We start from the raw sequence: 57,671 nt of genomic DNA on the forward strand, positions 1-57,671 counted from the left end.
GTGAATCTGAGGCCATTTTGACCCTACCGGAGGTTTGTCAGCAGCCTGAGCTCCGCCGAAGCGGAGCTTTTTACATTTAAGATCACGAAGCCGGTCAGGCGCTTTCGCGCATCTCCGCATCCGGCTCACGCAGCACATAACCGCGACCCCAGACCGTTTCGATATAGCTCTGGCTGCCGGAAACGGCGTCGAGCTTCTTGCGCAGCTTGCAGATGAAGACGTCGATGATCTTCAGCTCTGGCTCGTCCATGCCACCATAAAGATGGTTGAGGAACATTTCCTTGGTGAGCGTCGTGCCCTTGCGGAGCGAAAGAAGCTCCAACATCTGGTATTCCTTGCCGGTCAGGTGAACGCGCTGGCCAGCGACTTCCACCGTCTTCGCGTCCAGGTTGACCACGAGATCGCCCGTCGTGATGACCGATTGTGCATGTCCCTTAGAACGGCGCACGATCGCATGGATACGTGCGATCAGCTCGTCCTTGTGGAAAGGCTTGGTCATGTAGTCGTCAGCGCCGAAGCCGAGACCGCGAACCTTGTCCTCAATGCCGGCCATGCCGGAAAGGATAAGGATCGGCGTCTTCACCTTGGACAAACGCAAGGTGCGAAGAACTTCATAGCCCGACATATCCGGCAAGTTCAGATCCAGCAGGATGATGTCGTAATCATATAGCTTGCCGAGATCGATGCCTTCTTCGCCCAGATCGGTCGTGTAGACATTGAAACTCTCGGACTTGAGCATCAGCTCGATGCTCTGTGCGATAGCACTGTCGTCTTCAATCAAAAGGACGCGCATCTCTTATCCCCTTTCCGCAGCCGACCCGATGTCCCTCACGGCAGCACACGGAACTATCGTTGCCTTTGCATGAAGGTGCCAGCAAATGGTTAACAAAATATGATTCTGCTTGGCAAGCATATTTGTGTCCTGTTTAGAAAATTCTCTTACGAGCCTGAATCATAAAGACATTCTCTTCCTCACGACTCTAAAGCATCGCATTAAGAATCCCCGCTAACCGATTCATCCGACTCTAGCTTTTGCCTGTTGCCGAAAAACCACACGAGGTTTACCGAGCCTTAAGTCCTAACGCGTATGATTAACTTCGCCGGTAAAGGAATGGTTACCAAACGAGCGAATTCTTAACTTTTTGTTTCGCTTATGGAGCCATTTCGGAAGAACGGCTGCGATGAGTTCCCCTTCAGGGGCCTGAATTCGCAAGGAGATTCGGGGGTGAACCGGGTGCGTTTTGCTCGTTCACACCTGTTAATAAAGTCGGGGGGAACGCCCCAACACATGAAAGCTGGTTGGTGTTCAAGGAGTATTGCGTATGAAGCCACGTGAAAGCCTCGTCAGGCTGAAACTGTTCCAGGTGAAGGAAAAACGCCGTCAACTGGGCCAGCTCGACCTGATGATCGGCGAGTTCGAACGGATGGCCGGAGAACTCGACGCCCAGATTCTATCGGAAGAGAAAAAAGCTGGCATCACTGACATTAATCATTTCGCTTATCCCACCTTTGCCAAGGCGGCACGCCAGCGCCGCGACAACCTCTTCGTATCGATTCGCGACCTGATGTCCCAGAAGGAAGCCGCCGAAGCAGAATTGTCGGCGGCGGAAACCGAACTGACGAAAGCCGAAGCGCTTGAAGAACGCGACGGCGGCAAGGCTCCGAGGGACGCGATCGAGCGTCCGGTCAACCAGCGCCGCGCGATGATCGGCTGATCGACGTGATCATTGCGAAATCCAAGACGCTGCTTCTTTTAAGAGCAGCGTCTTGACGTTTGCTGCAAGATGGCTCGTTTTCCGCAGTATATTGATATTTAAAAATCAATGTTTCTTGAATAAAATCGGATTTGCATAGCTCTCTCGCCGGATGTAGTGAGAAAGGGCAATGCAGAAAACTCCCCCATCCGGGCCGAGTTCGGCCCTCAGTAAATTCAGCGTCAGGACCTTGCCAAGACCGGCCCAGTGGGGCCTGCTGGTTGTATTTTCCGTTATCCTGATCTTTGCGGGCGAAAAGCTGCAATTGCCGGCCGCCATGCTTTTGGGCGCGATGCTTGGCGCAATCCTGATGGCTGCGGGCGAAAGCACGTTGCGGGTGCACCGTTGGCTGTCTTTGGCGGCACAGGGCGTCGTCGGCTGCCTCATCGCCCGTTCGATCACGGCGGAATTCTTCACCAGCATGGGACAGCACCTGCCCGTTATCCTGCTATCCGTCGGCTATGTGCTTTTTGCCAGCACCTTCATCGGATATCTGCTCGCGCGATTTCGCATTCTACCCGGAACAACCGCCATATGGGGGGCGTCGCCGGGCGCCGCTACCGCAATGACGCTGATGGCGGAATCCCATGGAGCGGATGCGCGCCTCGTCGCCTTCATGCAATATCTGCGCGTGGTGCTGGTTGCGACAGCCGCTTCGCTGGTCCTGCGTCTCAGTACAGGCGTGGAAACCGTTGTGCCTGCCGAAATCATATGGTTTCCACCCGCCGATTGGTCCACCCTTGGCCCGACACTGCTTCTGATCGTCATCGGCTCGTTCCTTGGCGAAGTGCTCCGCATCCCGACCGGCGCCATGCTCGTGCCGCTCGTATTGGGCGCCTTGCTCCAGGACACCGGGCTCATCACCATCGACCTGCCACCGTGGCTGCTCGCGCTCAGCTATCTGCTTATCGGCTGGCGCATCGGCCTCGGCTTCTCGCGCGCCATCATCGCCCACGCGGCGCGGGCGTTTCCGGCAGTACTGACATCCACGCTGCTGCTCATTGCCGTCTGCGGACTATTCGGCATGGCGCTCGGCCATGTGCTGGGTCTCGACCCGTTGACAGCCTATCTCGCTACCAGTCCCGGCGGTGCCGATACGGTCGCGATCATCGCAGCATCGAGCAATGTCGACCTGCCCTTCATCATCGCAATGCAGACAAGCCGCTTCTTCATCGTGCTGCTTGCAGGCCCAGCCATCGCCCGCTTCGTCGCCGCGCGCGTCGACAAGCGGATCATGAAGAAGAACCTTTAGCAGCCTGATTGCCGGAACCGGCGGGGCCGTGTTACGCTTCCGGCATGACACAGGTTTGCACCCATCTCATGTTTCAGGGCAGTGCAGGCGCGGCTCTGGAAACGTATCGCTCGATCTTTCCCGACTTTCTGATCGAGTCGATAAAAATCTATGATGAAGCGAGCGGCAGTCCCGGCAAGGTGCAAATTGCGCGCGTGACCTTCGCCGAACACCGGCTGATCGTGATCGACAGCCCCATCCCGCATCAGTTCGATTTCAATCCGTCCGTATCGCTGTTCGTCGATTTCCATGACGAAGAAAATTTGACCGGTGTTTTTGAGAAGCTTTCAGACGGCGGCGAAACGCTGATGCCGCTCGACAATTATGGCTTCAGCAAACTTTTCGCCTGGGTGAAGGACAAATACGGTGTTTCCTGGCAATTGAATTTACAGGCCTGACACAAAAAAAACCCGGCTTTCGCCGGGCTTTTCGTTAGACAGACAAGAAAGATCAATCCTTTTTGCCGTGGAAGCCACGGATGGCCCCGATGATCTTGTCCTGATCGGCTTCCGACAGATAGGGGTGCATCGGCAGGCTCAGAATGCGGTTCGGCAGGCTTTCCGAAACTGGAAGACCGCCCGGAGCAACCGCATAGTGCTTGTAGGCGGTCTGCAGGTGCAACGGCTTCACATAATAGATCACCGAAGGAATGCCTTCCGCCTGAAGATGCGCCTTCAGGCCGTCGCGATTTTCACTTTCGATGGAATATTGCGCCCATGCCGACCGATTGCCAGCCGGCAGAGCCGGAACCTTCACGACATCCTTGAGCGCCTCGTTGTAGCGCTTGGCGATGCGGTCTCGTGCTTCCATTTCGTCTTCAAGGATAGCCAGCTTTTCCAGAAGAACGGCGGCCTGAATCGTATCGAGGCGCGAATTGAGCCCGATACGAACGTTATCGTACTGGGTTTCACCTTTGCCGTGGAACAGGACCGAACGTAGCGTATCGGCTAGTTCGGCATCGTTGGTGAACATTGCGCCGCCGTCGCCATAGCAGCCGAGCGGCTTGGCGGGATAGAAGCTCGTCGCACCGACATGGCCGAAGGCGCCGCACATGACGTTATCGCGCTTGCCGCCGATCGACTGCGCAGCGTCTTCGATGACGAACAGGCCTTCACGGTCTGCGATGGCGCTGATGCGGTTATAGTCGGCTGCCAGGCCGAACAGGTCGACCGGAATAATCGCCTTTGGCTGCAAACGGCCTTCCTTGCGGATGGCGGCGATGGCGGCTTCGAGCTGCTCGACATTCAGATTGTAGCTTTGCGCATCCACATCAACGAATACAGGCTCAGCGCCGACAAGCGCGACAACTTCCGCCGTGGCCGCAAAGGTGAAGGACGGAACGAACACGGCGTCGCCCGGACCGATGCCGCGTGCCATTAGCGGCATCTGCAAGGCGTCGGTGCCATTGGCGCAGGCGATGACGTGTTCCACGCCCAGATATTCGCCCAGCTTCTTTTCAAACTCGGCCACTTCCGGTCCAAGAATATAACGGCCTTCCGCAACAACCTTGGAAATGGCGGCATTAAGACGGTCTTCGATACGCGCGCGCTGCGCTCCAAGATCAATAAATTGCATGTTGGCTCCATATATCTGACCCGCACAAGTGGATATGCGAATCCTCGGCAACCTGTTTATTCGCTTGCGCCCCGCCCCGCTACGGCCAGAGCGTTCAAAGTTTTGCGATTCCTGTAACACCGCTTGACGCAGATTACCGGCCCCGCACGCCTCACATTTTACTGCGGGTGCCTGACAGTACCTTCGGTGAGAATGCGCAGCACGCTGATTGCTTCCTTGCCGTCGGTGCGCGGATTTTCGCGCGTCTCGATGCAATGCATGAAATGCTGCAATTCGCGTGTCAGCGGCATGCCTTCCTCAACCGGGATATAGACTGGCTCCACGGATTTGAAAGACCACTGGTCGTTTTCCCGCCAGACTTCATGGCTGTAGAGCGCAAGCTTGCGATCCCACGGCTCGCCATCATCGAACACCGCCATGCCTTTCGTGCCCGTGACCGTCAGGCGACGTTCGCGATAGGCATTGAGACGCGAGGCAAACAGGTGTCCACGGATACCGCTTGGAAAATCGAGATGGAGATGGGCAATATCGGTGAGATGATCAAGCGTTGCGACACCCTCCCCGCGCACCGCGCTGGGTTCTTCCCCGGTGATGGCGAGGATCATCGACAGGTCGTGCGGCGCAAGATCCCACAAGGCGTCGAACGTGTTGTGGAACTTGCCGAATCCGACGCGATGCGAATGCACATAGCGGATATCGCCGAGCTCGCCGCTTTTCACCATGTCGAGAAGTTTCTCGAAAGCAGGATGGAAACGCAGCACATGGCCGACCATGAACACGCGGCCATTTTCGCGGGCGGCTTCCACTTCGGCTTCAGCAGCCGGAATGTCGAGTGCAATCGGCTTTTCGACCAGAACGTCCTTGCCGTTCTTCACTGCCTGGATGGCGTATTGTGAATGAAACTGCGCCGGCAGCGCCAGAACGATGCCGTCAATATCCGGACGTGCGAACAATTCATTGACGGGAACACTGGGAACACCGAACTCGGTCGCGAAGCGCTCCGCCTGTTCTGCTCTTGAATCCGAGACCGCCTGAAGGGCACCGAGGCTCTTCAAGGTACGAATGTGATTGCCGCCCCAATAGCCGCAACCCAAAACCGCAATACGAGGTGCCATAAAATTATGCCTTTGCTGATGCCACGTTCCTTATCGGTGCAAATGATAGAAAACAAGACGAAACCTGTGCGAAGAGTGCTTGACAGCTTTTCATTCCGCACATATACCGCCGCCATTCCTTGCAGGAACAATGATTTGTCCCACCGGAAACGGCGATCATGAAGTTGTCTCTGTAAAGCGACGCGTGGCGGAGTAGCTCAGTAGGTTAGAGCAGAGGAATCATAATCCTTGTGTCGGGGGTTCGAATCCCTCCTCCGCTACCATCATATTCCCCCTCCTGAAATTTAGGTCGTATCCATAAGCAGGCATTTGAGGATCGTTCACGCTTGTCCGTTGACGATCAAACCCGTGCCCAACCCCGCGCGACGGCTTTGCCGACGGGAAGTTGGTGATCATGCGGCAACACTTCACTGGATTGTGGCCAGCGCAGCGACTATATCCGCGCCAGAACCCGTTTCCGGCCAAGACATTAAAACACGCGATCATGACCGTTCTCATCAATCAGCCGCACCCGTCCATCGACCCTGCGTCAATCGAAAGGCTCGTGGCTACTTTCTACGGACGCGCGCGGGAAGATACCGTCATTGGGCCGATTTTTGCCAAAGCGGTCGACGATTGGGATCACCACATCGCACAGATCGCCGCGTTCTGGTCGTCGGTTATCCTCAAGACCGGCAATTATGAAGGCCGCCCCATGGCCCCGCATTTGAAACTTGGGCTGAAGAACCAACATTTCGACCGCTGGCTCGATCTTTTTGAACAGACCGCACGCGAAATCTTTCCGCCGGAAGCTGCCATCATTTTCGTCGACAGGGCACGGCGCATTGCCGACAGCTTTGAAATGGCAATCGCCACCAATACAGGACAGATCTCCGCTCCGCGGCATTCGCGACGCCCTCTTTAACCAAGAGAACACGCAACTCTTGCGGGCAATACCATATATCTTGTCATCGAATATTTAACTATATAAGCACGTCTGTAGAAAAGGCGGACTGCAATGTCGCCGCGTCAACAGAAAATAAAGGCTTGCGGGAGCAGAAAAAGCCAGACGTACATTGGTGTGTTTGCGATGTTTCTAACGTCCGCAACATATCACTTGCATAGAGAGACGGAATTTCGAACAGTTGCCGCAGCTTTTTTGGAAGCTTGAGAGATCGTGCCGCCGCATCAACCAGCACGCGAATCTTTGGCTCGGGCGCATAAGCAGGGAGTTAAATTATGAATGAATCCATTCGCGAACTTTTGGCCAAGGTCGGCGGTCTGCCGGTACCGGTGACAGACATTGCCGACGATGCCGATCTTTACAGCGCAGGCCTATCCTCTTTTGCATCGGTTCAGCTCATGCTCGGACTGGAAGACAAGTTCGATATCGAATTTCCGGACCAGTATCTCAACCGCAAGTCTTTCGCGAGCATCAAGGCCATTGAACAGACCGTCGCCCAGATACTCAAGGATAAAGAGGCCGCATAATGAATGCCGGAGCGGGGAACAGTCTTTTGGAGCGCGCAGGCCGCGTAGCGGCCATAGCGGGTAAATTTTCCGATAGCGTCGATAAGGAAGGCCGCTTCCCGCGCGAAGCAATCGATGCGATGAAAGCTGAAAATTTGCTTGGCATTCAGGTGCCGAGCCAACTCGGCGGAGAAAGCGCGGAGATTGACCAGATTGCGGAACTGTGCTGCATTCTCGGCCAGTCCTGCGCGTCGAGCGCCATGATCTTCGCCATGCATCACATCAAGCTTTCAAGCTTGGTGGAACACGGCCAGGCGATCGAATGGCACCGGGATTTCATGCGCAAGGTCGCGAAGGATCAGCTGCTGCTGGCCTCCGCCACCACCGAAGGCGGCATTGGCGGCGATCTGCGCAATTCGATCTGCGCTATCGAAGTAGAAGGCGACAAGTGTCGCTTGGAAAAAAACGCCACGGTCATCTCCTATGGCACCCATGCGGATGCAATTCTGATCACATCGCGCTCCCATAAGGACGCCGCATCATCCGATCAGGTGATGACGGTGTTTACGAAAGACCAGTACACGCTTGAAAAGACGCATGATTGGGACACGCTCGGCATGCGCGGAACCTGCTCGGAAGGGTTTGTGTTCCGTGGCGAGGCCGATAAGGTGCAGATCCTGCCGCATCCTTTCGCGGAAATCGCAGCGCAGTCCATGCTGGCCCAGTCGCATACGCTATGGAGCTCGCTGTGGTATGGCATCGCCGTCGATGCGGTCAACCGGGCGCAGGCCTTTGTACGCGCCGCCGCAAAGCGCAATCCCGGCGCACCGCAGCCGGGCGCTCTGCGCGTTGCCGAAGCATCCAACATGCTGCAGATGCTCAAATCCGAAATCGTCGCCTGCCTCAAAACCTATCGTGAAGCGAAACACGATCCCGACAAGCTCGCCTCGATGGGCTTTGCGATTGCAATGAACAATCTCAAGATTGCCGCTTCACAGACGATCCTCCAGATCATCAATCACGCCATGCTGGTTTGCGGCATCATGGGCTACAAGAACGGTACGCCTTTCAGTCTCGGACGCCATCTGCGCGACGCGCATTCGGCGCAGCTGATGATTTCAAACGAGCGCATCCTCGGCAATACGGCCACCATGCTGCTCATCCACAAACAGAACACCAGCCTTTTGGGATAACCGACATGGATGCTCAGAGATCATTCCTCGACCGGCTTTTCGATTCCGGTCTGCTGATCGACACCGGCGTGGAAGGTCTTTACGGACGCTCCGGCCAGTTCGAAGATGTCATCCAGGCATTTGAACGCCTAATTGACCGTACCGGAGGCAATGACGGCGCCGAAGCGATCCGCTTCCCGCCCGGCATGAACCGCGCTTTCTTTGAAAAAAGCGGCTACATGAAAAGCTTCCCGCAGTTGGCCGGCACCGTGCACAGCTTCTGCGGCTGCGAGCTTGACCATATCAACCTGATCAAATGCATGGATGAAGGCAAGGACTGGACGCTGGAGCAGAAGGCAACGGACATCGTTCTGACGCCAGCCGCCTGTTATCCGCTCTATCCGACCGTCGCCAAGCGCGGACCGCTGCCGCAGGGCGGCGGGCTTTACGATCTGCAATCCTATTGCTTCCGCCACGAACCATCGGTCGACCCTGCCCGCCAGCAGTTGTTCCGCATGCGCGAATATGTCCGCATGGGCACGGAAGCCGATGTAATGGCGTTCCGCCAGCTCTGGATCGACCGTGGCACGGAAATGATGAAGAGGGTCGGATTGCCGGTCGAAATCGACGTCGCCAACGACCCGTTCTTTGGACGCGCGGGCAAGATGCTGGTCAACAATCAGCGCGACCAGAACCTGAAATTCGAACTGCTGATCCCGATCACCAGCGTCGAAAAGCCGACCGCCTGCATGAGCTTCAACTATCATCAGGATCAGTTTGGCGTGAAGTGGGGCCTCTCGCTTGATGACGGTTCTGTGGCGCACACCGCCTGCGTCGGGTTCGGGCTGGAACGCATCGCGCTGGCGCTCTTCCATCATCACGGTCTGGATGTTGATATCTGGCCGGAAAACGTACGCAAGGAATTGTGGGGCTGATCGCGCTCATGCAGGCTGTCTTTCCGAACATCGCGCCCGACCGTTACACGCCGCACGCTTTGCATGCCCAGACGCGTATCTGGCCGGAAACCAACTGCTATGTCGATCTGTGGATCGAAGTGTTGGCGACCTTGGGCGTCGCCCCGGAAGCCATGCTCTGTTTCACGCTGACGCAGGATTTCGAGGGCGACCAGTTCACCTTCTTCAAGGTGCCGCTGGAAGACCTCGAAGCCCTTTATGGCGTGCGGGCAACAGAGCTTGCAATTTTCGACCGCGTGGAAAGCCATGTCGCCGAGCAGATCGCACGCGGACGGCTGTGCATGGTCGAAATGGATAGCTACTTCATGCCGGATACGCATGGCGTCAGCTATCGCACCGAACATGGCAAGACCACCATCGCCATCAACCGCATGGATGTTGAAAATCGCCAGCTCGATTATTTCCACAATGGCGGTTTCTATCATCTGGCGGGCGAGGATTTCGACGGCGTTTTCCAGCGTCATCTGACGGAAACCGACCTGCCCTTCCTGCCCTATACGGAATTCGCCAAGTTTCCGAAGCATGTGCCGGATGAAGCGCATCAACGACGCGTCGCTGAAATTCTTCTGCCGCGCCATTTTGCGCGCAGACCGAAGGAAAACCCGATCCGCGCCTTTGCGAGTGTGTTCCCTGCTCAGGTGGAAGCAATCGCGGAACGCCCATTCGGCTTCTTCCATAAATATGCATTCAACACGCTGCGCCAGCTCGGCGCCAATTTTGAGCTGGCCGCCAGCCATCTTGAGTGGCTCGGACAAGGCAAGCGCTTTGCAACGGCCTCCGCAGATGCCTTGCAAATCGCGGAAATGGCAAAGGCGGTTCAGTTCCAGCTTGCCCGTGCCGTCATGCGCAAGAAGTTCGACGCGTTGGCCGGAACGCTTCAAGCGGCAGCAGATGCCTGGGATCGGCTGATGGCAGCGCTTGCAACGGAACTCGGTCGCGATGCCGCTTGAAATCAATCCGACGAGCCGCCCGCTCTCGACCGGGTGGCGGCTTGTTCTCACCGGCCCGGATGCGGCGCAAACGCCGCATCATGTCAAGTCCGATGACAGCATCAATGATGCTCCCGTGCCCGGAACGGTCGCGGAAGCTCTGGAGGGTGCCGGACGTTTCAACCGAAAAAACCCCGCGCCCCTCGACAACCAGGACGCCTGGTATTTCCTCGATCTTGAGGAAACGCCCGGTCCCGCCACGCTCCATTTTGGCGGGCTTGCCACGATATGCGACATCTTTTTCAACGGCGAATTGCTGCTGCAAACGGACAGCATGTTTCTCAGCCAAGATCTACCCGTTACGCTGACCGGCAAGGACGAACTTGCGCTCTGTTTTCGGGCACTCGCGCCCCGTCTCAATCAGAAAGGCCCGCGTGCTCGCTGGCGCACGCAGCTGATGAATACGCAAGGTTTGCGTCTCGTACGCACGACCGCGCTTGGCTATATGCCGGGCTGGTGTCCGGAAGTTCATGCCGTAGGGCCATGGCGTCCAGTTACTATCAGCCGTACCGATGCTGAAACCATATCCGGTATCGCAATTCGGGCAAGACTGAGCGAAACAGGCGATGGCGAACTCGAAGCCAGTTTCAGCTATAGCGGCAAGGCCGAAATACTCACCCTCCATTGCGCAGGGCAACAGGCCACTTGCGAACAGCAGAACGGCGATCAGTGGACAGCGAGACTGACGCTTTCCAATATCGAACCATGGTGGCCACACACCCACGGCAATCCGACGCTTCATGATGTTGAACTTTCTCTCGACGAGGTAACCCGATCGTTGGGACGCACCGGCTTTCGCCGGATCGAAGTCGATCGGGGGCCGGACGGCAAGGGTTTTGCACTCAGGATCAATGGCGAGAAAATCTTCTGTCGCGGTGCAGTATGGAGTTCAGCCGATATCGTTCGCCTTCCCGGTACCCGCCGCGACTACGAACCATGGCTGAAGCTCGCGCAGGAAGCGAGCATGAACATGCTGCGATTGAGCGGCATTACCGCCTATGAAACACCCGATTTCTACGCACTTTGCGACGAACTGGGCGTCATGGTCTGGCAGGACTTCATGTTCGCCAACTTTGATTACCCGGTGAAGGACGAGGCATTTGTCAGGAATGTGCAGGCCGAAGCGCGTCAGCTTCTCGCCGCCGTGCGCCATGCGCCATCGCTGACCGTCCTTTGCGGTGGCAGCGAAATCTATCAGCAAGGCGCGATGGTGGGCTTGCCGGAAGCGACCTGGAAAGGACCGCTGACCGAGGAAATCCTGCCCGCTATCGCAAACGAACTTTGCCCGTATATCCCCTATGTGCCGAACTCGCCCTGCGGCGGCGCCCTTCCCTTCATCAGCAATGAAGGTGTCAGCCATTACTACGGCGTGAGTGCCTATTGCCGCCCGCTGGAAGATGCGCGACGGGCAGACGTGCGATTTGCGACCGAATGCCTCGCCTTCTCCAACGTGCCCGAAGCACGCACGCTGAAAACCCATCTCGATGTGCCGCCTGTTCATGATCCGCGCTGGAAAGCACGCGTGCCACGTGATCGCGGCGTGTCCTGGGATTTCGAGGATGTGCGCGACGCCTATCTGGAGATGTTATACGGTTACGATCCGGCGCGGCTGCGACGCGAGGATGCGGAACAATATCTCCACCTTTCCCGCGCCGTCACGGCGGAAGTAATGGAAGCGACCTTTGCCGAATGGAGGCGTCCGGGAAGCACCTGCTTCGGCGGGCTTGTCTGGATGTTCCAAGACCTTCTGCCCGGAGCCGGGTGGGGCATGATCGATGCGACCGGCGAGCCCAAAGCCTCGTGGCACGGCCTCAAGCGCGCCTTCCGTCCGCAACAGCTCGCCTTGACCGACGAAGGCGTCAACGGCCTTGCGATTCATGTTCTGAACGAACAGGCGGAATCCGCTGACTTTTCGCTTAAACTAGCGTGTCTGCGTGCTGGTTCGCAGCCAGTGGTTTCGGCCCGTCGTGAAATTTCGATTGGCGGTCGTTCAGCGATCACCATCCCCGCAACTGACCTGTTCGGCGCATTCTTCGATATCACCTACGCCTATCGCTTCGGCCCTCCGGCGCATGACGTGACGGTGGCGCGATTGAAACGTAATGATATTACTATCGCCGAAGCCTTTCACTTTCCGCTCGGACGGACAAAGGCCTTTCATGACGCCGCTGTCGAAGCCGTCATTGTGGAAGAGAACGGCAACTGGTTCCTTGATCTCACAGCGCCGGTTCTGGCTCAATCCGTCAGCATCGATGCGGGCGATTGGCGCGCAGCGGAGAACTGGTTTCACCTTGCGCCCAACGCGACGAAACGCGTGGCCCTCATCCCGCGTCATGAAACGCCACAGAAGCCAACAGGCGAAATCCGCATCGCCGGGTCGTCACGGATCGTCTGGTTCTAATTCCGCAAGGCGAGCGAGCGGATGGCATCGATATAGATTTCGCGTGAATGCTCCGGCGTCAGATTGTGGTCGGCATCGGGAACAATGGCTACCGACACATTGTCGAAGCCTTGCACGCCGGTGCCAGCCTGATCGAAATAGAAATTGAAATGTTCGCGCCCGGTGTCCTTTTCAGCATAGACCAGCGCCAGCGGTACCTCGCGCTGTTTCAATTCGCCGAAGGCTGAATAAACCGCCCTCCCTTCTGGCGAGCGGCTGCGCAGAAGCTTGCGTGCCAGCCCGCGAACACGCCCGACAACCCCGCGCGCAAGGTTGCGCAGGATGGCGCGGATATCCAGTTCACCGCGAAACAGACGCAGGAATGTTTCGATTCGGAGTGCGCGACTGCCATAATCCTCCAGCGTGCGATTGCCTTCACGAACGGCATCGTCAACCGAACGTCCCGGTGCCCAGTAAAACGTAACCGGATTGACCAGAACCGCGCCGGAAATCCGCTCATCCTTGACGGCACAGTGGAACCCCAGAAACGCGCCGCTGCATCGTCCGGCCACGATAGGGCGGCCCCAGCCAAGAGCGTCGAGATAATCAAGGGCTTCGGCAACATCGGCCTCCGGACCATGGGTGTAAAGCACCTGTTCCGGCATGCCCGGATTGGGTGGGCTATCGCCAGCATTGGCAATATCGAAGCGCAGGGATGCTATCCCTTCCCGCGCAAGCTTGCGTGCCATATCGACGGTGGTACGGCCCCACCCGATCCGCCGGTCATAGGATGATGACAGGAACATGACCGTCCTGCCCTGACGCTGGCCCAAAGGCGCGCAGAGAACGCCGGAAAGACGATTGCCCGAGCCGAAAGAAACGGGCGTCTCGACAAAGTCATCGCCCGTCAGCGTACCGCCCAAAGCGCTTTCGTCCGGCCTGTTTTGTGCTGGCCTGGAGCCAGCAAGACCGGCCACCCAATCGACGAGCCGGTCCGCGACCTCCAGCGGCAGGCGCGAGATGACCGGATTGGAAATCAGCTTATCGTAATCGGGGAATGCCTCAACCGTCACGTCGCTGCCAAGCTTTTCCAACTGGGACGCCAGTTCGGTATCGTTCGAGCGATCTGTTCGCGCGAGCAGAAGACATTGCGGTGCAGGCGCCACTTCCAATGACAGAAGATTGATCTTCTTCACATCGGCAGCCACCTCCGGCTGCATTGTCAACGACGCGATGGAAACGCTGTTCTTGATCCTTTGCTCGTCCGTCAGTCCCAGATCGGCATCGACCATGCTCGACCAGACGGCGAGTTCCCGCGTGTAGAACCGTCCGGAAATAACCGGAGCCAGGAGCGCCAACGCCGCAACGCCCTCTATCTGTGAAGCGGTTTCGGCGGCAACGGCTGCTCCGAGGCTTTGCCCGATGATAACGATACGGCTCGCCCCCGACACGGCGCGTGCTTTCCGCGCGGCCTCGACCAGCGTAACGCGCCAGAGGTCCATGCCCTTTGAAAAATCGATGTCGTCGCGGCTGTCGCCGGTCCCCGGCCAGTCAAAACGGAAGGAGCCTATGCCCCGCGCCGAAAGCCTGTCAGCGATGATGCGCCAGAACTTTCGCGTCGTGCAGAGTTCCTCAAGCCCCCAGGGACTCGCAAACAGGACGACCGTATCGAGAGCTTGCCCCGCGGGCCGCTCATAAAGCCCGAGCGTATCGCAGAAAACGACAGGGCTGGCGGCAGGCCGCATGATATTTGCCGATTGCCCGAAGGATGTCGTGTTTTCCACCCTGTCATCCATGCCCGATGCATCCCTAATCACAGAAGTACCATCCTGCAATAATGGAAATCGTGCACAGCACCAAGGATTTATCGCAACGTTTGCGAAAGCGTAGCCCTGCCGCACATCAGGCGTGGCAGGGCAACAGTCGGAAGATTAGGCCGCTGGCTTGGTCTTTTCGCCTTCCAGCAGCTTCTCGTGGCGCAGCAGCATCCCGTAGAGATCACGCGGCTCGTCGGGGTCGGCCAGCAGATCCAACTGCTCGTAGAGGCCGGTATCCTTCAGCTTGTCGCGCACATAACGCAGAGCCGAAAAATCTTCCGTGGCGAAACCAACGGAATCGAACAGCGTGATCTGGCGAGCGTCCTTGCGGCCGGTGATCTTGCCGGTGATGACTTCCCAAAGCTCATTGACCGGATAATCTTCCGGCAATTGCTGGATTTCACCTTCGATGCGGGTCTGCGGCGGATATTCGACAAAAATGTCGGAACGGCGCAGAATATCGCCGTGCAGTTCCGTCTTGCCGGGGCAATCGCCGCCGACCGCGTTGATGTGCACACCGGCGCCGACCATATTGTCGGTGAGGATCGTCGCATTGGCCTTATCGGCGGTGACGGTGGTGATGATATCAGCGCCTTCCACTGCTTCTTCAACCGTCTTGCAGGCAACGATGTCGAAACCGGCACCTCGCAGGTTGCGAATGCACTTGGCGGTCGCTTCCGGGTCGAGATCGTAAAGACGCAGCTTATCTACACCCAGGATCGCCTTGAACGCCAGCGCTTGAAATTCGCTCTGCGCGCCATTGCCGATAATCGCCATCGTGCGGGCATTCTTCGGGGCCAGATGTTTTGCGGCAACCGCCGAAGTTGCTGCGGTGCGCAGCGCGGTCAGGATCGTCATTTCGGTCAAAAGCATCGGATAGCCGCTGCCCACATCGGCCAGAACGCCGAAAGCCGTAACCGTCTGAAGCCCCTCACGCGTGTTTTTCGGGTGGCCGTTTACATATTTGAAGCCGTAGAGCGTACCATCGCTCGTCGGCATCAACTCAATCACGCCTTCCTTCGAGTGCGATGCCACACGTGGCGTCTTGTCGAAATTTTCCCAGCGGCGGAAGTCTTCTTCAACATAATCGGCGAGCTCCTTGAGGAAGGTCTCGACGCCGACGGAAAGCACCAGCTTCATCATGTGATCGACACTGACGAAGGGGACGATATTGAGGTTCGGTTGGGTCATCATTGCTCCTTGAGCATTTGGCAGCCAGACGCGCTGCATCAGTAACTGATGGTCGGACGATCCATGACGCTGCGGCCAAGCAGGCTCGCCATCAGGTCCACCATGACGGTGGCGGTTCGTCCGCGCTCATCGAGAAAAGGGTTGAGTTCCACCAGATCGAGGCTCGTCACCAGCCCGCTGTCGTGCAGCATTTCCATGATGAGATGGGCTTCACGGAAGGTTGCGCCGCCCGGTACCGTGGTGCCGACGGCAGGCGCGATGGACGGGTCGAGGAAATCGACATCGAGGCTGACATGAAGAAGTCCGTCTTCGGCTTTCACGCGCTCAAGGAAGCGGCGCAACAGGGCGGCAACGCCGTGCTCGTCAATCAGGCGCATATCATAGACGGCAACCTCGGTCTTCTTGATTGCTTCCCGTTCCGCGGGATCGACGCTGCGAATGCCGAGCATGCAGACATTTTTTGGATCGACCGGCGCGGCGAGCTTGGGGAAATAGCCTTCAAAGCCCTTCTGGCCGGTATAGTAAGCGACAGGCGTGCCATGCAGATTGCCGCTGGTCGTCGTTTCCAGCGTGTGGAAATCCGTGTGGGCATCGAGCCACAGCACGAATTGCTTGCGTCCCTTTTCTGCGGCACGACGCGCAATGCCCGGAACGGTGCCGGCAGCCAGAAGATGGTCGCCACCGAGGAAGATCGGGAAACCGTCCGCGCTTTCGCGATAGGCGGCTTCGCTGATTGCCTCGATCCAGGCAACGGCATGAGGCAGAGCCTTGATTGCAGGGTTGGGATGCTCCAGCGGACGTTGCGCAGCCGGTGCGAGATTGCCGAGATCGGTAAACTCGTGGCCGAGTTCTTCGATAGCCGAGGCGACGCCTGCGGCACGGTAGGAATCCGGGCCCATATTGCAGCCCACGCGGCCAGTACCTTCCTGAACGGGCAGTCCCAGAATCTTGCAATGCATAAATTGGAATCCTTCTCAATATCCAGACCAAGATTCACCATTTACGCTTGGCGATGTGAAGCAACCGGATTGGCAATTTTATCGGTTTGGTTTATCAGAATGTCGGTTTGGCTTTTCAAAATGGAGAAAGCATGGACGATCTGGATGAAAAGCTCATTACGCTTTTGCGCCACAATGGGCGACGCAGCATTTCGGATATTGCTATCGATCTCGGCGTTTCCCGCGCGACAGTGCGCTCACGCATGGAGCGTCTCGAACAGTCCGGAGACATTATCGGCTATACGGTGATCCTGCGCTCGGACGCCGTGGATCTGCCGGTGCGCGGCATCATGATGATCGAAATCGAAGGCCATGTGGCCGATCGTGTCGTCAAGGCGCTTGGCGGTTTTTCAGAAATATCGGCAATCCACACCACCAATGGCCGCTTCGATCTTGTGGTGGAGCTGGGCGCTGCCACGCTCACCGATTTCGACGCCGTCCTGCGCCGCATCAGGCTGGTGCCGGGCATCAAGGCCAGCGAAACCAATCTGCTGCTGGCAACGCCACGCTCGACACGGGCAAGGCTTTGATTACAAAACCCGGCATTGGTGCCGGGTTTTGTATTTCATGATCAGGCAAGCGCGGAGTAGTCTGTATACCCCTTGGCGCCACCGCCATACATGTGCTGCTGGTCGAGTTCGTTCAGCGGTGCGTTGTCCTTCAGGCGACGCACAAGGTCCGGATTGGCAATGAAGGGCTTGCCGAAAGCCACGACGTCCGCGCGGCCGCTTTCGACCTCCTTTTCAGCAAGCGCACGGTCATAGCCATTATTGACCATCCATGCAGCCTTGCCGCCCGCATCGCGATAGATCTGTTTGAGACGCGCATAGTCAAACGGCTGCGGCCCCTGCTGGAAATCACGTGGACCGCCGGTCGCACCTTCGATGATGTGGATATAAGCCAGCCCGTAACCCGCCAGTTTCTCGACCACATAATCGAACAGCGGCTGCGGATCAGGATCAGAAGCGTCATTGGCTGGCGTGACCGGCGAAAGGCGAATACCAACCTTTCCGGCACCGACCGCCTTCGTCACCGCATCGACGACTTCCAGCAGGAAGCGGGCGCGGTTTTCAATCGAGCCGCCATATTCATCGGTGCGGTGGTTGCTGCCCGAACGCAGGAATTGATCGATCAGGTAGCCGTTTGCGGCATGGATTTCCACACCATCGAAACCTGCCACTTCAACCGCGTCCTTGGCCGCCTTGCCGTAGGTGGCGACGATTTCCGGCAGTTCGCTCTTGTTGAGGGCGCGCGGTTCCGAGGTCGGCGCGAAGCTGCCCGTGCCATCAGGCTGAACCAGATAGGTCTTCGACTTTGCCGTGATCGCGGAAGGCGCGACCGGCTGGCCTCCATTCGGCTGCAGCGAAGTGTGCGAAATGCGGCCCACATGCCACATCTGCACCACGATCTTGCCGCCCGCCGCATGAACGGCATCCGTCACACGCTTCCAGCCAGCGAGCTGTTCAGCGGAATAAAGACCCGGCACATCGGCATAGCCCTGTCCCTGATGACTGATTGGCGTTGCCTCAGTGATGATGAGGCCGGCACTTGCGCGCTGTTCGTAATAGGTGACGTTCAGATCATTGGGCACGGCGCGCGGGGAACGATTGCGCGTCAGCGGTGCCATGACGATGCGGTTTGCGAGCTTGAGATCGCCTACGGTAACAGGATCGAACAATGAGGCCATGGATACATTTCCTTCAAGTGGGAAAGATTGGGCGGGTGCAAAAGTGGGTTTCAGGACAGTTAAAGATTGGACAAGGCTTTGACAAAAGCGGCTATCGCCTTCTCATCGCGCTTGTAGAAGGTCCATTGCCCGACACGGTGGGGCGTGATCAGCCCCGCTTTGGTCAATACGGACAAATGGGCGGAAACGGACGACTGGGAGAGGCCGCACCGTTCGAACTGGCCCGCGCACACGCCCATCTCCAGAGGCATGTGCTGGCCGGAGAAATGATTCTCCGGCTCCTTGAGCCAGCTCAAAATGTCGAGACGCACGGGATTGGCGAGCGCCTTCAATATCTCGTCCAGAGGTATGGGCTGAACATCCGACATCGCAGTCACCTCGCTGATCTTCCAATGCATATCGTCATTTCCCGATATAAGTATTGCTAAAATCCGATTTAAAAAGATGCAGCCCGATCACATCGCCGTGAACAGCCTTTCCTGTGGAACATCGGCCCTGCCTTGATTGCGCCGGAGAAGCATCCGACTATGTTCGCCGTAATCGTATAGAGTTGGGAAGCATATGGCCGATATTACCAAGCGCATTGCCGGGACCATCGCGGCGGAAATCAACGCAAAACCAGATCAGGCACTTGCGGCCATCGGCCTGCTGGATGAAGGCGCGACCGTGCCTTTCGTCGCGCGATACCGCAAGGAAGTCACCGGCGGCCTTGACGATACGCAGTTGCGCCAGCTTTCCGAGCGCCTCGCTTATTTGCGCGAACTGGAAGCTCGCCGCGCTTCGATCCTGGAATCCATTGACAGTCAGGGAAAAATGACTCCTGAACTGGAGCTCAAGATTGCGGGCGTCCAGACAAAGGCCGAACTGGAAGATCTTTATCTGCCCTACAAGCCGAAGCGCCGCACCAAGGCGGAAATCGCCCGCGAGCGTGGACTGGGGCCGCTTGCCGAAGCAATTCTTGCCGACCGTAGCCTCGTGCCAGCCGAAATCGCCACGCAATACATCACTGCCGATGTTGCCGATGTGAAGGCTGCACTGGAGGGCGCGCGCGACATTATCGCAGAAGGTTTTGCGGAAAATGCCGAACTGATCGGCAATTTGCGCAATTACCTCAAGGAGAAGGCCGTTTTGCGCTCGCGCGTCGTGGACGGCAAGCAGGAGGCGGGCGCGAAATTCTCCGACTATTTCGATCATGCCGAGCGCTGGGCGACCGTCGCCGGCCACCGTGCGCTGGCCATGCTGCGCGGGCGCAATGAGGATTTTCTGTCGCTCGACATCGAAATTGATGCCGACGACACTTCGCCAATAAAACCGGTCGAGCGCAAGATCGCCGCCGCCTATAATATCGGCGCCACCCTTCCCGGCGACCGCTGGCTGATGGAAGTTGCAGGCTGGGCTTGGCGCGTGAAACTGTCGCTTTCCCTGTCGCTCGATCTGATGCGCGACCTGCGTGAGCGCGCCGAAGAAGAAGCTATCAACATTTTCGCCCGCAACCTCAAGGATCTGCTGCTCGCGGCCCCTGCCGGTTCGCGCGCAACGATGGGGCTTGACCCCGGCATCCGCACCGGCGTCAAGGTCGCGGTGGTCGACGGCACCGGCAAACTGCTCGACACAACGACTGTCTATCCATTCCCGCCGAAGAACGATGTGCGCGGCACACAAGCCGAACTTGCGAGCCTGATCCGCAAGCACAAGGTGGAATTGATCGCCATCGGCAATGGCACCGGAAGCCGCGAAACCGAACGGCTCGTGGTGGATATGCTGTCGGATATGCCAGCCCCAAAGCCGCTGAAGGTCATCGTATCGGAGGCAGGCGCTTCGGTGTATTCCGCCTCGGAAACAGCCGCCGCCGAATTCCCGCAGCTTGATGTGTCACTGCGCGGCGCCGTCTCCATCGCCCGCCGCCTGCAGGACCCGCTGGCCGAGCTCGTGAAGATCGAGCCGAAATCCATTGGCGTCGGCCAGTACCAGCACGATGTCGATCAATCCCGTCTGGCGCGTTCGCTCGATGCAGTGGTCGAGGACGCCGTGAACGCGGTCGGCGTCGATCTCAATACGGCTTCCGCCTCGTTGCTGGCGCGCGTGTCGGGTCTGGGCAAGTCGCTTGCCGAAGCGATCGTTGCGCATCGCGATGAAGCCGGAGCCTTCAAGAATCGCAAGGAGCTTTTGAAAGTCCCGCGCCTCGGCAACCGCGCTTTTGAACAATGCGCAGGCTTCCTGCGCATTCCTGACGGCACGGAGCCGCTCGATGCATCCTCCGTTCACCCGGAAGCCTATGGGGTCGCCAAGAAGATCGTTGCCGCTTGCGGCCGCGATGTGCGCAGCCTCATGGGCGACAGTGCAGCGCTGAAGGCCCTCGATCCGCGCCTTTTCGTCGATGAACGTTTTGGTTTGCCGACCGTACGCGACATCATTGCCGAACTGGACAAGCCAGGCCGCGATCCGCGTCCGGAATTCAAGACCGCGACCTTTGCCGACGGCATCGACGACATCAAGGACCTGAAACCCGGCATGATGCTGGAAGGCACTGTGACCAATGTTGCGGCTTTTGGTGCATTCGTCGATATCGGCGTGCATCAGGACGGCCTTGTCCATGTGTCGCAGCTTGCCGATCGTTTCGTGAAGGACCCGCATGAAGTGGTGAAAGCAGGCGATGTGGTGAAGGTGCGCGTCACGGAAGTGGACGTGCCGCGCAAGCGCATCAGCCTCACGATGCGCAAGGATGGTGGCGAAGCGCCGACCCCGCGCGGGAACGCAAACCGAGATCAACGGCCTGCGAAAAACTTCGCGCCGCAGCGCAAACAGGAACAGCCGTCAACCGGCGGTTTCGGCGCTGCTTTGCTGGAAGCGATGAAGAAGAAATAAGCCGGACGCTTCCCCTCGCCCTCACCCTGAGCTTGTCGAAGGGTCAAAGGGCGAGGGAAAACGCAAAAACCGCCCCCTCATCCTGAGGGCTGGGCTGGGCTGAGCCAAGCTCACGATCAGCCTGCTGGAGTTAAGTTAGATCTTGTTGCCGATCGGAAATCCCGTCGACACCTTGCGCACCGGCATGTCAGCAGTGGGGATGATCCAGCCATTGCGGATGGCGACGCGTACATCGTCGCCCTCCGCCAGTTGCACCGGATCGCGTACTTCGAAATGCAGGGCAATATCGGGCTTGGCAATAACTTCGGCCTCGATGCGCGAGCCGCCGCCGCGATAGACCGCCCGCTTGACGCGAACCGGAATGCCGCCGGTTTCCGTCAATTGCAAATCCTCCGCCCGCACACAAAGCTGCGCATTGGCGCGCGGCATTTCTATGCCCGAACACCGTACTTGCGCACGACTTCCCAACACCAGCGCCTCGCAATGCCCCGCTTGCGCAAAAGACACGACTTCGGCAGGCAGTACCATGCCATGCGCGATGAAGGACGCGACCATTGCGCTCGCCGGTTCCTCATAGAGCTTGCGGGGCGTGTCGAACTGCTGAAGCCTTCCGTGATCCAGCACAGCGATGCGGTCAGCCAGCGCCATGGCTTCCGCCTGATCGTGGGTGATATAGATGATCGTCGTGCCGGTGCGTTTGTGGAAGGCGGCAAACTCGTCCTCCATCGAAGCGCGCAGATGCACGTCGAGATTGGCGAGCGGCTCATCGAACAACACCAGCGACGGTGCCGCCACCAGGCAGCGCGCCAGTGCAACTCTCTGCCGCTGACCGCCCGAAAGATTGGCCGGACGGCGATCACCGAAACCGGCGAGATCGACCAGGGCCAGCGCCTCATTCACGCGGCGTTCGCGCTCGGCCTTGGCAACCTTTGCCACCCGCAGACTGTAACCGACATTTTCGGCCACGGTCATATGCGGCCAGAGTGCATAATTCTGGAAGACGATACCGACTTGCCGTTTTTCGGGCGGCACGCTGCCGTCAACATGGGAAACACGCGTTTCGCCGATATGAATCTCACCGCCGTCAACGTCTTCAAATCCCGCGATCATGCGAAGAAGCGTGGTCTTGCCGCAGCCCGATGGTCCGAGAATGGCAACAAACTCGCCATCCTTCACATCGAGCGACACTTCAGACAGAGCCTGAAACTCATTGAAGGTTTTGGAAACCTGATCGATTTTCAGTCGCGCCATGGCAGCACCCCGTTTGGAAGACGCCGCGCAAACAGATTGGTTGCAAGCATCAGCATGAATGTCACCGCGACAGCCAGCATGGATATGGCCGCAGCATAGGCGGAATCGCCCGCCTGTTCGAAAGAAAACATCACCACACCCAGCGTTTCCGATCCTGACGCCCAGAGAAGCGCCGACACCGTCAACTCGCAAAACGCGGTCATGAAAATCAGCACGCCGCCCGCGAGCGTTGCCGGAGCGACAAGAGGAAATATAATCGTGCGCAGCCGATAGAAAAGCCCCGCCCCCGCAACGCGTGCCGCTTCCTCCATCGCGCGGTCAATCTGGTGCAGCCCGGCGACCGTCGGGCGCAGAGCCAGCACGAAGAAGCGCGCGAGATACGCAAAGAGAATGATCCAGAGCGTGTTGTAAAGACTGACGCCGACAACCGGCAGCGGCTTGAGGAACATGAGTAGGCAGGCAATGGCAAGCACGACGCCTGGCAGCGCATAAGGCATTTCGGCTGCGAAATTGAGCACCGGCGTCCAGCGACGCTTGCGCCATGCCAGCATATAGGCAAGCGGAACGGCAATCAGGACAGCGAAGAACGCTGCCGACAGTGACAGGACCACACTATTGCGAAACGCGCGCGCGGCACCGGCATGTTCCAAAAGGACGAAACGGAAGTTCTCGACCGTGGCAGTGGCGAATGTCAGCGGCACGCCGTAGGCCGGAACCAGAGCGGAAAGCGTAAGCCCGATCAGCGGCAGGAACAGGACGACGACGATCAGGAGCCATGCAGCGGCCTCCACCGGTACACGCCAGCGACCAAGCGCAAAGGGAGCCGCTGGCAAAGACGTCGAAACAATACGGAAATCACGTCTGCGGGACGCATATTCCTGTGCAGCGATCCCTGCCATGGCAATGAGACCGATCAGCACCGACAGCACGGCTACGCTTGACAGCACCGCCGGCCCGCCGCCAGAAAGGCGCTGATAGATCAGCGTCGGCAGGACGAGATAGTTTGACGGGATACCCAGAAAGGCAGGAATGCCGAAATTGCCGACGCAGGAGACAAAGGCCAGCGCCGCCGCACCGATGATCGAAGGGGTCATCAGCGGCAGGATGATGGTGCGCAGCACCGTCCATTTGCTGGCACCGGCACTTAGGCCCGCTTCCACCAGCTCGCGCGGCAGTTTACGCAGACCCGCCCGCACGATGAGAAACACCAGCGGACCGTACTGCACGCCGAGCAGAAAGATGATGCCCCAGACGGAATAGAGCGGATTGCGGCTGCCGAGCGGTGGCGCCATCCCGATGATCTTGAGAAACTGGCTTGATGGCCCGAAAAGCTGAAGCCATGCCAGCGCTGTTACCTGCGGAGCGATCAAAAGCGGGGTAACATAGAAAAGCACAAAGACATTGCGTCCACGCATATTGGTGAGCCCAACGAGCAATGCGGCCACAATACCGAACATCAGCGCCAGCAACGTGCCGCCAATGCCGATCTGCAGCGAATGCCATGTTGCAACCCAGGTCGACTGGCTTCCAAGTGTTTCCACCAGCGCCGAAGCCGAAAGCTGCCCCTGCGGCGCGACCAGTTCAATCAGCAGCCTGCCCATCGGCAGAAGCGACAGAACCGCCACGATCAGCGTTACACCAGCAATCAGGGCCGCATCGCGGCCCTGAAGGTCTCTCTTGATGCGCATCGAAATGCCTTATCCGCCGAACAGCTCGGAGAACTGCTTTTTGTCGGCATCGGTCTGGTCGAGAACCTTCTGGGTGTCGATCGACATGATGTTGATCTTGGTACCTTCCGGCAACCATGCCGGGCGGCCAACACCTTCCTTCGCAGGCAGATAACCCTGCTCGAGCGCCAGCTTCTGGCCGTCATCCGACAGGATGAAATCCACGAATTTCTTGGCACCATCGACATTCTTGGCAGTCGCCATGATCGCAACCGGTTCAGTCACGGCAGGCACGCCTTCCGACGGGAAAACGAATTCGACCGGCGAACCCTTGGCCTTGGCGTTGAGTGCCATGAAGTCAACGAGAATGCCGTATGGCTTTTCGCCGCTGGCGACAGACTTCAGCACCGCGCCATTGCCTTTGACGCTTGCCAGTTCATTGGCCTTGAGGTTCTTGAAGTAATCCCAGCCCAGCTCCTTGTTGAGCGCGAAGCCGCTCAAGAGATAGGCGGCAGCGCCGGAATAAAGCGGGCTCGGCATGACAACCTGGCCCTTGTAGTCGGCCTTGGCGAGATCGGCCCAATGTTCCGGCTTCTGCGCAGCACCCGTATTGTAGGCAATGCCCGTGGTGATCAGCTTGGAGCCGAAATAGGTCTTGTCGGCGTCGTAGCTATCTGCGGCAAAGCCATCGACCTTGGCTTCCGGATAGGCGAGCAGGCGCTTGTCCTTCTTGAGACCTTCCATCGTCACCGCGTCGGCGATGAGAAGAACGTCGGGCTGCGGAGCGCCTGCCGAGAATTCGGCGGCAAGCTTGGTGAGGAGTTCGCTCGTGCCCGAACGGAAAATCTGCACGTCGGTATCGGGATTGGCCTTGCGGAAGGCTTCGACTGTCTTGGTCGCATCCGCTTCCGGCTGCGAGGTATAAAGCGTCAGCGTATCGGCCTGCGCCACGGCGATGGAAAGAGCAAGAAGCGCAGGTACGACAGCAGCCCGCTTCAGCATCTTGTTCATGGGATTCGCTCCTCGAATTTCTGTGTAATGTTCGCCAGCATGACCAGCGATGCCGGTGCGATCCTGACGCGTGCGAAGTGATAACGCGCAGATACTGCCATGGCGATAGGCACGATCATTTCCATTCATGGTGCACCTGTCAAACATCCTGCAACGTGAAACCGGAAAAGCAAAAGCCTCCCGGCGGAATCATATCCATCGGAAGGCTTGTAAAGCATTGAGGCATTTGCCGAACAGCCATCCGTTTCTCCTGATTGGAGAGAGATGCGGATGGCATTAGAGGAATTGCACTGCGGTTTTATGACAGCCGCAAACCTATCCCCGGTCAACCGGTCGGCAGATCAGATAACGATCTCGGCGACATGGGCAATCTGTGCGCCAGCCTCGTAATAGGCTTCGCGCAGACCGCGGAAATTCTGCTCCTTCGGGTCGCTGACCGGCAGCGGCAGATCGTCTTCCTTGATCTCGCCTGAAACCAGTTGCGAAAGCAGTTTTCCGAAGACAGTTCCCGGCGCGATGCCGCGGCCATTATAACCGGAGAACCCGACCACATTGCGGGCGAGACGATGGAATTTCGGCAGGCTGTCATCGGTCATGCCGATCTTGCCATACCATTCGGCTTCGAACTCGACTTCGCCGATCTGCGGGAACAGTCGCTTCAACGACTTCTTGGCCCATGCCTTGTGCACGGCAGCACCCGTATTGCGCAGCGCACCGACGCTGCCGAATACCAAGCGGCCCTGCCGGTCAAAACGGAAGGACGAAAGCACTTCCTTCGTATCCCATACACCCTGACGCTCCGGCAGGATGCTCTTCTTGAGATTGTCCGACAGCGGCTTCGTAGCCATGTTGAAATATGGCAGATGAACCAGTTCAGCGCGCACTTCCGCCCACGGCGCATTAGTATAGGCGTTGGTTGCCACCACCACCCAGTTGGCTGTCACGGAACCCTTGGCGGTCTTGACCACCCATTTGCCGTTCTTTTCCTCCGCGCCAATCACGGGGCTTCCCGTAAAGATGGTCGCGCCAGCGGCAACAGCGGCATGGGCAAGCCCGCGCACATAGGCCAGCGGCTGGATCGTACCGGCGCGCAGATCGAGCAGCGACCCGGCATAAGCCTTGGTTCCCACCTTGGCTTCGGTTTCCTTCGCATCCAGCAGCTTTACATTGGCGCCGCGACGCGCCCACTGCTCATAACGATCCTCAAGTTCTTTCATGCCCTTTTTGCCAACGGCGCAATGAAGCGTGCCCTGCTTCTCGACTTCGCAGGCAATCTTGTGTTTCTCGATGATCTCAAAGACCAGCTTCGGCGCATTGCCGAGGACATCGAGCAAACGGTCGCCATATTTCTGGCCAAGCACGCCCGGCAGATCATCGGGCATGACCCACATGCCTGCGTTCACCAGACCGACATTGCGGCCCGAACCGCCATAACCGATCTCAATGCCTTCAAGAACGATGGCCCGTGTGCCTTTTTCGGCCAGATGCAAAGCCGTCGACAAGCCGGTGAAGCCGCCGCCCACAATCACTACATCCGCAGTCAGATCACCCTGCAGCGCAGTTGTCTTGGGAGCAGCAGGGGCGGTCTTTTCCCAAAGACCATGGGAGCGCGGATCGTTCAGCATCAAGAGCAACCATTTCAAACCGAGCATTTCCAGCAAAAATGTGAAGCGGTTTTGCGTTCGGAAATGCGTAAAGACAAACAGTTAGAGCGGTTCCCGGTCCTTTAATGATCGACCGCCCACGTGGAATACAGGCACACTGCCTGACTGTTTCTATTTCACGCCGCGAAAGCCAGTTGGACAGCGCTAATTGCGCAACAATTCATTCCGGTTTGGAATGAACCAGCATCGAATAATCCGTATTTCCAACCTGCCCGGCAATCCATTGACAGAAGACCTGCGTCAGCGGGTTTTCCAGTTTTCCTTCCGGCACAACGAGATAATATTCATTCTCCGTCCGCATCGGCCTCTCGAAAAGCATCACCAATTCGCCGCTACGCAGCTCCTGCTCGATCAGATAAAGCGGCAGCAGCGCGAAACCCAGCCCGGCCAATGCGGCACCGATAACCATTGAGAACTGGTCGAAACGATGGCCGCGATAGGCCGACTGGCCCTCCACGCCGCAGCTTTCAAACCATTGCGCCCACATTTTGGGCCGTGTGGCAAGATGCAGCAACGGCTCATTTTCCAGTTCTTCCGGAGCGGACGGATGACGTGCCTTCAACAGGCTTGGACAAGCAACCGGCACGATAACCTCACTACACAGGAAGGTGCAGGTGGCATGTGCCCAGACCGGCTGCCCGTAATGGATGGCGAGATCGAAAGGCTGTTCCTCGAAATCGAAAACGCCGGAACGCGACGCAACATTTAACGCAATACCCGGATGCTTCTCCACGAAATCGGGAATGCGCGGCATCAGCCAGCGCGTGCCGAATGTCGGCAAGGTCGCCACACTGAAGGAAGACGTGGATTGCGCCGAAGCCATGGCGCGCAACATCGTATCTTCTGTCTGGTTGAGAAGACGCCGCACTTCCGGCAGAAATTTCCGCCCGGCATCGGAAAGCAGGATGCGCTGGCGAATGCGCTCGAACAGCAGCACGCCGAGCTGGCTTTCGAGATCCTTGATCTGACGGCTGACAGCGCTTTGGGTGAGATTGAGCTCGTGCGCAGCCTGGGTGAAACTTCCGTGACGGGCAGCGCATTCAAAGGCTTGCAGCGTGGCGATGTCCGGGATCAGTCTTCTGCTCAGCTTCATTCCATTCTCGCATTAACATAGTTGCTTTCGTCGCAAGCATAACCGCAAAACGGTCTATATGATACATTTTCATCATAATCCACGCATGATCCTCCCAAACAAGACATGCACGACCCGAAGATGCCCCACTCGACGGAAATTTTCGCCATGAAAGACCAGAAATTCGTTTCGCCGGACGCCATTCGTTCCGCCTTCTCGGCTGCGATGTCTGCCATGTATAAGCAGGAAGTGCCTGCTTACGGCACATTGATGGAACTTGTCGCCGATGTGAACGCCAAGGTGCTGGCGGATGACAGCCACCTGCATGAACGCCTGACGGAAACAGATTCGCTCGAGCGCATTTCGGAAGAACGCCACGGGGCGATCCGCCTCGGCACCGCCGCCGAGCTTTCCATGATGCGCCGCGTCTTCGCGGTCATGGGCATGTTCCCGGTCGGCTATTATGATCTGAGCGCCGCTGGCGTGCCTGTTCATTCGACCGCCTTCCGCCCGGTTGACGATGCGGCCCTGAAACACAACCCGTTCCGCGTCTTCACCTCGCTTCTGCGCCTTGATCTCATTGCCGATGAAAAGCTGCGCGCGGAATCGGAGGAAGTCCTCTCCAAGCGCAACATCTTCACGGCCGGAGCAATTGCGCTCGTCGAAAAGGCTGAAGCTGAAGGCGGTCTCAACGATGACGATGCCAAAACTTTCGTCGCCGAAGTGCTGGAAACCTTCCGCTGGCACGATCACGCCAATGTCAGCGCCGAACTTTATCATCGCCTGCATGATGCTCACCGCCTCATCGCTGATGTCGTTTCCTTCAAGGGTCCGCATATCAACCATCTGACGCCGCGCACGCTCGACATCGACGCCGTGCAGGCCCAGATGCCGGAACGTGGCATCAATCCGAAAGCGGTTGTCGAAGGCCCGCCAACCCGCAAGTGCCCGATCCTCCTGCGCCAGACCTCTTTCAAGGCGCTGGAAGAAGAAGTATCCTTCGTCAACCCGGACGGAACCTGGACACCGGGCTCACACACCGCCCGTTTCGGCGAGATCGAACAGCGCGGCGTGGCGCTCACGCCAAAGGGCCGCGCGCTTTACGACAAGCTGCTTAACGATACCCGCGCCGTCGCACGCCCGGCTCCTGACGGCTCGAATGCGGCTGAATATGTAAAGGCTCTGAGCGACGCCTTCGCTGCTTTCCCCGATACGTGGGCAGGCATTCGCGAAGCGGGCCTCGGCTACTTCGCCTATTCGGTCAAGGATGCTGCAAAGCTTGAAGCTTTTAAGCCGGGTACCGATATCGAGGTTCTGATTGAAGCTGGTGCAGTTCAGTTCGACCCGATTATCTATGAAGACTTCTTGCCGGTCAGTGCTGCCGGTATATTCCAGTCCAATCTGGGCGACGACGAAACGCAGGATTTTGTTGAAAGCCCCAACCAGAAGCGTTTCGAGGATGATCTGGGCGCGAAAGTGCTTAATGAATTCGAGCACTATGCCCGCATCGAACGCGAATCCATCGAAGCCGTAAAAGCAGGCCTGAAAGGGCTCGAAGCGGCAGAATAAACGCATGACCTCGAAAAGTCGCAGGCTTTTCGAGCAGGATTATGCGCAAACAACTCATACAGAGAGGAAAGCCATGAACACCGCTGTTAGAAAAATCGACGTGAAGAAGGAAGCCGCCGATCTGCTTTCCAAACTTGGCGTGGATGCATCGGCCTATACCGGCGGCGACCTTGCCGGTTTCAGCCCTGTTTCGGGCGAACAGATTGCTGCGGTGAAGACCCACAGCAAGGAAGATGCAGTCAAGATCATCGACAAGGCCGACGAAGCCTTCCGCGCGTGGCGCAACGTCCCGGCCCCGAAGCGCGGCGAACTGATCCGCTTGCTCGGCGAGGAACTGCGTGCTTCCAAGGAAGATCTTGGCCGTCTCGTTTCGCTCGAAGCTGGCAAGATTCCTTCGGAAGGCCTCGGCGAAGTGCAGGAAATGATCGACATCTGCGATTTCGCAGTCGGTCTGTCCCGCCAGCTCTACGGTCTCACCATCGCAACCGAACGCGCTGGCCATCGCATGATGGAAACTTGGCATCCGCTCGGCGTTGTCGGCGTTATCTCTGCCTTTAACTTCCCCGTAGCTGTGTGGTCGTGGAACGCCGCCCTTGCAATCGTCTGCGGCAACTCGGTCGTCTGGAAGCCGTCTGAAAAGACCCTTCTGACCGCTCTTGCCTGCGATGCGATCTTCAAGCGCGCACTGAAGCGTTTCGGCGATGCGCCGGAAGGCATCTCCCAGCTTCTGCTCGGTGATCGTGAAATCGGCGAAGTCCTCGTCGACAGCCCGAAAGTTCCGGTCGTTTCGGCAACCGGCTCAACCCGCATGGGCCGCGAAGTCGGTCCGCGCCTTGCCAAGCGTTTTGCGCGCGCAATTCTTGAACTCGGCGGCAACAATGCCGGTATCGTCTGCCCGTCGGCCGATCTCGACATGGCCCTGCGCGCAATCGCTTTCGGCGCAATGGGCACCGCTGGCCAGCGCTGCACCACGCTGCGCCGTCTCTTCGTGCATGAAAGCGTTTACGACGCTCTCGTCCCGCGTCTGCAGAAGGCATATGCCAGCGTCACCGTTGGTTCGCCGCTCGAAACCAGCGCTCTGGTCGGTCCGCTGATAGACAAGCAAGCTTTCGACAACATGCAAAAGGCGCTCAAGGAAGCAGCCGCTCACGGCGGCAAGGTACAGGGCGGCGAACGCGTCGACGCCGGCCATGAAAACGCTTACTACGTGCGTCCGGCCATCGTCGAAATGCCGAAGCAGGAAGGCCCGGTTCTGGAAGAAACCTTCGCCCCGATCCTCTACGTCATGAAGTATTCCGACTTTGACGATGTTCTTGCCCAGCACAATGCCGTTGGCGCTGGCTTGTCGTCATCGATCTTCACGCTCAACCTGCAGGAAGCAGAGCGCTTCCTTTCGGCTGAGGGGTCGGATTGCGGCATTGCCAATGTCAACATCGGCACGTCTGGTGCGGAAATCGGCGGCGCATTCGGCGGCGAAAAGGAAACCGGCGGCGGTCGTGAATCGGGTTCGGACGCATGGAAGGCCTATATGCGCCGTGCGACCAACACCATCAACTACTCGAAGGCTCTGCCGCTCGCACAGGGCGTTTCCTTCGACATCGACTGATCGGTTTTATTAAGGTCAAAATAAAACCCCGCTTCGGCGGGGTTTTTTTCTTGGCGCGACGCATCGATCGGTTGAGATTTTTGCAGTGACGCGGCGAAAATGGCGCTTTCTCGAGAACCGGAGCGGAGTGTACTTCAAGGTACATGAGCACTGGAAGCGCAGAGAAGCGCCATTTGCAGACTGTCAGTGCGTCAATATCGACCGGTCGATCAGCCCATGCGTTCAGAAGCGAACGACCCTGGGCTAGCCGGGAATACTACAGTACGATTGCCGTTGAGGAATGAGCGGTGATGGATATGCGCGTGGACTGCACGCGCCAGAACCTGCGCTTCCACATCGCGCCCGATCGACACGTAGTCGGCGGCGCTCTGTGCGTGCGTGATACGCGCCACGTCCTGCTCGATGATCGGGCCTTCATCAAGATCAGCCGTCACGTAATGCGCGGTCGCGCCAATCAGCTTCACACCGCGTTCATAAGCCTGCTTATAAGGGTTTGCCCCCTTGAAGGACGGCAGGAACGAATGGTGGATATTGATGATCCTGCCCGACATCTTCTGGCAAAGCTGGTCGGACAGAACCTGCATGTAACGCGCAAGAACCACCAGTTCGGTGCCGGTATCTTCCACGATATCCATGAGGCGCTGCTCGGCTTCCGGCTTGTTAGCCTTGGTGACGGCGATATGGTGAAAAGGAATGTCGTGATTGACGACAACCTTCTGATAATCGAAATGGTTCGAGACCACGCCGACGATATCGATCGGCAGCGCGCCGATCTTCCAGCGATACAGAAGATCATTCAGGCAATGGCCGAAACGCGAAACCATTAGCAATGTCTTGGTGCGGTGCGCGTTGTCGTGGAACTCGAAGTTCATGTCGAAAGGTGCCGCCACGGACGCAAAGCCCTCACGCAGCACGTCGAGCGCTACGCCTTCTTCGGAAATAAAGCTGACGCGCATGAAGAAGCGACCGGTATCCAGATCGTCGAACTGGGCGCTATCGATGATGTTGCAACCCTTGCCGGCAAGATAACCCGAAATCGCGGCAACGATACCGCGCGTGGACTTGCAGGTGACGGTCAGGACAAAATTATGCATCGGACTTCCTCAAATTTTCGAAGGCGCAAGCCTCGGCGACCACATCGCGAACCTAATCCACGAAGCGGCCCCGGCCATGCCAGAATGCGTAATGCACTGACGGGATTGCGCTATCAAGCGACTTTGGAAGAAAGATTGTCCAATTTTGTTCCGAGCCGCATCCCGGGTTCCGGGATGCGGACCAGCTTCAAAGATGCGGGTTGCGGTTACGATAGCGGGCGACCAGCGAACGGTTCACATCGCCGGAGCCCGGCATATTGGCGCTGAGGTAAATCGGCGCGTCGCCCTCGCCTACCAGCCTTGCCGCCACATCGGCAAAAATAGCATTGAGTATGGTCACGCCAAGCGCCGTCGAAACCGGGCCGACCTTCAAGGCGCTGCCTTCCACTTCCAGCACCGCATCACCCGCTGGGGCGTCATTGTCCAGAACGACATCGGCCAGAGAAAGCAGTTGCGTGCGCCCCTTGGCGATGGCGTTGGAATAGGTGACGGAGGTGACCGCAATAACGGCAGCTCCCTTCTCACGCGCATAGCGTGCGGCCTCGATGGGAGCGGCATTGACGCCGGAATTCGAGACGACGATCAGCACGTCACCCTCGCGAATACCATAGCGTTCGAGAATTGGCAGCACGGCTCCTTCGATCCGCTCGAAATGCGAGCTCGCCACTGCACCGTCCTGAAGCATAATCGCGCCGCAAAGAATAGGCACAGTGATCGCCAATCCGCCTGCGCGATAATGCAGCTCTTCCGCCATCATATGCGAATGGCCGGTGCCGAACACATAAACCCGGCGATCCGCCTTGGCAGCAGCTGTAATGAGTTCAGCGGCCTTGGCCATCGGATCGGCAAGACGATCCCGCAGACCGGAGAGCCGGGCGATCAGATCATTGAAATAACGATCGGTGATTTCGGTCATCGGTCTTGCCCCGCGACCTGCTTTTCACCCGAAAGCCACGTGGCTTTCGCAAACAACCCGTCATCAAGATGGACCGCATCCATTCGCATGCCGGGGCGGAACGTACCGCGATCATCGAGACGCAGATAGCGTGCGGGGTAGTGGCTGGCCATGCGCAGTGCCTCGGCCAGCGTCAACTCCAGTTCGGCCACGCCAAAACGGATAGCCGACGCCATGTCGAGATCGGAACCGGCAATGGTGCCATCCGCCAGCACGAGCTTGGAGCAGATGCCGCCTGGCACGCGACGAACGGCGCGCCCGTTGATCTCGAAGCTTTCGGAGTCCGAACCGACCAGGGCCATCGCATCCGTCACGAAAAACAGATGCGCGTCGCCGCGCTTTGCCCTGAGCGCAAGCCGCAGCGCCATCGGATCGACATGATGACCATCGGCAACGATACCGCACCAGATGTCGGGATGATCGAGCGCCGCGCCCGCAAGCCCCGGCGCGCGGTGACCGATCTGGCTCATGGCGTTGAAAAGATGGGTCACGCTGCGTGCACCCGCATCAAAGCGCTTGAACGCTTCCTCGGCAGTCGTGTCGCTGTGGCCAATGCTGACGATCACCCCCGCATCGCTCAACCGGCGCACCTGATCTGGCGTGACCTGCTCGGCTGCAAGCGTAACCAGCAAGGTGCCCACCTGCTTGGCCGTATGGCTATAGAGCGCAATATCGGCATCATTGACCGGGCGCATCAGCTCCGCCAGATGCGCACCCTTTCGCGCCGGGGCCAGATGCGGCCCCTCAAGATGCAGGCCGGCAACGCCCTTGTCGGCCTTGACCGCTTCAATCGCCGCCTCGATGGCGCGGTCGCGCACTGGCGTCGTATCGGTGATCAGCGTCGGCAGAAGGCTCGTCGTTCCATATTTGCGATGCCCCTTGGCAATCGTGAACATGGTTTCGGGCGTTGGCTCGTCATTGAGCATGCGCCCGCCACCGCCATTGACCTGCGCATCGATGAAGCCGGGAGCCAGAATGCCGCCATTCAGTCGCTCGACCTCGTGGGCCTCGCCGAGCGATGCTTCCGGGACGATGGCTTCAACCTTGCCGTCGCTGAATATCAGTGCGCTCTGGTCGTGAAAGCGCTCGCCGTCGAAGATGCGCGCCCCTGCTATTGCTGATTTTTTCGTCATACCGTCACCGTAACCTTGTTGAGATTGCGCGGCTTGTCGGGATCGAACCCCTTGCGGCGCGTGACCGCTTCAATGACGCGGTAATAATTGATGAGGGAAACCAGTGGATCGAGATGCGCGTTACCCGTACTCGCCGACGGCAGCCGGAAGCCCGGCGTTTCCGCATCGGACAGCGATACAATGCTCGCCCCAAACGAATGCAGCCGCTTCAGCGCCTGCATGTTCATGTCAAAGGCTTCGTCGCGCGGCAGGAAGGAAATGATCGGGAAACCCTCTTCCACCAGCCGCATCGGACCGTGCATCAATTCGGCCAGAGAGAAGGCTTCGGCATGGATATTCGCGGTTTCCTTCGCTTTCAGGGCCGCTTCGAGTGCAATCGCAAAGGCTGTGCCTCGCCCGCCGGTATAGAGCGAACGCGCATTGAACAGAAGGTTTTCGACCGCTTCGCGGCCATCGGGCTGTGTAGCGGCAAGCGCTTCCGGCAGGCGTTGCAGCCCAGCTTGCAGGCTTGCTTCACCGCTGGCCGACGCAACGACGCCCGAGAGCGCAGCGACTGCCGCAATAAACGATTTGGTCGCAGCAACGCTCTTTTCTTCACCGGCATGGAGGGCCAGCACAACATCGGCGGCGTTACCAAGCGGGCTATCGACAACGTTCACGACGGCAATTGTCGTTGCACCGCCCTTTTTGGCAGCTTCCTGCGCCGCGACAATATCGGGGCTGGCACCGGACTGGGACACGGTGAAGTGCAGACCGTTCTTGAGCTTCAGCTTGGAACCATAGACCGATGCCACCGATGGCCCGATGGACGCGACGGGAATGCCCATGGTGATTTCCATCAGATATTTGAAGAATGTCGCCGCATGGTCGGACGAACCGCGCGCGGCGGTGGTGATGACGGCAGGCTCGCTTTTCTGGAAAATGCGTGCGATTTCCGCGAATGTGCCTGCCTCCTTCTCAAGCAAACCGGCGACAACGGCTGGCGACTGTTCGGTTTCCTGCAGCATCAGGGAGGAAGGGCTGTTCATGGTCATTCTCCAATTTTCAGTTCCGCGACGAAATCATAGGCGTCGGCGCGATAATGCGAACGGGTATATTCGACGATCCGGTCGTCTTCGAGGTGCGAGACACGCTCGATCAGAAGCGCAGGCGCTCCGCGGTGCACGCCAAGCAGGCGGGCTATGCCGGGATCGAGTGTAACGGCTGTCAGGCGCTGCAAGGCGCGCACCGGCTTGTGGCCGCGCCGCGCCAAAGCGCCATAAAGCGAGGCTTCATCGACGCGGTCCCGGTCCAGAAAATGGCGTGGAACCACCGCGCGCTCAAAAGCCATCGGCACGCCATCGGCAAGACGCAGGCGGTCCAGCCGCACCACGGTCGTATCAACACCAATCCCCAGCCGGAAAGCTTCGTCTGGCGATGGCTTATCGATCTTGTTGGTGACGACACGGGCGCCGGGCTCCTTGCCGCGTGACAGCATGTCCTCGGAAAACGAAGTCAGGCGCCACAAATGCTGGCTGATGCGCGCCGGACGCTCAGCGACGAAAGTGCCGCTGCCGCGCCGCGCCTCCACCACGCCCTGCGTCAGCAATTCTTTATAAGCATTGCGGACGGTGATACGGCCCACGCCAAGCTGCTCCGCCAGATCGCGCTCCGGCGGCAAGCCGGCAGCAGGCGCCAATTGCCCTTCCTCGATCAATTCACCGAGAATACGCGCCAGGTTCCGGTAAAGCGGCCCCGTCAGTTGCGGATCGTGCAATCCGCGCTCTTCGATGGCCGTGATCAATGTGGTTCTATTCATAACTGATATAATAGAACCTATATAGAACCAATAGCAAGTGACAATCTCATGAAAAAAGCCCGGTCGGAACCGGGCTTTTCGTCAGTGTGGTTGGGGAGCCGGGTGCGCCTCGGTTGGCGGCTCATCACCGTCGCGTTCAGGCTCCTTGATCCGGAACCAGGCGACATAAAGCGCTGGCAGGAAGAGGAGCGTGATTGCCGTACCCGCAATGATGCCGCCCATCATGGCATAGGCCATCGGTCCCCAGAACACTTCGCGCGCGATGGGGATCAACGCAAGACTTGCCGCTGCCGCCGTGAGCGCGATGGGGCGCATTCGGTGCTGGCTGGCCTGCGTCACTGCATCCCATGGATGCATACCCTCGGCAATATGCTCCTCAACCTGCACAATCAGGATGACCGAGTTGCGGATGAGAATGCCTACCAGCGCCAGCACGCCGAGGATCGCCACGAAACCGAGCGGCTTGCCGCTTGGCAGCAAAGCCGCCACGACGCCGATCAATCCCAGCGGCGCCACAGCCACCACAAGGAAAAGGCGTTGGAAGCTCTGGAGCTGAAGCATCAGGACGGTCGCCATGACGAACAGCATCAGCGGAACGACCGCAGCGATCGGACCCTGGCTCTTGCCGCTTTCCTCCACCGTGCCTGCCGTCTGGATATAATATCCCGCCGGAAGCTTGTCGGCGAAGGACTTGATGGCCGGTGCCAGATCCTTGACGATCGTGTCTGGCATCGTCTTGTCGATGATGCCGGCGGAAACCGTGATCGTTGGAATGCGCGAACGACGGTAGATAACCGGCTGCTCCAGTTCATAGCGGAAATTGGCAATCGCCGCCAATGGTACCGATGTCCCGTTGCCGGTTGCGATCTGGAGACTCTGCAGCGTATCGATGGAGTCCCGTTCCTGCTTCTGCGCCCGCGCGATCACGTCGATCAGATAGATCGAATCCCGCACCTGCGTAATCGTGATCCCGCCAACGATACCGTTGAGGGTCGTTGCAATATCCTTCGAGGAAATGCCGAGCTTTCTCGCCTTGTCCTGCATCACATCGACGCGAATGACACGGCCCGGCTCGTTCCAATTATAATTGACGACACCAAGCCGCTTGTCCGCGCTGAGGATACCGGCAAAATTCTGCGCGACACCTCGCAGTTCCTGGATGTCTGGCCCCGAAATGCGATATTGCACCGGACGTCCGACGGGCGGTCCAAGCTCCAGATACTTCACATAGACGTCCGTACCGACATAATCCTTGCGCAACACCTCATTGAATTTGTCGCGGAGCCTGTCGCGCGCTTCGATATCCTTGGCAACAACGACGATTTGCCCGAAATAGGGATTCGCTGGCTGCACATCGAAGGACAGAATGAAGCGGATAGCTCCCTGCCCGATATAAGTGCTCCAGTGATCCACATCGGGATTGTCTTTTAGCCTCGTCGCTTCGAACTTTTCCATCTGCGCTCTGGTATCGGTGATGGAGCTGTTCTGTGGCAACGTCCAGTCGAGCACCAGTTCGGGCCGGTCGGATTCCGGGAAGAACTGTCGTTCGATAAAGCTCATGCCAAAAACGGACACGAGGAAGAGCGCGACCGTCGTAACGATCGTGATCCACTTGTGTCTCATGGCTGCGAGCAGAACCTTCGAGAAGATCGCGAAGAACCGGCTGTGTTTTTCTTCATGCGCCTTCATCTTCTTGGGCAAAAAGGTCACGCCCAGCAGGGGTGCAAAAAGCACCGCCACGATCCATGAAACAATCAGCGAAACCGCTATCACCACAAACAATGTGAATGTGTACTCGCCAGCCTGGCTACTGTTCAACCCGATCGGTATGAACCCTGCAATGGTAACAAGCGTACCAGTCAACATGGGAAAGGCGGTGCTCGTATAAACGTAAGTTGCCGCCTTGTTGATCGGATCGCCGGCCTCAAGCCGCGCCACCATCATTTCAACTGCGATCATCGCATCGTCGACCAGCAGACCGAGCGCGATGATCAGCGCACCAAGAGACACGCGCTGCAGTGAAATATCCATCAACGACATGATCAGGAAGACAATGGCCAACACCAGCGGGATCGACAGCGAGACAACAAAACCAGCCCGCACGCCCAGACTGACAAAGCTCACCGCCAGCACAATGATGACAGCCTCGAACAGCGCTTCCGTGAAACCCGAAACTGCCTCCTTGACGACTTGAGGCTGGTCGGCAACCTTGAAAACATTGACGCCGAGCGGAAGCTCCGCCGTCACCTGGCTCATCATCTTGTCAAGTGCCGCGCCGAACTCGAGCAGGTTGCCGTTGGGCTTCATGCCTATGCCGAGGCCGATTGCGTCCTGTCCGTTGACGCGGAAAATGGATGTTGGCGGATCCACGTAGCCACGCGTAATCGTCGCCACATCCGAAAGCCGGAAGAAACGGTCATTAACGCGCAGGTTTATCGCCCGCAGATCGGCTTCCGAGGTGAATTGCCCGCTGACGCGCACGCTGATACGCTCTGGCCCGGCTTCCACAACACCGGACGGCGTGATTGCATTTTGATCCTGCAAGGCTCGGAGGATTGCCTGTTGATCCAGTCCGAGCGCTGCAATCTGGCGTGTGGAGAACTCCAGATAGATCGCTTCGTCCTGCGCACCGATCAATTCAACCTTGCCCGCACTGGGCAGCGTCAGGATTTTGATTCGCGTACTTTCGGCGTAGTCTCGCAGCTGTCGCATGGAAAAACCATCCGACGTGAAGGCATAGACATTGCCATAAACGTCACCGAACTGGTCGTTGAAATACGGTCCGAGAACGCCTTGCGGAAGCGTATTTTGGATGTCGTTCAGAAAGTCGCGCACGTCCGTCCAGGACTTTTTGACCTGTGCGGCCCGCGTCGTATCTTTCAGGAATACGAACACGACCGACTTGCCCGCCGTGGTTATGCTGCGTGTATAGTCGAGCGTATCGAGTTCCTCTAGCTTCTTTTCCAGCCGGTCGGTCACCTGATTCAGCGTGTCCTCAACGGACGCACCCGGCCAATTGGCTTGCACAACCATTGTCTTGATTGTGAATTCCGGATCTTCCTCCCGACCGAGATCGATATAGGAAATGAAGCCCGCGACAAGAAAAACGAGCATGAAGTACCAGACGAGGGACCGATGGTTCAGAGCCCAGTCAGACAGATTGAATCCCTTCTTCACAGGCCCGTTCCTTTCACGTCCAGACGGACTTTCTGTCCTTCCTTCAACTCATTCGCACCGGCAATCGCAACGTAACTGCCGACATCGACGCCCCCGGCGACAAAGCTGCTGTCGCCCCGTTCGATAATCTGCACGTCATGAAGGGAAACCGTTTGTTTGTTCGGGTCGATGATCCAGACACCGGTCTTGCCATTTTCTTCGTGCAGGGATTGGATCGGCATCGTCACAAGATTTTGTTCGGGCATCGCCATCGCTGCCTGGATCGTTGCGCCAAGACGAAAGCCCTCGGGCGGATTGTCGAGAGCAATGCGCACGCGCCGCGTGCGTGTTTGCGCGTCTGCCTGCGGTGCGACTTCACGCACGGTGCCCTTTCCGGTGACAGCCGGATCAGCCTGGAGCTGCACATTGAAAGGTGTGTTGGGCTCAAAATACTGCGTCATGCTATCGGGAATATCGACCACCGCTTCCCGAACATCCGGACGCGCGACCGTCATCACCGTTTGTCCCGCCGCAACGACCTGCCCCACTTCGGCAGTCGTTGCTGAAATGACGCCATCGTAATCCGGGCGTAACACGGCATAGCTGCGTTGATCCTGCGCCTTTTTCAACCCCGCTTGAGCCTTTTCAACTCCCGCCTGCGCGCTGTCCCGCGCCTGCTTTGCAGCATCATAATCGGCCTGAGACACATTATTGCCTTTCAGCAGGATGCGCTGGCGCTCTTCGCTTGCCGAAGCATTGGCAAACTGTGCCTCAGCGCTCGCCAGATCGGCCCGTGCCGACTGCACGGCAAGGTCGAGATTGGAAGGATCAAGCATGGCGACCATCTCGTCCTTCTTCACGAGATCGCCCACCTGAACCGGCCGATTGATAATCCGCCCCAGCACACGGAAAGCGAGATCGGTGGAATAGCGAGGCTCGATCGTGCCGGCAAAACCCGTTTGCGTTACAGGCTGGGGTTCGACCACCATGTAAAGGACCGGACGCGCAACGTCCGAGTTCGCCTGCTGGTCTTCTTCCTTGCCGCAGGCGCTGAGCAAAACCGCCGCGCCTAGCAAGAAGACATAACCCGTCGAGCGGATCGTGGAAAACCGGATAGCCGTCCTCATTGTTCAGCGAGCCCTTCCTGTTCCGGCACGATCTCTGTCGGTTCACCGGAACGCAGCATCTGCGCGCCCTTGGTGACGATCAGTTCGCCTTCCTGTACTCCGCTCTCAACCAGCAGCCGGCCTTTTTCGTAGGCGAGAATCTGGATCGGAACCAGCGTTGCCACATTCGAATCCGTGGAGAGTCGCCAGACAGCCGGGCGTCCTGCATCCGAAGTCATCGCGCTCCAGGGCAAAGCGATGACCTTTACGCTTTCCATATGAATCGTGCCCGTCACGGTAGCGCCCAGCGCCATCTGGGGCGGCGTTTGCGCTATCCCGACCTTGACCCGCACGGTGCCTGTCTGCCCATCGACCGCCGGCGAAATTTCGCGGATCTTGCCTTCGGCGCTGATCGAAGCGTCGGAGAGAAGGGAGATCGTCACTCCCATCCCGATCTTGGCGTGGTTGACCAGCGTTTCCTGTACATCGAAGATCGCATCGCGCGGCCCGTCCTCGGCAATCGAAAACGCCGTCTGCGCTGCCTGTACCACCTGACCGGCCTCCACATTGCGCGCGGTGATCACGCCCGAAACAGGCGCTTGCAATTCGGTGTAGGACAGCTGGTCGCGTGCATCGTTGAGCTGGCTTTCCGCGCTGGCGAGGGCGCTTTGCGTCGTCTGCAGGTCCTGGTTTGCCTGATCATAGATGCTTCGCGTCGTAAAGCCTTGCGCCAGCAAAGCCTTCTGCCGCACAAAGTTGGCCTGCGCCTGAACCAGCTGCGCCTGCGCGGCATCCCTGGAGGCCTGCGCAACGCGCAGATTAGCCTGCTCTTCGACGTCGTCGATACTTGCGAGAGGCTGTCCCATGCTCACATGCTCACCGACCTCTGCCCGACGCTGTACCACCTGACCGTTCAAACGAAACGATACGTTGACAAGCGATCGCGCCGCTATCGCACCCGATAAAGTCAGCTTCGGCTGATATTCGCTGGCGACCGCTTTCTCCGCCGCTACCGGCACCGTATTGAGCTGGTCTGCATGCGCCCGAGACGCAGCCCCTGGCACAAGCAGCCCCAGACACACAAGGACTATACCGGCTGTGCCGAAACGGTGAGAAAAGGGCTGGTTCTCAACACGCCCTCCTCCATTCCGCAAACCGTAAATGAGTGAACTTACTGTCATTTACATTATTCTCACTGGTTCAGTTCGTATGAGGATGCAATTAAAGCCGCGCAAAGAAAAGCGGCTTTGTAAAATATCTGGATTCTTAGTTATCTCTGTTGAAATAGATTCAGGAATGCTAAAATAAAACAACCGGGCGGCCTTTGCCTTTCATAAGAATATTTGCAATCAGAAATATACAGACATGCAGAATTTAAAGAAATATTCTTGGAATGCCGAAATTATCGTTAACCTTCCAAACTCCTCACCTCCCGGACCAGCCTTTGCCCGGCAGCGTTCAATTCATAACGTGTGCGTTGCGTGCGCGGATCGCGCTGCCTGATCCGCACATAACCATGGTCTTGCCCTAGTACTGAAATTTCCCGAAGCACCAGCGCGTGCGCAACACTCAGCATCCGCGCAAAGGTTCGGCTGTCGGACGCAATATCCAGCGCCAGCGCTGCGATAATACCCGCGCCCAGACCCGAAAGACTGCGGGACGCGGTAAGGAGAGCATCGACCATCGCCATATATTCCGCCTCGCTCTCATCCATCATGGGGCAGCCGACTTTAGAGGACGGAACGAAACAATCACCGACTTTGAGGTTGGAGTGTAGCTTTCATCACCGGAACTGGCGAGCGGCACGAGCACATTCATTTCCGGATAGTAACCGGCAATGCAGCCGCGCGGTATATCATAGGGCACAAAACGGAAATCGCGGGCAATCCGCTCCACGCCGTCATCGAATTCGCCAACAATATCGGCGCGGTCGCCAGCCTCCACGCCAAGATCGGCCATGTCGGCCGCATTCATGAAGACGACCTGCCGTTCGCCATAGACACCGCGATAGCGATCATCCATGCCATAGATGGTGGTGTTATACTGGTCGTGGCTGCGGAATGTCTGCAATACATAGCGCCCCGGCTTGCCACGTGCCTGCTGGTGCTCGACCGTTTCCGGCAGCGCGCCGGTCCAGAACGTGGCCTTGCCCATTGCCGTATTCCATTCCAGCTCACGGGCGGAATTGCGCAAGTGGAACCCCCGCGGAACCCGCACCCGCGTGTTGAAATCGTGAAAGTCCGGCAATACGCGGGCAATACGGTCACGGATGAGATCATAATCGTCGGCAAGTTCCAGCCAGTTGACTGGCTTTGGCCCAAGCGTTGCTTGCGCCATGCCTGCAATGATCGCCACTTCCGAGCGCAGATGCGGCGACGCCGGCGCATTGATACCGCCTGAACCATGCACCATGCTCATGGAATCTTCGACCGTCACGATCTGCGCCACGCCCTTGGAGTTGAGGTCGATTTCAGTGCGTCCGAGGCATGGCAGGATGAAAGAATCCTGTCCCGGCACCAGATGCGAATGGTTGAGCTTGGTCGCGATATGAACCGTCAGGCGCTGGCTGGAGAGCGCTTTCGAGATGAGCGGACTGTCCGGAGTGGCCCGTGCAAAATTGCCACCAAGGCCGATGAATGCCTGAGCCGAACCATCAAGCATCGCGCCGATGGCGCCCAAAACATTATGCCCCGGCTCGCGCGGAACGTCGAAGCCGAATTCCTTTTCAAGCGCATCGAGAAAAGCGACCGGAGGCCGCTCATTGATACCGACCGTACGGTCGCCCTGCACGTTGGAATGGCCGCGCACCGGACAAAGCCCCGCGCCCGGCCTGCCGATATTGCCGCGCAGCAGCATGAAATTGGTGATTTCACGGATCGTGATGACCGAATGGCGGTGCTGTGTGATGCCCATCGCCCAGGTGCAGATGACCCGTTCCGATTGCATATAGATCTGCGCCGCGCGTTCGAGCGACGCTCGCAAAAGGCCGGACTGATCCTCGATTTCTTCCCACGAGGTCGCATCGACTGCAGCGCGATAAGCTTCCAGTTCGGCAGTATGCGCGCTGAGAAATGCCCTGTCGAGGATTGTTGGCTTGCCCGCCGCAAGTGCCGCATCGTCGGCTGCGAAAACCGCCTTGGCCATGCCGCGGAAAGCGGCGAGATCGCCGCCAAGACGCGGCTGGAAATAGTCGCTTGCTATGGCTTCGCTGCCGCCGTGAAGCATTTCAAGCTTGTTCTGCGGATCGGCAAAACGCTCCAACCCTCGTTCGCGGATCGGATTGAAAACAACGATGCGGGCACCGCGTTCGGCTGCGCGACGCAGATCGCCGAGCATGCGCGGATGATTGGTGCCCGGATTCTGGCCTACAACGAAAATGGCATCGGCCATTTCGAAATCTTCCAGCAGAACGGTTCCCTTGCCGACACCGACTGACTGTTTCAGTGCAACGCCGCTTGCCTCGTGGCACATATTGGAGCAATCGGGGAAATTGTTGGTTCCGTAGGCGCGCACGAACAATTGATAGAGAAACGCAGCCTCGTTGGAAGCGCGGCCCGAAGTATAGAATTCGACGCGGTTCGGGCTGTCAAAGCTCTTGAGAATATCGCCAATTGCCCTGAAAGCCTCATCCCATTCCACGGCTTCATACTGATCGGTCGAAGCATTGTACCGCATCGGATGGGTCAGACGACCGGTATTCTCCAGATCATAATCCGTCCAGCTGCGGAGCTCCGAAACCGTATGCTCGCGGAAAAAGGCGGGCGTTGTGCGCCGGTCGGTCGCCTCCCAGGCGACAGCCTTCACGCCGTTCTCGCAAAACTCAAAGGAAGAGCCATGTTCCGGGTCGCCCCAGGCGCAACCGGGGCAATCGAATCCGTCAGGCTGGTTCGCCTTGAGAAGCGTACGCGCACCGGAAAGAGGAGCACCGCTTGCCAGCAATTGCTTGCCGCAGCTTTTCAATGCACCCCATCCGCCCGCAGCAGCCGATCGCTTGCCTATGAAACCGGTTTTGGTGGCCTTGCTCATCCGTTACCCTCTAACCCAGTTGCGGGCTCAGTTGCAGGAACGCCTTCTCTGATCGGCAGGAAGTTGCCTTGGGCGTGTGCCATTACCATAAGAGGAATTATCCGGTCCTTCAATTAACCGCGAGGCAATTGTTATTCGATACTTGTTCGCACTTGATTTCAGCCGCGCGATCCGTCATGCGATTGGTCAAGAAAAATTACCACAAGGGGTGGGATAGATGCCCAATATCGTTGAAATTGCCGATCTAAAGCGGCTTGCCCGGCGCCGCGTCCCCAAGATGTTCTTTGATTACGCGGATTCCGGTGCCTGGACCGAGTCGACCTACCGCGCAAACGAGGACGACTTCAAGAAGATCAAGCTGCGCCAGCGTGTTCTTGTCGACATGACCAACCGCTCGCTGGGAACGACGATGATCGGCGAAAAAGTGTCCATGCCAGTGGCTCTCGCCCCGACAGGACTGACCGGCATGCAGCACGCTGACGGCGAAATGCTGGCCGCACAGGCCGCCGAAGCCTTCGGCGTTCCCTTCACCCTTTCGACCATGAGCATCTGCTCCATCGAAGACGTTGCTTCGGTCACCAAGAAGCCGTTCTGGTTCCAGCTTTACGTGATGAAGGATCGCGATTTCGTAAAGAACCTGATCGACCGCGCCAAGGCCGCGGGCTGCTCGGCATTGGTGCTGACGCTTGATCTCCAGATTCTCGGCCAGCGCCACAAGGATATCCGCAACGGCCTTTCCGCCCCGCCGAAATTCACGCCGAAGCATATCTGGCAGATGGCAACCCGTCCGGGCTGGTGCCTTGGCATGATGGGCACCCAGCGCCGCACGTTCCGCAACATCGCCGGCCACGCCAAGAACGTTACCGACCTTTCCTCCCTCTCCTCCTGGACTGCCGAACAGTTCGACCCGCAGCTCAACTGGAACGACGTTGCCTGGATCAAGGAACAATGGGGCGGCAAGCTTATCCTCAAGGGCATTCTCGACGCGGAAGACGCAAGGATGGCGGCGAAATCGGGCGCTGACGCAATCATCGTGTCGAACCATGGTGGTCGCCAGCTCGATGGCGCTCCATCCTCCATCTCCATGCTGCAGCCGATCGTTGAGGCTGTCGGCGATAAGATTGAAGTGCATGTCGATGGCGGCATTCGTTCCGGCCAGGACGTGCTCAAAGCCCGCGCGCTCGGGGCGCAGGGCGTATTCATCGGCCGCCCGTTCCTCTACGGCCTCGGGGCACTGGGCAAGGATGGCGTAACGCTCGCGCTTGAAATCATCCGCAAGGAACTGGATGTCACCATGGCGCTATGCGGCAAGCGCGATATAAACGAGATCGACAAGTCGATCATCCATTCCATAAACTTTTGACGCTGTTTGGAGCCGGCCCCGTGTCGGCTCCTATACTTTAGCTATTACTTAAGCAATATCGCGGAAAGCGCGAGCTCTGGCAGAAAATACACCGCAAAGTTACTTAATAACCAAGTGTTAAACATATCTCTTTACCATATTCGACAATACGGCTTGTGAGCCGATTTTCTGTTCGGATTTGGAGTAGAAACCGATGAAGTGCATTTCCGCCATTGCCATCGTGGCTGTCAGTCTGATGGCGGGATCGAGTGCGGCATTCGCCGCTGATATAATTGCAGAGCCTGTCATTGAACCAATGCCGGAACCGGTCAATGCTTCCGGCTGGTATATTCGCGGCGACCTCGGTTACAATTTCAAATCCAGCACGGACGGTGAATGGAATTTCTGGAACCAGTACGATCCGCCTTATCGCGGCATTGACGACACGCTGCGTTACAATGATTTCAACCTCAAGGCAGGCGCAACCTACGGCGTGGGCGTGGGTTACCGCTTCACCGACACATTCCGCGCCGATGCCACGCTCGATTATTTCCGCGCAGGCATCAACGGGCGCACCCCCTGTCCGAGCTATGTGAAGTCCGGGAAGGGGTTCAATCCGGTCGAGGACAACTGCAACTACGAGGATTCGTCCACCGCCAATATCTGGACGGCGATGGCCAACGCCTATGTCGACCTGCCGCGTACGGGGCCTGTCACGCCTTATCTCGGCGCAGGTCTTGGCGCTGCTTATGTCAAGTATGACGACTGGAAATCCCATGAAGTCTGCGCTGGCTGCACCTATTCCAGTGAAAAGGGCGGACTGGACAGCTGGCGTTTTGCAATGGCCCTCATGGCGGGCGTCAGCTATGACCTGACGGAACAACTCAAGCTGGATGTCGGCTATCGCTATATGCGTATCAATGGCGGCAAAGCCTATGGATACGATGCCGACGACCGCAACACGAACCCTTACGGCAACGCCGAAGGACCGGGTGCCACCGGAACGCAGGCCAAGGACAACGGCTTCAACATGCACACGATCCGCGCCGGTCTGCGCTACGAATTCCGTTAGAGCATTTTCAGCACTATGGAAAAGCCCGGCTTGACTGGGCTTTTTTCATTTCAGCCACGCGAGGTCGGCGCTTTCGATAAAAGCACCGTTCGAATTGCGAAACTGGAATGAATGCGCGCGACACCAGGCAATCGCGACAGGATTTCCTTGTGAATGATCTCATAGGCCGCAGCATTTTCGGCTTCGACACGCAGGATATAATCTGCATCACCCGTCATGAGATAGCATTCCTGCACTTCGGGATGCCGCCGCACGGCCTCCTCGAAACGGTTCAGAAATTCCTCTGTCTGCCGGTCCAGGGTGATGCGCACGATGGCGACCAGACGCTCATCACCGCCGGATGAACCGACGATGGCCGTGTAGCCACGGATAACGCCGCTTTCCTGCAATATCTGCACCCGCCGCAGGCAAGCGGACTGCGAAAGCCCCACTTCGCCAGCCAGCTGACTGTTGGTCATGCGCCCATCCCGGCGCAGGCAACGGATGATGTTGCGGTCTATACTGTCGAGCGTCGCCATGAATAATCTTCAACTCTTAAGCCAAAAGATGCGTAGATCGTGCGGAAATTCGCATAATCTACAACAAATAGCAAAAACATTCGAATAGTCTTCAATTAATATATGAGCAAGCTGTTGGGATGGGGAACCGCAAAGATTTCTCCGCCGGGCTTTATACGCTCCGGGCGGCGCGCGTTTCCTATCGGCGGGCTTCCGGGCGTTTTCGTGAAATAGTGAGCAGTTTGGAAAGAACCGCGTAATGGGTGATATGTCGATGCAATTTTCACAAGGCGAGCGGGACCTTGCCGCTGGCGGCGTATTGACCATCGATCTTGCGGCGCTGCGGCACAATTATTCGGCCGTTGCCCGTCATATTGCGCCAACCCGCACCGCTGCTGTCGTGAAGGCGGATGCTTACGGCCTCGGTGCCAGCCGCGTTGCTCCGGCATTTTACGATGCCGGTTGCCGCGATTTCTTCGTCGCCCATCTGGGCGAGGCCATTGCCTTGAAGCCCTTTCTCCAGCCGGATGCGACACTTTACGTTCTGAACGGTCTTCAGCCGGGAACGGAAGCAGCCTGCGCCCGCGACGGCATCCTGCCAGTGCTGAACTCTCTGGAACAGGTTGAAAACTGGGCGGCGCTCGCCGCCAGACAAGGCAGGAAGCTGCCCGCCCTTCTGCAACTCGATACCGGCATGTCGCGCCTTGGCCTTTCCACCAGCGAATTCGACCGCCTGACGGCCAATCCGGCTCTGCTCGATGGCATCGACGTGAAATTCGTCATCAGCCATCTGGCCAGTGGCGACGAGCCCGAAAATGCGGCAAACGCGCGCCAGCTTGCCACCATGACGGCCCTGCTTGCCCGCCTGCCGAAACTTCCGGTCGCCTTTGCCAATTCCGGCGGCAGCTTCCTCGACAAGACCTATCATTTCGACTTGGCCCGCCCCGGCGTCGCACTTTATGGCGTCGGACCCAAAAACGAAATTGTTCCCGTACTCACTCTTTCGGCACGTGTCATTCAGGTGCGCGACATCGATAGGGGTGCGGCGGTTGGCTATGGCGGAACCTATATAGCTCAAGGTCCGATGCGGGTTGCGACGATTGCCGTCGGATATGCCGATGGCTGGTTCCGCGCTCTCAGCAACAAGGGTTCTGCCTTTTTTGGCGATACGCGCCTGCCGATCATCGGTCGCGTCTCGATGGACTCGATCACGCTCGACGTCGGCGCATTGCCGGAAGGCACGCTGAAACTCGGCAGCCTTGTGGAACTGATCGGTCCGCACCAGCGTCTCGAAGACGTGGCGCGGGATTGCGACACCATTCCCTATGAAATCCTGACTGCGCTCGGCAACCGTTATGCACGTGTCTACGTGGACAGCGGTGCGGGCGACATAAAAGCATAAGACAAGAGGCGAACATGCAGATCACCATCCTCGGCAGCGGCGTCATCGGCGTTACGACCGCCTACTACCTCGCCAAACTCGGCCACGAGGTAACCGTTGTCGACCGCGAAGAAGGCCCGGCACTGGAAACGAGCTTTGCCAATGCCGGTCAGGTTTCGCCCGGCTACGCTTCGCCCTGGGCTGCGCCCGGCATTCCGTTCAAGGCCGCCAAATGGCTGTTCCAGAAGCATGCGCCGCTGGTTCTGCGCCCGACCTGCGACCCGGTTCAGTATAGCTGGCTGTTGCAGATGCTCGCCAACTGCACCGACAGTCGCTACAAGGTAAACAAGACCCGCATGGTGCGCGTTGCCGAATATGCGCGCGATTGCCTTGTCGACCTGCGCAAGGAAACCGGCATCGAATACGATCAGCGCATGCAGGGCACGCTCCAGCTTTTCCGTGAGCAGTACCAGCTCGACGGCATCGGCAAGGACATTGAAGTGCTGCGTCAGGATGGCGTTCCGTTCGAAGTGCTTGACCGTGACGGCTGCGTGAGCGTCGAACCCGCGCTTGCCCATGCGAAGGACAAGTTCGTCGGCGGCCTGCGTTTGCCCAACGATGAAACCGGTGACTGCTTCAAGTTCACCAATGCACTGGCAAAGATCGCCGAAGGACTCGGTGTGAAGTTCCGCTTCGGCGTCAATATCAAGTCGTTGCTGATGTCCGGCGGCAAGGTTTCGGGCGTCGAGACGTCTGAAGGCATCCTGACCGCCGACCGCTATGTCGTTGCGCTTGGCAGCTACACGCCCGCGCTCGTCAAGTCGCTCGGCCTCAATGCGCCCATTTATCCGGTGAAAGGCTATTCCATCACCGCGCCGATCATCGATGAAAGCCGCGCTCCGGTTTCAACCGTTCTCGATGAGAGCTACAAGATTGCCATCACCCGTCTCGGCGACCGCATCCGCGTCGGTGGCATGGCGGAAGTCTCGGGCTTTACCAAGGATCTGCCTGCCGCACGCCGCGCCACGCTCGACCTGTCAGTGACCGACCTGTTCCCCGGCGGCGATCTGAAGGCAGCGACCTTCTGGTCGGGCCTGCGTCCAATGACGCCGGATTCCACCCCGATTATCGGTGCAACACGCTACGACAATGTGTTCATCAATGCCGGTCACGGAACGCTTGGCTGGACTATGTCGTGCGGTTCCGGCAAGCTGCTCGCTGACCTTATTTCGGGCAACAAGCCGGATATCCGGGCGGACGATCTCGGCATTTCCCGATACGAATAAGAGAATGCTTGTGCGCCGTCAAAAACTCGGCGGCGTGCAGGCGCTAACGATCTCACATGGCACCGGTCCGACACAACGGAACCGGTGCGGCAGCTTGCTCGAAAAATAATAGGCATCGCCCGGCCCCAATATGCGGCGCTCGGCTCCAACCGTCACTTCAATGCGGCCTGAAATGACGATGCCTCCCTCTTCGCCCTCATGCATCAAAAGCACCTTGCCCGTGTCTGAACCGGGCTCGTACCGCTCCTTCAGCATCTGCAAAGCGCGCGAAAACAGGTGATCCCCTACCTGCCGGTAAGAGATCGGCCCCTTGCCGATTTCCACCAGCTCCTCCGCCTGATAGAATACCTTGTGCGGCGCATCCGGTTCGAGCGCGAAAAACTCGGCCATGCCGATGGGAATACCATCGAGAATGCGCTTCAATGCGCCGACTGACGGATTGGACTGATTGGCTTCGATGAGGGAGATGGTCGAGTTGGTCACGCCTGCCCTTTTGGCAAGCTCGCGCTGCGACAGATTCTGCCGCATACGCACATAGCGAAGCCTGCCGCCGATATCGATGCTCATCAAACCTTCCCTCCCTGTTTATGATGTTCGATATAACACAAACTCGCCGATTGCCCTACATGAAAACAATGACTTAATATTTTGAAGAAAAGGACTTGTTGCCCTTCGCAAAGCGTGTCCTGCTACCCCCAAATAGGAGGACACCATGCTCACCAAAACCAACGCGCCAAGCCTTGAGAATTTCTGGATGCCGTTCACCGCGAACCGGCAGTTCAAGGCGGCGCCTCGCCTGCTCGCAAGTGCTTCGGGCATGTATTACACCGACACTGACGGCAATCAGGTTCTGGACGGTACGGCGGGTCTGTGGTGCTGCAATGCCGGTCATGGACGCAAACGTATTACCGAAGCTGTCGAGCGCCAGATTTCCACCATGGATTTCGCGCCCACCTTCCAGATGGGCCATAATGTGGCTTTCGACTTTGCCGAAAAGCTTGCAGCCATCGCGCCCGGCGGGCCGGACGCGAAGCTCGACCGCGTGTTTTTCACCAATTCCGGTTCGGAATCGGTCGACACCGCGCTGAAGATTGCCATCGCCTATCAGCGCGCCATCGGCCAGGGCACCCGCACCATGGTTCTGGGTCGCGAAAAAGGCTATCACGGCGTCGGTTTCGGCGGCATTTCTGTCGGTGGCCTTGTCAATAATCGCCGCGTCTTCCCGCAGATTCCCGCCGATCATATGCGTCATACGCTCGATATTGAAAAGAACGCCTTCTCCAAGGGCCTGCCCGCGCACGGTATTGAGCTTGCCGATGATCTGGAACGCCTCGTCCAGCTGCATGGCGCGGAAAAGATCGCTGCTGTCATCGTTGAACCCATGTCCGGTTCGGCTGGCGTCGTTCTGCCGCCGAAGGGCTATCTGGAGCGCCTCCGCGCCACGGCGGACAAGCACGGCATCCTCCTGATCTTCGACGAAGTCATCACCGGTTTCGGCCGTCTCGGTACGCCGTTCGCGGTTGATTATTTCGGCGTCGTTCCTGACCTCGTGACCACCGCCAAGGGCCTGACCAACGGTGCCATCCCGATGGGCGCGGTCTTCGCCAGCCGCAAGGTTCACGACGGCCTGATGACCGGGCCCGAAAACGCCATCGAGCTGTTCCACGGCTATACCTATTCCGGCCATCCGGTTGCCTCTGCTGCCGGTCTCGCCACGCTGGAAATTTATGCCGAAGAAGGTCTCCTGACCCGCGGCGCGGGCCTTGCCGATCACTGGCAGGAGGCGTTGCACTCGCTCAAGGGCGTTTCGAATGTCATCGACATCCGCAATCTCGGCCTCGTCGGCGCTATCGAACTGTCATCGCGTGAAGGAGCACCGGGTGCCCGCGCCTATGACGTCTTCGTGGATTGCTTCAAGAAGGGCCTGCTGATCCGTGTCACCGGCGACGTGATTGCCCTTTCGCCGCCATTGATCGTGGAAAAGGAACAGATCGACACGATCGTTTCCGTCCTCGGCGACGCCATCAAACGCGCAGCCTGACCAACACCCAGGTTAAGCTGCCTTTTAGCCGCCGCTGTTCCCCTGCGGCGGCTTTTTTCCGCTCCTTATCCTTGCGACGGCGTGAAGTTCGCCACCAGCGCATGGCTGTCGCCGGGATAGGTAAAGCGCACATGCGTCACCGGCTGGTCGGCGTTCCACGTCTGGCGTTCAATCACCAGACAGGGCGAGCCCAGCGGAATACCGAGCATGCCCGCATTTTCCGGCGTAGCGGCGATTGCGCGGATGGAGTGCTTTGCGCTGCTCCAAGGCACGCATGAAACCAGCCACGGCCCCGGAGAGTTTTCGGCAAAATCCGTCTGAGCCGCCGCCGGAACAGCATCCAGACTGATGATGCGCTCTTCCAGGGCGAAGACGCGCTTGCCCGCAAAGTGACGGCAGACGAGTTCGACCAGCGGCGTGTGGCGCGGCATATCGATATGCCTTGCATCGGCAGGCCCGCTCAATCGTTCGCGTCGGCTTGTCAGTTCGAACCGATAGGCAACGCCAAGCGCAGCCACTTCATCGCGAATATCATGGATTTCAAGAATTGCCGCCTGCGATTGCGGAAAGGAAACAAAGCTGCCCGACCGGCGCTTGCGCTCGATCAGACCCGCTTTGGCAAGCTGGGTCAGCGCCTTGTTCACGGTCATGCGCGAACAGCCGTACTGTTCCGTCAGTTCGTGCTCAAACGGAATGCGATGACCGGGCTGCCATTCTCCCGACAGGATGCGCGATTCAATATCGTCCAGAATACGCTGATGCAGCGAAAGCACCGGTGCGTCCTTTGCGATCGAATCTTCGCCAGCCATGCCGTCTCCTGTCAGGTGAGCAATTCGCCTATGGTTTTCTGGAAAGCACGCTCGGCTTCATCGCGCAAGCGGTGACGCCCGCCTTCCACTTGTTTAACCCCGCGCACCCACACATCACTCACATCGGCGCGACCGCCGAAAATCCAGCCGTCGAGCATCGCATCGCCTTTTGCATGAGGCAGACGCGCCGCATCGAGCGCAACAAAATCGGCTGAAGCGCCGACTTTCAAACCATCGCCTGCGCGTCCCATGGCGATATTGCCGCCCGTAACCGCACCCTCGAACAGGGCGCGACCCGTCGATCCTTCGTTTTCGGCCAGCACATTGCGGGCGCGATGGTGAAGACGCTGCGAATATTCAAGCTGGCGCAACTCGTCGCCAATGCCGATCAGCACATTTGAATCCGAGCCCACGCCAAACTTGCCGCCAGCAGCGGCAAACACCGTGGCATTAAAAGTACCGTCGCCAAGATTGGCTTCCGTCACCGGGCAGAGACCGGCAATCGCGCCCGCCTCGGCCATGCGTTTCGTTTCGTCGTCAGTCATGTGGGTCGCGTGAATGAGGCACCAGCGCGAAGACAGGTCCTGATTATCGAGAAGCCATTCAACCGGGCGCTTGCCCGACCAGGTAATGCAGTCTTCCACTTCCTTCACCTGCTCGGCGACATGAATATGCACCGGCGCATGGGGCAGCAACTGCGTTACAATGGCGAGCTCATCCGGCGTAACGGCGCGCAGGCTGTGTGGGGCGACACCCAGAACCGCGCCATCAAAACCGCCCAGCGCTTTCTGGCAGCCTTCAAGCAGCCTTGCGAAGCGCTCGGGATTATTGATGAACCGGCGCTGACCGTCATTGGGAGCGGCACCGCCAAAGGTCGAATGCGCATAAAAGACCGGCAGCAGCGTCAAGCCCATGCCTGCTCTTCTGGCAGCGGAGACAATGCGATCGGCCATTTCGGAAAGATTGGCGTAGGGCGTGCCATCGCGGTCATGATGCAGGTAATGGAACTCGCCGACGCGGGTGAAACCGGCCTCCAGCATGTCGACATAGAGTCGCAGCGCCACGGCCTCCGCCTGTTCCGGCGACATGGTGAGCGCGAATTTATACATGATCTCGCGCCAGCTCCAGAACGAGTCAGCAGACGGTCCGCGCCGCTCGGCAAGCCCGGCCATGCCATATTGAAAAGCGTGGCTGTGCAGATTCGGCATGCCCGCGACAATAACCGCATGGCGCTCGTCGTCAGGCTTCGCCGAAGCACCGGCTTCAAGCGACACGATCTTTCCGCCAGCAATGCCGATCCGCACATCGTCAGCCCAGCCGCTCTCAAGGAGTGCCTGACCGGCATGGACAAACCGTGTTTTGAGCGGGGCATCTGACATGGATAGGCTCTCCTCGACTTTGTTCTCATGCATTTCGACGCAGAGCAATTTCCGCTTTTGGATCGAAAATGCTCCGGCGCATTTTTTTCTTTGCTGTTCCGTTAATATGTATATACATTATCTCAAAACAGGGGAAGCGAGAAAACGCTCATGCTCAAGAATTTAAGCACCGTTTTCACCAACGCGCGCATCGCGACGCTGGAGGAAAATGCCGTAAATCTCGGATTGATCGAACAGGCGGCGCTCGCTGTCAAAGACGGCAGGATCGTCTATGTCGGGCCTGAAAAGGCGCTTCCGGGTGAATATGTTTCCTTCGACAGAATAGATTGCGGCAACCGGCTCATCACGCCGGGCCTGATCGATTGCCACACGCATCTCGTTCATGCGGGCAATCGCGCACACGAGTTTGAACTGCGTCTCAACGGCGCAACCTATGAGGAAGTGGCGCGGGCTGGGGGCGGCATTGTTTCCTCGGTGAAAAACCTGCGCGCTGCCAGCGAAGACGATCTGGTGCGCCAAACCCTGCCGCGTCTCGACGCGCTGATTGCTGAGGGTGTCACCACTGTCGAGGTCAAATCCGGTTACGGTCTCGACCGCGACAGCGAAATCAAGTCGCTCAAAGCTGCCCGCCGTCTTGGTGAAGAGCGCGACGTGGCAATCCGCACGACCTTCCTCGGTGCACACGCCCTGCCGCCGGAAATGAACGGCGACAAGACCGCCTATATCGACCGCATCATCAATGACATGCTGCCCGCCATTGCTGCTAAGGGACTGGCTGATGCGGTTGACGGCTTCTGCGAAGGCATTGCCTTCCTGCCCGATGAAATCGCTCGCGTGTTCGATGCGGCCAAGGCGCATAATATCCCGGTCAAGCTTCACGCCGATCAGTTGTCCAACCTGCACGGCGCAGCACTTGCCGCTTCCTATAGCGCGCTCTCGGCCGATCATCTGGAATATACGGATGCCGATGGCGCTGCCGCCATGGCCAAGGCCGGAACTGTGGCTGTATTGCTGCCCGGTGCCTATTACTTCATCCGCGAAACGCAAAAGCCGCCGGTCGAAGCCTTCCGCGCGGCAGGCACCAGGATGGCGCTTGCCACCGACAACAATCCCGGCACTTCGCCGCTGACCTCGCTGCTGCTGACCATGAATATGGGCGCAACGCTTTTCCGCATGACGGTAGACGAGTGCATTGCAGGCGTCACCCGCGAGGCGGCACGCGCTCTCGGTCTTCTCGATCAAACCGGCACGCTCGAAATCGGCAAGGATGCCGATCTTGCCATATGGGACGTCGAACGCCCCGCTGAACTTGTCTACCGCATCGGCTTCAATCCGCTGTGGAAGCGGGTTTTCAAGGGCCGGATCTAATTCGTCTGCAACGGAGCATTTTCATGACCATCATCCTCAAGCCCGGTTCTGTCCCGCTCGAAACGCTGGAGACTATCTATCGTAAGGCCGTTCCGGTGCGCATCGACCCGGCCTTTCATGTCGGTGTTGAAAAAGCGGCAGCGCGCATTGCGGAAATCGCGGCAGGCGACGAGCCGGTTTACGGCATCAATACCGGCTTCGGAAAACTCGCCTCGATCCGCATTGCGGCAGGCGATGTCGCCACGCTCCAGCGCAATCTGATCCTGTCGCATTGCTGCGGCGTCGGCGAACCGCTGTCGGAAGACATCGTGCGTCTCATCATGGCGCTGAAGCTGATCTCGCTCGGTCGCGGTGCATCCGGCGTGCGGCTTGAAGTCATCACTCTCATCGAAGACATGCTGGAAAAAGGCGTGATCCCGATGATCCCGGAAAAGGGCTCTGTCGGTGCTTCGGGCGACCTTGCGCCGCTCGCCCACATGACCGCCGCCATGATCGGCGAAGGCGAAGCCTTTTATCAGGGCGAGCGCCTCTCCGGCGCTAAGGCGCTGGAAAAGGCCGGGCTGAAACCGGTCGTGCTTGCCGCCAAGGAAGGGCTGGCACTCATCAACGGCACGCAGACCTCCACCGTCTTGGCGCTGGCCGGTCTCTTCCGCGCCCATCGAGCGGCGCAGACAGCGCTCATCACTGGCGCGCTGTCGACCGATGCCGCCATGGGATCGGATGCGCCTTTCCACGAGGAAATCCACACACTCCGCGGCCACAAGGGCCAGATCGATGCCGGTCGCGCACTGCGCGCCCTGCTCGAAGGTTCCGTCATCCGCCAGAGCCATCTTGAAGGCGACCAGCGCGTGCAGGACCCCTATTGCATCCGCTGCCAGCCGCAAGTCGATGGCGCTTGCCTCGATATTCTGCGGCAAGCAGCGCGCACGTTGGAAATCGAGGCCAATGCCGTCACCGACAATCCGCTCGTTCTTTCGGATGGCCGCGCCGTATCGGGCGGCAATTTCCATGCCGAACCTGTCGCCTTCGCTGCCGACCAGATTGCGCTTGCCGTCTGCGAGATCGGCGCAATCTCACAGCGCCGCATCGCGCTTCTGGTCGACCCGGCCTTGTCGTTTGGCCTTCCGGCGTTCCTTGCCCGCAAGCCGGGGCTCAATTCCGGCCTGATGATCGCGGAAGTCACCTCCGCCGCGCTGATGAGCGAAAACAAGCAGATGGCGCATCCCGCTTCCGTCGATTCCACCCCCACCTCGGCCAATCAGGAAGATCATGTGTCCATGGCCTGCCATGGCGCACGCCGTCTTCTTCAGATGACCGCCAACCTCAACGCCATCATCGGCATTGAGGCACTGACCGGCGCGCTCGGCGTGGAGCTTCGCGAGCCGCTGACCACCAGCCCGGAACTTGGCAAGGTCATCGCCGCGCTTCGCGGCCGCGTGCCAACGCTGGAAGAAGATCGCTACATGGCCGACGATCTCAAGGCCGCTGCCGAACTGGTAGCCGATGGCACGCTTTCAAGTGTTGTTTCCGCTGGCATCCTGCCCGATCTGGAGGCGTGAAATGAGCGCCTTTGAAATCCGTCAGGGCACGTCGCCTGTCATTCTCGGCCTCCCGCACACCGGAACCGATGTGCCGGACGACATTTTTGCGCGCCTCAACGATAACGGCAAAATCCTTGCCGATACTGACTGGCACATTCACCGGCTCTACGATGGCCTGCTTGACGATGCAACGACGGTGCGCGCCACCTTCCATCGCTATTGCATCGATGCCAATCGCGATCCGGCAGGCGTCAGTCTCTATCCGGGCCAGAACACGACGACGCTGATCCCCGAAACCGACTTTGATGGCGTTGCCATCTGGAAGGACGGCGAAGCGCCGACCGAAGCCGATATTGCCGACCGCATCGCCCGTTTTCACAAGCCCTATCACGACGCGCTTGCCGCCGAAATCGAGCGCGTCAAGGCGATCCATGGTGTCGCCATTCTCTATGACTGCCATTCGATCCGGTCCCATATCCCGTTCCTGTTCGAAGGCAAGCTGCCGGATTTCAACATCGGGACGGATATGGGCAAGACTTGCGCGCCCACCATCGAAGCCGCGGCTGTCGAGATAACGGGACAGGCTGAAG

The 57,671-nt window shown here is 58.4% G+C and carries 49 protein-coding genes and 1 tRNA gene (1 of these 50 running past the window's edge); 22 read left to right on the plus strand and 28 right to left on the minus strand.

Going from position 1 to position 57,671, the window contains the following annotated elements; genetic code table 11:
• Positions 1-94: 94 nt before the first annotated feature.
• Positions 95-793: a response regulator transcription factor CtrA gene (gene ctrA, locus F9K78_RS01645; protein WP_006467396.1), complete on the minus strand. Its 699-nt coding sequence runs from the start codon at positions 791-793 to the stop codon at positions 95-97.
• A 529-nt stretch (positions 794-1,322) separates the two neighbouring features.
• On the opposite strand from ctrA, the gene F9K78_RS01650 reads away from it, so the two are divergent.
• The 3 genes from F9K78_RS01650 (at position 1,323) to F9K78_RS01660 (ending at position 3,443) form a co-directional block, all read left to right on the plus strand.
• Complete coding sequence (locus F9K78_RS01650) at positions 1,323-1,715, plus strand: flagellar export protein FliJ (RefSeq protein WP_121985936.1); 393 nt, start codon at positions 1,323-1,325, stop codon at positions 1,713-1,715.
• A gap of 169 nt (positions 1,716-1,884) precedes the next feature.
• Positions 1,885-3,006, plus strand: a complete 1,122-nt coding sequence (locus tag F9K78_RS01655) for an AbrB family transcriptional regulator (protein ID WP_121985935.1) — start codon at positions 1,885-1,887, stop codon at positions 3,004-3,006.
• Positions 3,007-3,050: 44 nt separating this feature from the next.
• Entirely contained in the window at positions 3,051-3,443 is a 393-nt protein-coding gene (locus F9K78_RS01660; RefSeq protein ID WP_121982404.1) for a VOC family protein, read from the plus strand.
• Between the two features lie 52 nt (positions 3,444-3,495).
• Here F9K78_RS01660 and F9K78_RS01665 read toward each other — a convergent pair whose 3' ends face one another.
• Together F9K78_RS01665 and F9K78_RS01670 are read right to left on the minus strand one after the other, a co-directional pair.
• Positions 3,496-4,620 (minus strand): DegT/DnrJ/EryC1/StrS family aminotransferase, encoded by a 1,125-nt coding sequence (locus F9K78_RS01665; protein ID WP_121985934.1) that lies wholly within the window; start codon positions 4,618-4,620, stop codon positions 3,496-3,498.
• Positions 4,621-4,778: 158 nt separating this feature from the next.
• Complete coding sequence (locus F9K78_RS01670; RefSeq protein WP_121985933.1) at positions 4,779-5,735, minus strand: Gfo/Idh/MocA family protein; 957 nt, start codon at positions 5,733-5,735, stop codon at positions 4,779-4,781.
• A gap of 186 nt (positions 5,736-5,921) precedes the next feature.
• Here F9K78_RS01670 and F9K78_RS01680 point away from each other — a divergent pair.
• The 7 genes from F9K78_RS01680 (at position 5,922) to F9K78_RS01710 (ending at position 12,720) form a co-directional block, all read left to right on the plus strand.
• Positions 5,922-5,998, plus strand: a tRNA-Met gene (locus F9K78_RS01680).
• Between the two features lie 221 nt (positions 5,999-6,219).
• Positions 6,220-6,639, plus strand: coding sequence for a group III truncated hemoglobin (locus F9K78_RS01685; protein ID WP_121986036.1), 420 nt, complete (start codon positions 6,220-6,222; stop codon positions 6,637-6,639).
• 314 nt (positions 6,640-6,953) lie between these two features.
• Positions 6,954-7,205: an acyl carrier protein gene (locus F9K78_RS01690; protein ID WP_121983953.1), complete on the plus strand. Its 252-nt coding sequence runs from the start codon at positions 6,954-6,956 to the stop codon at positions 7,203-7,205.
• Complete coding sequence (locus F9K78_RS01695; RefSeq protein ID WP_151682033.1) at positions 7,205-8,377, plus strand: acyl-CoA dehydrogenase family protein; 1,173 nt, start codon at positions 7,205-7,207, stop codon at positions 8,375-8,377. The genes F9K78_RS01690 and F9K78_RS01695 overlap by 1 nt, the downstream gene beginning before the upstream one ends.
• Before the next feature lie 5 nt (positions 8,378-8,382).
• Positions 8,383-9,291: an amino acid--[acyl-carrier-protein] ligase gene (locus F9K78_RS01700; RefSeq protein WP_121983951.1), complete on the plus strand. Its 909-nt coding sequence runs from the start codon at positions 8,383-8,385 to the stop codon at positions 9,289-9,291.
• Positions 9,292-9,299: 8 nt separating this feature from the next.
• A complete protein-coding gene (locus F9K78_RS01705; RefSeq protein ID WP_121986035.1) occupies positions 9,300-10,280 on the plus strand; it encodes a DUF1839 family protein in 981 nt (326 codons plus the stop codon).
• Positions 10,270-12,720 (plus strand): glycoside hydrolase family 2 protein, encoded by a 2,451-nt coding sequence (locus F9K78_RS01710; protein ID WP_151682034.1) that lies wholly within the window; start codon positions 10,270-10,272, stop codon positions 12,718-12,720. The genes F9K78_RS01705 and F9K78_RS01710 overlap by 11 nt, the downstream gene beginning before the upstream one ends.
• Here F9K78_RS01710 and F9K78_RS01715 read toward each other — a convergent pair.
• The 3 genes from F9K78_RS01715 to rocF form a co-directional block, all read right to left on the minus strand.
• Positions 12,717-14,495, minus strand: coding sequence for an alpha/beta hydrolase (locus F9K78_RS01715; protein ID WP_121985920.1), 1,779 nt, complete (start codon positions 14,493-14,495; stop codon positions 12,717-12,719). The genes F9K78_RS01710 and F9K78_RS01715 overlap by 4 nt on opposite strands.
• Positions 14,496-14,630: 135 nt before the next feature.
• Positions 14,631-15,707, minus strand: a complete 1,077-nt coding sequence (locus tag F9K78_RS01720) for an ornithine cyclodeaminase (RefSeq protein ID WP_121986034.1) — start codon at positions 15,705-15,707, stop codon at positions 14,631-14,633.
• A 38-nt stretch (positions 15,708-15,745) separates the two neighbouring features.
• Positions 15,746-16,666 (minus strand): arginase, encoded by a 921-nt coding sequence (rocF, locus tag F9K78_RS01725; protein ID WP_121985919.1) that lies wholly within the window; start codon positions 16,664-16,666, stop codon positions 15,746-15,748.
• Between the two features lie 131 nt (positions 16,667-16,797).
• Between rocF and F9K78_RS01730 the strand changes: the two genes are divergently transcribed.
• Entirely contained in the window at positions 16,798-17,235 is a 438-nt protein-coding gene (locus F9K78_RS01730; RefSeq protein ID WP_121983946.1) for an Lrp/AsnC family transcriptional regulator, read from the plus strand.
• A gap of 41 nt (positions 17,236-17,276) precedes the next feature.
• Here F9K78_RS01730 and F9K78_RS01735 read toward each other — a convergent pair whose 3' ends face one another.
• Positions 17,277-18,392: an alkene reductase gene (locus tag F9K78_RS01735; protein ID WP_151682035.1), complete on the minus strand. Its 1,116-nt coding sequence runs from the start codon at positions 18,390-18,392 to the stop codon at positions 17,277-17,279.
• A gap of 59 nt (positions 18,393-18,451) precedes the next feature.
• The gene (locus F9K78_RS01740; protein ID WP_121986033.1) at positions 18,452-18,760 is read right to left on the minus strand and encodes an ArsR/SmtB family transcription factor; all 309 of its coding nucleotides are present in this window, start codon (positions 18,758-18,760) and stop codon (positions 18,452-18,454) included.
• A gap of 193 nt (positions 18,761-18,953) precedes the next feature.
• Between F9K78_RS01740 and F9K78_RS01745 the strand changes: the two genes are divergently transcribed.
• Positions 18,954-21,257 carry a Tex family protein gene (locus F9K78_RS01745; protein WP_121985917.1) on the plus strand — a complete coding sequence of 768 codons (2,304 nt, stop codon included), beginning with the start codon at positions 18,954-18,956 and terminating at the stop codon, positions 21,255-21,257.
• Positions 21,258-21,392: 135 nt separating this feature from the next.
• Here F9K78_RS01745 and F9K78_RS01750 read toward each other — a convergent pair whose 3' ends face one another.
• The 6 genes from F9K78_RS01750 to F9K78_RS01770 form a co-directional block, all read right to left on the minus strand.
• Positions 21,393-22,508 carry an ABC transporter ATP-binding protein gene (locus tag F9K78_RS01750; protein WP_121985916.1) on the minus strand — a complete coding sequence of 372 codons (1,116 nt, stop codon included), beginning with the start codon at positions 22,506-22,508 and terminating at the stop codon, positions 21,393-21,395.
• Positions 22,496-24,196, minus strand: coding sequence for an ABC transporter permease (locus F9K78_RS01755; RefSeq protein WP_121985915.1), 1,701 nt, complete (start codon positions 24,194-24,196; stop codon positions 22,496-22,498). The genes F9K78_RS01750 and F9K78_RS01755 overlap by 13 nt, the downstream gene beginning before the upstream one ends.
• Before the next feature lie 9 nt (positions 24,197-24,205).
• Entirely contained in the window at positions 24,206-25,186 is a 981-nt protein-coding gene (locus tag F9K78_RS01760) for an ABC transporter substrate-binding protein (RefSeq protein ID WP_121983941.1), read from the minus strand.
• Positions 25,183-25,311 (minus strand): hypothetical protein, encoded by a 129-nt coding sequence (locus tag F9K78_RS22195; RefSeq protein WP_021587031.1) that lies wholly within the window; start codon positions 25,309-25,311, stop codon positions 25,183-25,185. The genes F9K78_RS01760 and F9K78_RS22195 overlap by 4 nt, the downstream gene beginning before the upstream one ends.
• Positions 25,312-25,527: 216 nt before the next feature.
• On the minus strand, positions 25,528-26,811 hold the full coding sequence (locus tag F9K78_RS01765; protein WP_121985914.1) for an NAD(P)/FAD-dependent oxidoreductase: 1,284 nt from the start codon (positions 26,809-26,811) through the stop codon (positions 25,528-25,530).
• A 199-nt stretch (positions 26,812-27,010) separates the two neighbouring features.
• Positions 27,011-27,943 (minus strand): LysR family transcriptional regulator, encoded by a 933-nt coding sequence (locus F9K78_RS01770; protein WP_121983940.1) that lies wholly within the window; start codon positions 27,941-27,943, stop codon positions 27,011-27,013.
• 147 nt (positions 27,944-28,090) lie between these two features.
• On the opposite strand from F9K78_RS01770, the gene hglS reads away from it, so the two are divergent.
• Entirely contained in the window at positions 28,091-29,491 is a 1,401-nt protein-coding gene (gene hglS, locus F9K78_RS01780) for a 2-oxoadipate dioxygenase/decarboxylase HglS (RefSeq protein ID WP_121985913.1), read from the plus strand.
• Between the two features lie 73 nt (positions 29,492-29,564).
• Positions 29,565-31,097 carry an L-piperidine-6-carboxylate dehydrogenase gene (gene amaB, locus F9K78_RS01785; protein WP_121985912.1) on the plus strand — a complete coding sequence of 511 codons (1,533 nt, stop codon included), beginning with the start codon at positions 29,565-29,567 and terminating at the stop codon, positions 31,095-31,097.
• Between the two features lie 209 nt (positions 31,098-31,306).
• On the opposite strand, the gene purU is transcribed toward amaB, so the two are convergent.
• The 10 genes from purU to F9K78_RS01835 all read right to left on the minus strand — a co-directional run bounded on the left by purU (position 31,307) and on the right by F9K78_RS01835 (position 44,365).
• Positions 31,307-32,191 (minus strand): formyltetrahydrofolate deformylase, encoded by an 885-nt coding sequence (purU, locus tag F9K78_RS01790; protein ID WP_121985910.1) that lies wholly within the window; start codon positions 32,189-32,191, stop codon positions 31,307-31,309.
• A gap of 187 nt (positions 32,192-32,378) precedes the next feature.
• Positions 32,379-33,107, minus strand: a complete 729-nt coding sequence (locus tag F9K78_RS01795; protein ID WP_121981778.1) for an SIS domain-containing protein — start codon at positions 33,105-33,107, stop codon at positions 32,379-32,381.
• Positions 33,104-34,279 carry an N-acetylglucosamine-6-phosphate deacetylase gene (nagA, locus tag F9K78_RS01800; RefSeq protein WP_121985909.1) on the minus strand — a complete coding sequence of 392 codons (1,176 nt, stop codon included), beginning with the start codon at positions 34,277-34,279 and terminating at the stop codon, positions 33,104-33,106. The genes F9K78_RS01795 and nagA overlap by 4 nt, the downstream gene beginning before the upstream one ends.
• Positions 34,276-35,307 (minus strand): SIS domain-containing protein, encoded by a 1,032-nt coding sequence (locus F9K78_RS01805; protein ID WP_121985908.1) that lies wholly within the window; start codon positions 35,305-35,307, stop codon positions 34,276-34,278. The genes nagA and F9K78_RS01805 overlap by 4 nt, the downstream gene beginning before the upstream one ends.
• 2 nt (positions 35,308-35,309) lie before the next feature.
• Positions 35,310-36,077, minus strand: coding sequence for a GntR family transcriptional regulator (locus F9K78_RS01810; protein ID WP_121985907.1), 768 nt, complete (start codon positions 36,075-36,077; stop codon positions 35,310-35,312).
• Positions 36,078-36,158: 81 nt separating this feature from the next.
• Entirely contained in the window at positions 36,159-39,254 is a 3,096-nt protein-coding gene (locus tag F9K78_RS01815; protein ID WP_121985906.1) for an efflux RND transporter permease subunit, read from the minus strand.
• Positions 39,251-40,360, minus strand: a complete 1,110-nt coding sequence (locus F9K78_RS01820) for an efflux RND transporter periplasmic adaptor subunit (RefSeq protein WP_121985905.1) — start codon at positions 40,358-40,360, stop codon at positions 39,251-39,253. The genes F9K78_RS01815 and F9K78_RS01820 overlap by 4 nt, the downstream gene beginning before the upstream one ends.
• A complete protein-coding gene (locus F9K78_RS01825) occupies positions 40,357-41,520 on the minus strand; it encodes an efflux RND transporter periplasmic adaptor subunit (RefSeq protein ID WP_121985904.1) in 1,164 nt (387 codons plus the stop codon). Before F9K78_RS01825 ends, F9K78_RS01820 begins: the two co-directional genes overlap by 4 nt.
• A 227-nt stretch (positions 41,521-41,747) precedes the next feature.
• Positions 41,748-42,056 carry a hypothetical protein gene (locus tag F9K78_RS01830; RefSeq protein WP_121981771.1) on the minus strand — a complete coding sequence of 103 codons (309 nt, stop codon included), beginning with the start codon at positions 42,054-42,056 and terminating at the stop codon, positions 41,748-41,750.
• Positions 42,053-44,365 carry an FdhF/YdeP family oxidoreductase gene (locus F9K78_RS01835; RefSeq protein WP_121985903.1) on the minus strand — a complete coding sequence of 771 codons (2,313 nt, stop codon included), beginning with the start codon at positions 44,363-44,365 and terminating at the stop codon, positions 42,053-42,055. Before F9K78_RS01835 ends, F9K78_RS01830 begins: the two co-directional genes overlap by 4 nt.
• 217 nt (positions 44,366-44,582) lie before the next feature.
• Between F9K78_RS01835 and F9K78_RS01840 the strand changes: the two genes are divergently transcribed.
• Positions 44,583-45,728, plus strand: a complete 1,146-nt coding sequence (locus F9K78_RS01840) for an alpha-hydroxy acid oxidase (RefSeq protein ID WP_121981769.1) — start codon at positions 44,583-44,585, stop codon at positions 45,726-45,728.
• A gap of 193 nt (positions 45,729-45,921) precedes the next feature.
• Positions 45,922-46,779 carry an outer membrane protein gene (locus tag F9K78_RS01845; protein ID WP_121981768.1) on the plus strand — a complete coding sequence of 286 codons (858 nt, stop codon included), beginning with the start codon at positions 45,922-45,924 and terminating at the stop codon, positions 46,777-46,779.
• A gap of 50 nt (positions 46,780-46,829) precedes the next feature.
• Here F9K78_RS01845 and F9K78_RS01850 read toward each other — a convergent pair whose 3' ends face one another.
• Positions 46,830-47,297, minus strand: coding sequence for an Lrp/AsnC family transcriptional regulator (locus F9K78_RS01850; RefSeq protein ID WP_121985902.1), 468 nt, complete (start codon positions 47,295-47,297; stop codon positions 46,830-46,832).
• Between the two features lie 238 nt (positions 47,298-47,535).
• On the opposite strand from F9K78_RS01850, the gene alr reads away from it, so the two are divergent.
• Together alr and F9K78_RS01860 are read left to right on the plus strand one after the other, a co-directional pair.
• Positions 47,536-48,678, plus strand: a complete 1,143-nt coding sequence (gene alr, locus F9K78_RS01855) for an alanine racemase (RefSeq protein ID WP_121985901.1) — start codon at positions 47,536-47,538, stop codon at positions 48,676-48,678.
• Positions 48,679-48,692: 14 nt separating this feature from the next.
• Positions 48,693-49,943: a D-amino acid dehydrogenase gene (locus F9K78_RS01860; protein WP_121981765.1), complete on the plus strand. Its 1,251-nt coding sequence runs from the start codon at positions 48,693-48,695 to the stop codon at positions 49,941-49,943.
• A gap of 18 nt (positions 49,944-49,961) precedes the next feature.
• On the opposite strand, the gene F9K78_RS01865 is transcribed toward F9K78_RS01860, so the two are convergent.
• Positions 49,962-50,510: a cupin domain-containing protein gene (locus F9K78_RS01865; RefSeq protein ID WP_121985900.1), complete on the minus strand. Its 549-nt coding sequence runs from the start codon at positions 50,508-50,510 to the stop codon at positions 49,962-49,964.
• Between the two features lie 145 nt (positions 50,511-50,655).
• On the opposite strand from F9K78_RS01865, the gene aptA reads away from it, so the two are divergent.
• Positions 50,656-51,984, plus strand: coding sequence for an omega-aminotransferase AptA (aptA, locus tag F9K78_RS01870; RefSeq protein WP_121981764.1), 1,329 nt, complete (start codon positions 50,656-50,658; stop codon positions 51,982-51,984).
• A 65-nt stretch (positions 51,985-52,049) separates the two neighbouring features.
• Here aptA and hutC read toward each other — a convergent pair whose 3' ends face one another.
• A complete protein-coding gene (gene hutC, locus F9K78_RS01875; protein WP_121981763.1) occupies positions 52,050-52,793 on the minus strand; it encodes a histidine utilization repressor in 744 nt (247 codons plus the stop codon).
• Positions 52,794-52,804: 11 nt separating this feature from the next.
• Positions 52,805-54,172, minus strand: a complete 1,368-nt coding sequence (locus F9K78_RS01880) for a formimidoylglutamate deiminase (RefSeq protein ID WP_121985899.1) — start codon at positions 54,170-54,172, stop codon at positions 52,805-52,807.
• A 150-nt stretch (positions 54,173-54,322) separates the two neighbouring features.
• Here F9K78_RS01880 and hutI point away from each other — a divergent pair, with 150 nt between their 5' ends.
• The 3 genes in view from hutI to hutG are tightly spaced (at most 23 nt apart) and all read left to right on the plus strand, a layout consistent with a single transcriptional unit that may run on beyond the window.
• Positions 54,323-55,540 (plus strand): imidazolonepropionase, encoded by a 1,218-nt coding sequence (gene hutI, locus F9K78_RS01885; protein ID WP_121985898.1) that lies wholly within the window; start codon positions 54,323-54,325, stop codon positions 55,538-55,540.
• A 23-nt stretch (positions 55,541-55,563) separates the two neighbouring features.
• Positions 55,564-57,099: a histidine ammonia-lyase gene (gene hutH / locus F9K78_RS01890; RefSeq protein ID WP_121985897.1), complete on the plus strand. Its 1,536-nt coding sequence runs from the start codon at positions 55,564-55,566 to the stop codon at positions 57,097-57,099.
• Position 57,100: 1 nt separating this feature from the next.
• Positions 57,101-57,671: the 5' portion of an N-formylglutamate deformylase gene (hutG, locus tag F9K78_RS01895; RefSeq protein WP_121985896.1), read on the plus strand. It continues 230 nt past the right edge of the window; 571 of the gene's 801 nt are visible here — the first part of the coding sequence; the start codon lies at positions 57,101-57,103; the stop codon falls past the right edge of the window.

The organism is Brucella pseudintermedia (genome assembly GCF_008932435.1).
GTDB lineage: Bacteria > Pseudomonadota > Alphaproteobacteria > Rhizobiales > Rhizobiaceae > Brucella > Brucella pseudintermedia.

Excerpts from the sequence above, each read along its gene's own strand:
- F9K78_RS01830 (WP_121981771.1), bottom strand. The coding sequence starts at position 42,056 with ATGATGGATGAGAGCGAGGCGGAATATATGGCGATGGTCGATGCTCTC.
- F9K78_RS01655 (WP_121985935.1), top strand. The coding sequence starts at position 1,885 with ATGCAGAAAACTCCCCCATCCGGGCCGAGTTCGGCCCTCAGTAAATTC.
- F9K78_RS01670 (WP_121985933.1), bottom strand. The coding sequence starts at position 5,735 with ATGGCACCTCGTATTGCGGTTTTGGGTTGCGGCTATTGGGGCGGCAAT.
- F9K78_RS01865 (WP_121985900.1), bottom strand. The coding sequence starts at position 50,510 with ATGAGCATCGATATCGGCGGCAGGCTTCGCTATGTGCGTATGCGGCAG.
- F9K78_RS01755 (WP_121985915.1), bottom strand. The coding sequence starts at position 24,196 with ATGCGCATCAAGAGAGACCTTCAGGGCCGCGATGCGGCCCTGATTGCT.
- F9K78_RS01845 (WP_121981768.1), top strand. The coding sequence starts at position 45,922 with ATGAAGTGCATTTCCGCCATTGCCATCGTGGCTGTCAGTCTGATGGCG.
- F9K78_RS01835 (WP_121985903.1), bottom strand. The coding sequence starts at position 44,365 with ATGAGCAAGGCCACCAAAACCGGTTTCATAGGCAAGCGATCGGCTGCT.
- nagA (WP_121985909.1), bottom strand. The coding sequence starts at position 34,279 with ATGACGAAAAAATCAGCAATAGCAGGGGCGCGCATCTTCGACGGCGAG.
- F9K78_RS01820 (WP_121985905.1), bottom strand. The coding sequence starts at position 40,360 with ATGAGGACGGCTATCCGGTTTTCCACGATCCGCTCGACGGGTTATGTC.
- F9K78_RS01825 (WP_121985904.1), bottom strand. The coding sequence starts at position 41,520 with ATGACAGTAAGTTCACTCATTTACGGTTTGCGGAATGGAGGAGGGCGT.
- F9K78_RS01770 (WP_121983940.1), bottom strand. The coding sequence starts at position 27,943 with ATGAAGCTGAGCAGAAGACTGATCCCGGACATCGCCACGCTGCAAGCC.
- F9K78_RS01720 (WP_121986034.1), bottom strand. The coding sequence starts at position 15,707 with ATGACCCAACCGAACCTCAATATCGTCCCCTTCGTCAGTGTCGATCAC.
- F9K78_RS01710 (WP_151682034.1), top strand. The coding sequence starts at position 10,270 with ATGCCGCTTGAAATCAATCCGACGAGCCGCCCGCTCTCGACCGGGTGG.
- F9K78_RS01745 (WP_121985917.1), top strand. The coding sequence starts at position 18,954 with ATGGCCGATATTACCAAGCGCATTGCCGGGACCATCGCGGCGGAAATC.
- hutC (WP_121981763.1), bottom strand. The coding sequence starts at position 52,793 with ATGGCTGGCGAAGATTCGATCGCAAAGGACGCACCGGTGCTTTCGCTG.
- F9K78_RS01660 (WP_121982404.1), top strand. The coding sequence starts at position 3,051 with ATGACACAGGTTTGCACCCATCTCATGTTTCAGGGCAGTGCAGGCGCG.
- F9K78_RS01795 (WP_121981778.1), bottom strand. The coding sequence starts at position 33,107 with ATGACCGAAATCACCGATCGTTATTTCAATGATCTGATCGCCCGGCTC.
- F9K78_RS01705 (WP_121986035.1), top strand. The coding sequence starts at position 9,300 with ATGCAGGCTGTCTTTCCGAACATCGCGCCCGACCGTTACACGCCGCAC.
- F9K78_RS01760 (WP_121983941.1), bottom strand. The coding sequence starts at position 25,186 with ATGAACAAGATGCTGAAGCGGGCTGCTGTCGTACCTGCGCTTCTTGCT.
- F9K78_RS01695 (WP_151682033.1), top strand. The coding sequence starts at position 7,205 with ATGAATGCCGGAGCGGGGAACAGTCTTTTGGAGCGCGCAGGCCGCGTA.
- F9K78_RS01735 (WP_151682035.1), bottom strand. The coding sequence starts at position 18,392 with ATGGCCTCATTGTTCGATCCTGTTACCGTAGGCGATCTCAAGCTCGCA.
- F9K78_RS01765 (WP_121985914.1), bottom strand. The coding sequence starts at position 26,811 with ATGCTGAACGATCCGCGCTCCCATGGTCTTTGGGAAAAGACCGCCCCT.
- purU (WP_121985910.1), bottom strand. The coding sequence starts at position 32,191 with ATGCATAATTTTGTCCTGACCGTCACCTGCAAGTCCACGCGCGGTATC.
- F9K78_RS01700 (WP_121983951.1), top strand. The coding sequence starts at position 8,383 with ATGGATGCTCAGAGATCATTCCTCGACCGGCTTTTCGATTCCGGTCTG.
- F9K78_RS01850 (WP_121985902.1), bottom strand. The coding sequence starts at position 47,297 with ATGGCGACGCTCGACAGTATAGACCGCAACATCATCCGTTGCCTGCGC.
- F9K78_RS01650 (WP_121985936.1), top strand. The coding sequence starts at position 1,323 with ATGAAGCCACGTGAAAGCCTCGTCAGGCTGAAACTGTTCCAGGTGAAG.
- alr (WP_121985901.1), top strand. The coding sequence starts at position 47,536 with ATGGGTGATATGTCGATGCAATTTTCACAAGGCGAGCGGGACCTTGCC.
- F9K78_RS01730 (WP_121983946.1), top strand. The coding sequence starts at position 16,798 with ATGGACGATCTGGATGAAAAGCTCATTACGCTTTTGCGCCACAATGGG.
- hglS (WP_121985913.1), top strand. The coding sequence starts at position 28,091 with ATGAAAGACCAGAAATTCGTTTCGCCGGACGCCATTCGTTCCGCCTTC.
- hutH (WP_121985897.1), top strand. The coding sequence starts at position 55,564 with ATGACCATCATCCTCAAGCCCGGTTCTGTCCCGCTCGAAACGCTGGAG.
- F9K78_RS01665 (WP_121985934.1), bottom strand. The coding sequence starts at position 4,620 with ATGCAATTTATTGATCTTGGAGCGCAGCGCGCGCGTATCGAAGACCGT.
- F9K78_RS01740 (WP_121986033.1), bottom strand. The coding sequence starts at position 18,760 with ATGTCGGATGTTCAGCCCATACCTCTGGACGAGATATTGAAGGCGCTC.
- F9K78_RS01690 (WP_121983953.1), top strand. The coding sequence starts at position 6,954 with ATGAATGAATCCATTCGCGAACTTTTGGCCAAGGTCGGCGGTCTGCCG.
- amaB (WP_121985912.1), top strand. The coding sequence starts at position 29,565 with ATGAACACCGCTGTTAGAAAAATCGACGTGAAGAAGGAAGCCGCCGAT.
- F9K78_RS01750 (WP_121985916.1), bottom strand. The coding sequence starts at position 22,508 with ATGGCGCGACTGAAAATCGATCAGGTTTCCAAAACCTTCAATGAGTTT.
- aptA (WP_121981764.1), top strand. The coding sequence starts at position 50,656 with ATGCTCACCAAAACCAACGCGCCAAGCCTTGAGAATTTCTGGATGCCG.
- F9K78_RS01860 (WP_121981765.1), top strand. The coding sequence starts at position 48,693 with ATGCAGATCACCATCCTCGGCAGCGGCGTCATCGGCGTTACGACCGCC.
- F9K78_RS01715 (WP_121985920.1), bottom strand. The coding sequence starts at position 14,495 with ATGGATGACAGGGTGGAAAACACGACATCCTTCGGGCAATCGGCAAAT.
- F9K78_RS01805 (WP_121985908.1), bottom strand. The coding sequence starts at position 35,307 with ATGAACAGCCCTTCCTCCCTGATGCTGCAGGAAACCGAACAGTCGCCA.
- rocF (WP_121985919.1), bottom strand. The coding sequence starts at position 16,666 with ATGCATTGCAAGATTCTGGGACTGCCCGTTCAGGAAGGTACTGGCCGC.
- F9K78_RS01840 (WP_121981769.1), top strand. The coding sequence starts at position 44,583 with ATGCCCAATATCGTTGAAATTGCCGATCTAAAGCGGCTTGCCCGGCGC.
- F9K78_RS22195 (WP_021587031.1), bottom strand. The coding sequence starts at position 25,311 with ATGGAAATGATCGTGCCTATCGCCATGGCAGTATCTGCGCGTTATCAC.
- F9K78_RS01685 (WP_121986036.1), top strand. The coding sequence starts at position 6,220 with ATGACCGTTCTCATCAATCAGCCGCACCCGTCCATCGACCCTGCGTCA.
- F9K78_RS01880 (WP_121985899.1), bottom strand. The coding sequence starts at position 54,172 with ATGTCAGATGCCCCGCTCAAAACACGGTTTGTCCATGCCGGTCAGGCA.
- ctrA (WP_006467396.1), bottom strand. The coding sequence starts at position 793 with ATGCGCGTCCTTTTGATTGAAGACGACAGTGCTATCGCACAGAGCATC.
- hutI (WP_121985898.1), top strand. The coding sequence starts at position 54,323 with ATGCTCAAGAATTTAAGCACCGTTTTCACCAACGCGCGCATCGCGACG.
- F9K78_RS01810 (WP_121985907.1), bottom strand. The coding sequence starts at position 36,077 with ATGAATAGAACCACATTGATCACGGCCATCGAAGAGCGCGGATTGCAC.